The 57,671-nt window shown below is 48.1% G+C and carries 54 protein-coding genes and 1 riboswitch (2 of these 55 cut by a window edge); of the genes, 39 read left to right on the forward strand and 15 right to left on the reverse strand.

Features of this window, described 5'->3' with window-relative positions; all coding sequences use genetic code 11:
• The 3 genes from J2X75_RS27375 to J2X75_RS27385 all read left to right on the forward strand — a co-directional run.
• Positions 1–383, forward strand: partial view of a pilus assembly protein gene (locus tag J2X75_RS27375; protein WP_397384401.1) — the end only. It extends 649 nt beyond the left edge of the window; the window shows 383 of its 1,032 coding nt (coding positions 650–1,032); its start codon lies off the left edge, out of view; the stop codon is at positions 381–383.
• Positions 384–394: 11 nt separating this feature from the next.
• Entirely contained in the window at positions 395–910 is a 516-nt protein-coding gene (locus J2X75_RS27380; protein WP_310342441.1) for an A24 family peptidase, read from the forward strand.
• A 338-nt stretch (positions 911–1,248) separates the two neighbouring features.
• The gene (locus J2X75_RS27385) at positions 1,249–3,021 is read left to right on the forward strand and encodes a DUF6382 domain-containing protein (RefSeq protein WP_310342260.1); all 1,773 of its coding nucleotides are present in this window, start codon (positions 1,249–1,251) and stop codon (positions 3,019–3,021) included.
• A 12-nt stretch (positions 3,022–3,033) separates the two neighbouring features.
• Here the strand turns inward: J2X75_RS27385 and J2X75_RS27390 are convergent, their stop codons facing one another.
• Entirely contained in the window at positions 3,034–3,945 is a 912-nt protein-coding gene (locus tag J2X75_RS27390) for a TIGR01777 family oxidoreductase (protein WP_310342263.1), read from the reverse strand.
• A 157-nt stretch (positions 3,946–4,102) separates the two neighbouring features.
• Positions 4,103–4,570: a DUF2621 domain-containing protein gene (locus J2X75_RS27395; protein ID WP_310342266.1), complete on the reverse strand. Its 468-nt coding sequence runs from the start codon at positions 4,568–4,570 to the stop codon at positions 4,103–4,105.
• A gap of 170 nt (positions 4,571–4,740) precedes the next feature.
• Here J2X75_RS27395 and J2X75_RS27400 point away from each other — a divergent pair, with 170 nt between their 5' ends.
• Complete coding sequence (locus tag J2X75_RS27400; protein ID WP_221819193.1) at positions 4,741–5,847, forward strand: deoxyribonuclease IV; 1,107 nt, start codon at positions 4,741–4,743, stop codon at positions 5,845–5,847.
• 42 nt (positions 5,848–5,889) lie between these two features.
• A complete protein-coding gene (purU, locus tag J2X75_RS27405; protein WP_310342270.1) occupies positions 5,890–6,783 on the forward strand; it encodes a formyltetrahydrofolate deformylase in 894 nt (297 codons plus the stop codon).
• Between the two features lie 74 nt (positions 6,784–6,857).
• On the opposite strand, the gene J2X75_RS27410 is transcribed toward purU, so the two are convergent.
• A complete protein-coding gene (locus J2X75_RS27410; RefSeq protein ID WP_310342274.1) occupies positions 6,858–7,337 on the reverse strand; it encodes a hypothetical protein in 480 nt (159 codons plus the stop codon).
• A 434-nt stretch (positions 7,338–7,771) separates the two neighbouring features.
• On the opposite strand from J2X75_RS27410, the gene tkt reads away from it, so the two are divergent.
• The 5 genes from tkt (at position 7,772) to J2X75_RS27435 (ending at position 13,426) form a co-directional block, all read left to right on the forward strand.
• Positions 7,772–9,814 (forward strand): transketolase, encoded by a 2,043-nt coding sequence (gene tkt / locus J2X75_RS27415; RefSeq protein ID WP_310342276.1) that lies wholly within the window; start codon positions 7,772–7,774, stop codon positions 9,812–9,814.
• A 332-nt stretch (positions 9,815–10,146) separates the two neighbouring features.
• Positions 10,147–10,464 (forward strand): pyrimidine/purine nucleoside phosphorylase, encoded by a 318-nt coding sequence (gene ppnP, locus J2X75_RS27420; protein ID WP_017689983.1) that lies wholly within the window; start codon positions 10,147–10,149, stop codon positions 10,462–10,464.
• A gap of 189 nt (positions 10,465–10,653) precedes the next feature.
• Complete coding sequence (locus tag J2X75_RS27425) at positions 10,654–12,009, forward strand: glucose-6-phosphate isomerase (protein ID WP_017689982.1); 1,356 nt, start codon at positions 10,654–10,656, stop codon at positions 12,007–12,009.
• Positions 12,010–12,185: 176 nt separating this feature from the next.
• A complete protein-coding gene (locus tag J2X75_RS27430) occupies positions 12,186–12,818 on the forward strand; it encodes a YigZ family protein (protein WP_036610785.1) in 633 nt (210 codons plus the stop codon).
• 5 nt (positions 12,819–12,823) lie between these two features.
• Entirely contained in the window at positions 12,824–13,426 is a 603-nt protein-coding gene (locus J2X75_RS27435) for a TetR/AcrR family transcriptional regulator (protein WP_307538881.1), read from the forward strand.
• A gap of 189 nt (positions 13,427–13,615) precedes the next feature.
• Here the strand turns inward: J2X75_RS27435 and J2X75_RS27440 are convergent, their stop codons facing one another.
• Positions 13,616–14,017, reverse strand: coding sequence for a secondary thiamine-phosphate synthase enzyme YjbQ (locus tag J2X75_RS27440; RefSeq protein WP_310342292.1), 402 nt, complete (start codon positions 14,015–14,017; stop codon positions 13,616–13,618).
• Positions 14,018–14,361: 344 nt separating this feature from the next.
• Here J2X75_RS27440 and cysT point away from each other — a divergent pair, with 344 nt between their 5' ends.
• From cysT to J2X75_RS27495, 11 genes are all read left to right on the forward strand, one after another.
• The gene (cysT, locus tag J2X75_RS27445) at positions 14,362–15,177 is read left to right on the forward strand and encodes a sulfate ABC transporter permease subunit CysT (RefSeq protein WP_307538877.1); all 816 of its coding nucleotides are present in this window, start codon (positions 14,362–14,364) and stop codon (positions 15,175–15,177) included.
• Positions 15,174–15,971, forward strand: coding sequence for a sulfate ABC transporter permease subunit (locus tag J2X75_RS27450; protein ID WP_310342297.1), 798 nt, complete (start codon positions 15,174–15,176; stop codon positions 15,969–15,971). Before cysT ends, J2X75_RS27450 begins: the two co-directional genes overlap by 4 nt.
• 1 nt (position 15,972) lies before the next feature.
• The gene (locus J2X75_RS27455) at positions 15,973–17,043 is read left to right on the forward strand and encodes a sulfate/molybdate ABC transporter ATP-binding protein (RefSeq protein WP_310342300.1); all 1,071 of its coding nucleotides are present in this window, start codon (positions 15,973–15,975) and stop codon (positions 17,041–17,043) included.
• Between the two features lie 25 nt (positions 17,044–17,068).
• Complete coding sequence (locus J2X75_RS27460; protein WP_310342303.1) at positions 17,069–18,133, forward strand: sulfate ABC transporter substrate-binding protein; 1,065 nt, start codon at positions 17,069–17,071, stop codon at positions 18,131–18,133.
• A 161-nt stretch (positions 18,134–18,294) separates the two neighbouring features.
• Positions 18,295–18,741, forward strand: a complete 447-nt coding sequence (locus tag J2X75_RS27465; protein ID WP_310342305.1) for a hypothetical protein — start codon at positions 18,295–18,297, stop codon at positions 18,739–18,741.
• Between the two features lie 281 nt (positions 18,742–19,022).
• Positions 19,023–19,829: an MBL fold metallo-hydrolase gene (locus J2X75_RS27470; RefSeq protein WP_310342307.1), complete on the forward strand. Its 807-nt coding sequence runs from the start codon at positions 19,023–19,025 to the stop codon at positions 19,827–19,829.
• Between the two features lie 118 nt (positions 19,830–19,947).
• Positions 19,948–20,820, forward strand: a complete 873-nt coding sequence (locus J2X75_RS27475; protein WP_310342309.1) for an RNA polymerase sigma factor — start codon at positions 19,948–19,950, stop codon at positions 20,818–20,820.
• 18 nt (positions 20,821–20,838) lie between these two features.
• Complete coding sequence (gene clpP, locus J2X75_RS27480; RefSeq protein ID WP_310342314.1) at positions 20,839–21,420, forward strand: ATP-dependent Clp endopeptidase proteolytic subunit ClpP; 582 nt, start codon at positions 20,839–20,841, stop codon at positions 21,418–21,420.
• Positions 21,421–21,662: 242 nt separating this feature from the next.
• Positions 21,663–22,037 (forward strand): GntR family transcriptional regulator, encoded by a 375-nt coding sequence (locus tag J2X75_RS27485; RefSeq protein WP_036610760.1) that lies wholly within the window; start codon positions 21,663–21,665, stop codon positions 22,035–22,037.
• A 5-nt stretch (positions 22,038–22,042) separates the two neighbouring features.
• Complete coding sequence (locus tag J2X75_RS27490; protein ID WP_150366464.1) at positions 22,043–22,909, forward strand: ABC transporter ATP-binding protein; 867 nt, start codon at positions 22,043–22,045, stop codon at positions 22,907–22,909.
• A complete protein-coding gene (locus J2X75_RS27495) occupies positions 22,902–23,528 on the forward strand; it encodes an ABC-2 transporter permease (protein WP_310342317.1) in 627 nt (208 codons plus the stop codon). Before J2X75_RS27490 ends, J2X75_RS27495 begins: the two co-directional genes overlap by 8 nt.
• A gap of 140 nt (positions 23,529–23,668) precedes the next feature.
• Here J2X75_RS27495 and J2X75_RS27500 read toward each other — a convergent pair whose 3' ends face one another.
• The gene (locus J2X75_RS27500) at positions 23,669–25,090 is read right to left on the reverse strand and encodes an aminotransferase-like domain-containing protein (RefSeq protein WP_310342320.1); all 1,422 of its coding nucleotides are present in this window, start codon (positions 25,088–25,090) and stop codon (positions 23,669–23,671) included.
• Between the two features lie 120 nt (positions 25,091–25,210).
• Here J2X75_RS27500 and J2X75_RS27505 point away from each other — a divergent pair, with 120 nt between their 5' ends.
• Positions 25,211–26,149, forward strand: a complete 939-nt coding sequence (locus J2X75_RS27505) for a DMT family transporter (protein WP_310342322.1) — start codon at positions 25,211–25,213, stop codon at positions 26,147–26,149.
• Between the two features lie 64 nt (positions 26,150–26,213).
• Here the strand turns inward: J2X75_RS27505 and J2X75_RS27510 are convergent, their stop codons facing one another.
• Positions 26,214–26,783 (reverse strand): TetR/AcrR family transcriptional regulator, encoded by a 570-nt coding sequence (locus tag J2X75_RS27510; RefSeq protein WP_310342327.1) that lies wholly within the window; start codon positions 26,781–26,783, stop codon positions 26,214–26,216.
• 156 nt (positions 26,784–26,939) lie between these two features.
• Here J2X75_RS27510 and J2X75_RS27515 point away from each other — a divergent pair, with 156 nt between their 5' ends.
• Positions 26,940–28,466, forward strand: a complete 1,527-nt coding sequence (locus J2X75_RS27515) for an NAD(P)/FAD-dependent oxidoreductase (protein WP_310342330.1) — start codon at positions 26,940–26,942, stop codon at positions 28,464–28,466.
• Between the two features lie 167 nt (positions 28,467–28,633).
• Here the strand turns inward: J2X75_RS27515 and J2X75_RS27520 are convergent, their stop codons facing one another.
• Together J2X75_RS27520 and lplA are read right to left on the reverse strand one after the other, a co-directional pair.
• Positions 28,634–29,437, reverse strand: coding sequence for a Cof-type HAD-IIB family hydrolase (locus J2X75_RS27520; RefSeq protein WP_062833159.1), 804 nt, complete (start codon positions 29,435–29,437; stop codon positions 28,634–28,636).
• 242 nt (positions 29,438–29,679) lie between these two features.
• A complete protein-coding gene (gene lplA, locus J2X75_RS27525) occupies positions 29,680–30,684 on the reverse strand; it encodes a lipoate--protein ligase (protein ID WP_310342334.1) in 1,005 nt (334 codons plus the stop codon).
• A gap of 189 nt (positions 30,685–30,873) precedes the next feature.
• Here lplA and cobD point away from each other — a divergent pair, with 189 nt between their 5' ends.
• The 11 genes from cobD (at position 30,874) to J2X75_RS27580 (ending at position 42,434) form a co-directional block, all read left to right on the forward strand.
• Positions 30,874–32,064: a threonine-phosphate decarboxylase CobD gene (gene cobD / locus J2X75_RS27530; RefSeq protein ID WP_310342336.1), complete on the forward strand. Its 1,191-nt coding sequence runs from the start codon at positions 30,874–30,876 to the stop codon at positions 32,062–32,064.
• Positions 32,061–32,897, forward strand: coding sequence for an adenosylcobinamide amidohydrolase (locus J2X75_RS27535; protein WP_310342338.1), 837 nt, complete (start codon positions 32,061–32,063; stop codon positions 32,895–32,897). Before cobD ends, J2X75_RS27535 begins: the two co-directional genes overlap by 4 nt.
• 37 nt (positions 32,898–32,934) lie before the next feature.
• Positions 32,935–33,915, forward strand: coding sequence for an adenosylcobinamide-phosphate synthase CbiB (gene cbiB / locus J2X75_RS27540; protein ID WP_310342446.1), 981 nt, complete (start codon positions 32,935–32,937; stop codon positions 33,913–33,915).
• Complete coding sequence (locus tag J2X75_RS27545) at positions 33,906–34,592, forward strand: histidine phosphatase family protein (protein ID WP_310342340.1); 687 nt, start codon at positions 33,906–33,908, stop codon at positions 34,590–34,592. The genes cbiB and J2X75_RS27545 overlap by 10 nt, the downstream gene beginning before the upstream one ends.
• Before the next feature lie 147 nt (positions 34,593–34,739).
• A riboswitch (cobalamin riboswitch) is annotated at positions 34,740–34,889 on the forward strand.
• A 409-nt stretch (positions 34,890–35,298) separates the two neighbouring features.
• Positions 35,299–36,297, forward strand: coding sequence for an ABC transporter substrate-binding protein (locus J2X75_RS27550; RefSeq protein ID WP_310342343.1), 999 nt, complete (start codon positions 35,299–35,301; stop codon positions 36,295–36,297).
• Complete coding sequence (locus tag J2X75_RS27555; protein WP_091015237.1) at positions 36,294–37,340, forward strand: FecCD family ABC transporter permease; 1,047 nt, start codon at positions 36,294–36,296, stop codon at positions 37,338–37,340. Before J2X75_RS27550 ends, J2X75_RS27555 begins: the two co-directional genes overlap by 4 nt.
• Positions 37,337–38,149 carry an ABC transporter ATP-binding protein gene (locus tag J2X75_RS27560; protein ID WP_310342349.1) on the forward strand — a complete coding sequence of 271 codons (813 nt, stop codon included), beginning with the start codon at positions 37,337–37,339 and terminating at the stop codon, positions 38,147–38,149. The genes J2X75_RS27555 and J2X75_RS27560 overlap by 4 nt, the downstream gene beginning before the upstream one ends.
• Before the next feature lie 45 nt (positions 38,150–38,194).
• Positions 38,195–39,316 carry a nicotinate-nucleotide--dimethylbenzimidazole phosphoribosyltransferase gene (gene cobT, locus J2X75_RS27565; RefSeq protein WP_310342353.1) on the forward strand — a complete coding sequence of 374 codons (1,122 nt, stop codon included), beginning with the start codon at positions 38,195–38,197 and terminating at the stop codon, positions 39,314–39,316.
• Positions 39,313–39,873, forward strand: a complete 561-nt coding sequence (gene cobU / locus J2X75_RS27570) for a bifunctional adenosylcobinamide kinase/adenosylcobinamide-phosphate guanylyltransferase (RefSeq protein WP_192134337.1) — start codon at positions 39,313–39,315, stop codon at positions 39,871–39,873. The genes cobT and cobU overlap by 4 nt, the downstream gene beginning before the upstream one ends.
• Entirely contained in the window at positions 39,870–40,760 is an 891-nt protein-coding gene (gene cobS / locus J2X75_RS27575) for an adenosylcobinamide-GDP ribazoletransferase (RefSeq protein ID WP_310342355.1), read from the forward strand. Before cobU ends, cobS begins: the two co-directional genes overlap by 4 nt.
• A 129-nt stretch (positions 40,761–40,889) precedes the next feature.
• Positions 40,890–42,434 (forward strand): cobyric acid synthase, encoded by a 1,545-nt coding sequence (locus J2X75_RS27580; protein ID WP_310342449.1) that lies wholly within the window; start codon positions 40,890–40,892, stop codon positions 42,432–42,434.
• A gap of 126 nt (positions 42,435–42,560) precedes the next feature.
• Here J2X75_RS27580 and J2X75_RS27585 read toward each other — a convergent pair whose 3' ends face one another.
• Complete coding sequence (locus J2X75_RS27585; RefSeq protein ID WP_310342358.1) at positions 42,561–44,261, reverse strand: methyl-accepting chemotaxis protein; 1,701 nt, start codon at positions 44,259–44,261, stop codon at positions 42,561–42,563.
• 353 nt (positions 44,262–44,614) lie between these two features.
• On the opposite strand from J2X75_RS27585, the gene J2X75_RS27590 reads away from it, so the two are divergent.
• The 3 genes from J2X75_RS27590 to J2X75_RS27600 all read left to right on the forward strand — a co-directional run bounded on the left by J2X75_RS27590 (position 44,615) and on the right by J2X75_RS27600 (position 47,514).
• Positions 44,615–46,012 carry an L-cystine transporter gene (locus J2X75_RS27590; RefSeq protein WP_310342359.1) on the forward strand — a complete coding sequence of 466 codons (1,398 nt, stop codon included), beginning with the start codon at positions 44,615–44,617 and terminating at the stop codon, positions 46,010–46,012.
• A 264-nt stretch (positions 46,013–46,276) separates the two neighbouring features.
• Complete coding sequence (locus J2X75_RS27595; RefSeq protein WP_076209430.1) at positions 46,277–46,960, forward strand: queuosine precursor transporter; 684 nt, start codon at positions 46,277–46,279, stop codon at positions 46,958–46,960.
• Between the two features lie 203 nt (positions 46,961–47,163).
• The gene (locus J2X75_RS27600) at positions 47,164–47,514 is read left to right on the forward strand and encodes a hypothetical protein (RefSeq protein ID WP_310342364.1); all 351 of its coding nucleotides are present in this window, start codon (positions 47,164–47,166) and stop codon (positions 47,512–47,514) included.
• A gap of 296 nt (positions 47,515–47,810) precedes the next feature.
• Here the strand turns inward: J2X75_RS27600 and J2X75_RS27605 are convergent, their stop codons facing one another.
• Positions 47,811–48,899 carry a M24 family metallopeptidase gene (locus J2X75_RS27605; RefSeq protein WP_310342368.1) on the reverse strand — a complete coding sequence of 363 codons (1,089 nt, stop codon included), beginning with the start codon at positions 48,897–48,899 and terminating at the stop codon, positions 47,811–47,813.
• Positions 48,900–49,161: 262 nt separating this feature from the next.
• On the opposite strand from J2X75_RS27605, the gene J2X75_RS27610 reads away from it, so the two are divergent.
• A complete protein-coding gene (locus J2X75_RS27610; RefSeq protein WP_310342370.1) occupies positions 49,162–50,373 on the forward strand; it encodes a PQQ-dependent sugar dehydrogenase in 1,212 nt (403 codons plus the stop codon).
• A gap of 413 nt (positions 50,374–50,786) precedes the next feature.
• Here J2X75_RS27610 and J2X75_RS27615 read toward each other — a convergent pair whose 3' ends face one another.
• Positions 50,787–51,545: an MBL fold metallo-hydrolase gene (locus tag J2X75_RS27615; protein ID WP_310342373.1), complete on the reverse strand. Its 759-nt coding sequence runs from the start codon at positions 51,543–51,545 to the stop codon at positions 50,787–50,789.
• A 29-nt stretch (positions 51,546–51,574) separates the two neighbouring features.
• The gene (locus tag J2X75_RS27620; RefSeq protein WP_310342375.1) at positions 51,575–52,117 is read right to left on the reverse strand and encodes a hypothetical protein; all 543 of its coding nucleotides are present in this window, start codon (positions 52,115–52,117) and stop codon (positions 51,575–51,577) included.
• Positions 52,118–52,221: 104 nt separating this feature from the next.
• On the opposite strand from J2X75_RS27620, the gene J2X75_RS27625 reads away from it, so the two are divergent.
• Positions 52,222–53,085 carry an SDR family oxidoreductase gene (locus tag J2X75_RS27625; protein ID WP_149846416.1) on the forward strand — a complete coding sequence of 288 codons (864 nt, stop codon included), beginning with the start codon at positions 52,222–52,224 and terminating at the stop codon, positions 53,083–53,085.
• Positions 53,086–53,097: 12 nt separating this feature from the next.
• Here the strand turns inward: J2X75_RS27625 and thrS are convergent, their stop codons facing one another.
• The 3 genes from thrS to J2X75_RS27640 all read right to left on the reverse strand — a co-directional run.
• Complete coding sequence (gene thrS / locus J2X75_RS27630; protein ID WP_310342380.1) at positions 53,098–55,098, reverse strand: threonine--tRNA ligase; 2,001 nt, start codon at positions 55,096–55,098, stop codon at positions 53,098–53,100.
• Between the two features lie 472 nt (positions 55,099–55,570).
• The gene (locus tag J2X75_RS27635) at positions 55,571–57,331 is read right to left on the reverse strand and encodes a sensor histidine kinase (protein ID WP_310342382.1); all 1,761 of its coding nucleotides are present in this window, start codon (positions 57,329–57,331) and stop codon (positions 55,571–55,573) included.
• Positions 57,328–57,671, reverse strand: partial view of a response regulator transcription factor gene (locus J2X75_RS27640; protein WP_307538811.1) — the end only. Its footprint extends 418 nt past the window's final position; only the last 344 of its 762 coding nucleotides appear in the window; its start codon lies off the right edge, out of view; the stop codon is at positions 57,328–57,330. The genes J2X75_RS27635 and J2X75_RS27640 overlap by 4 nt, the downstream gene beginning before the upstream one ends.

Here is a 57,671-nt window from a genome sequence, read left to right on the forward strand (position 1 = left end):
GTAAACCGCTTCGGATTCAGGCTGCTGCGGCAGAACGGGTATGGATTGGAGATACCGGAGAAGGGGCAGATGGCAGCGCAGGAGATGGGGATACTGCGGGTTCAGCAACGGTACTGTCGAAGCCTGACCCGGCATACATAGGCAACAATGCAACGATCAAGGTGAAGGTAGAACCAGGAGCGACAGCCAACTTAACGATATTTTACAAGTCAGGTGAAAGTTCTGCGAAGCACATCGGCTGGGCTACCGCAGATGAGAATGGAATTATTGAATGGAACTGGTTTGTTGGTACTCGGACAACAGAAGGAACATGGAGTTTTGTTGTCGAGACAGGGGACGGTGCCAAGACGGAGACTACGTTTACCGTGGCCTCCAGAAAATAAGGAAGGGGATGATGGAGGTGGAGTGGTTTTACATTGCCTGTGGCATATACGTCAGTGCAGCTTTTATTACAGATATTCGTTCCATGAAAATTCCAAATCGATTGACTTTACCCGTGACTGTTGCAGGCGTATTGGCCCATATCATATGGGGAGGTTGGGATGGTTTCTTGTTCTCAGCCGCTGGATTTGCAGCAGGTTTTGGCATTTTGTTTCTGATGTATGCGATTGGAGCCGTAGGGGCAGGAGATGTGAAATTATTTGGTGGGATTGGCGCATGGACGGGACTTGCTTTTGGCATTCATGTCATTATTTACTCCGTTTTGTACGCGGGCGCAATTGGTTTAGTGATACTTCTATTCCGTAAAGATTCAGCGAAACGAATTCGAGGCATGGCAGGTAGTCTTGCAGGTTTTTTCATGCTCGGTTCGCTCAAGCTGGTAAATAAAGAGAAAACAATGAAGTTTCCATTTATGCTTGCCGTATTGCCCGGGTTTATCACGGTACTTATCTCAGGACTTTTCCCTTGATATCAGGAGTCTGGAAAACGTTAAGATAACAGTGATCGAAGATAGCACTGTGATTGGAGTGGAAGAGTGTTGTGTATTGTAAATCAACTTATATCAACTAAACTTTTTACACATGAACGGAGAGGACGGAAAAAACCTGAAGAAGCGGAGCTAAAAGCTTTCTGAAAGAAAGCTGCATCGGAAGCATATACTTCGCCTTTATCCCCGGATTTCTCCCTTTATAGAAGGGAATCAAGAAATCTGGGGATAACAGCGATCGGAAGGTTGTTCCGTCATCGTAGTGCCCAGTGTAACTTTCTTTAGTTGATCCTATATAACAATGGAAAGAGAGGATTGGCATGTATGGATTAACGAGAGATTTTATTCGTAACGGCGGAGCGTTCATGGTTTTGGAGAAAGAGGACGGGTTACGAATGGAGGAATTGAGCCGGGTACAGATGGGCATGTTGTCCTCCAATCAGATTCCCCGACTTCTTCCTCTTCATATTCGGGAAGTGGACCGTAATGTAACTTTGCAGTACGACATATCCGGCTACAAAATGTTATCCCAGATGTTAAAGTCAAGCAAAATCAAGTTGCGTGTTCTGTATGGTCTGTTGTTCCAATTAGCCGATGCCTTCACGGAATGCCGGCAATATATGCTGGAGCCTCGTAAATTATTGATCCAGGAAGAGTACTTGTTCATCAACGGTTCATTCGAACAGGGTGAACTTGGGATGGTATATGTACCAATCATGGATACAGTTGAAGTTGATCCAACGCCTCAGCAATTCCGTGAGCTGGTGATCAGGCTGATGGCACATGTACAGGAACTGCAGGGAGAAGGCATTCAGCGTGTTCTGCAGTTATGCGAACATGAACGCTGGGATATTAGACAATTGCGAGAGCTTCTACTGGAGTTATATGCAGACGAGCAAGAGAGCGGAGGAAGAGCGACATTTCTCTCGTCCAGAACGTCGGAAACCATCGATGGTCCAGGAGGTAATCTTCATTCGTCAATTACTGGGCGGGATAGCAGGCAATCCACTGGTTATTCTCGTCCAGATCAACTCGGTGCTCCCGTTCAAAATGCTGGTGTGGGGCCGCAACTAAATTTCCGTCAGCCGCAGAAAACGAGTGAATCCGAGGTTGAAGACATTCCGGTGAGATCACGAACCTTTTTGGGCAGGCGCTCACCTGAGCAATCTTCATTAGAGAGCTCAAACAACATGGATCAGGGACGAAGTAACCCGTATGATTCGCTAGAGCGTGTTGATATGGAGGTGGAGGAAAAGCCTGGTTCTTCAAAAGTAACCTATATCATATTGGGCTGCATGGTTGCCATGGCATTGGTATGGAGATTTATTTACATGGAGCAACCGGGACAGACGCAGATGATCCTGTGCATGGTACTCAGCCTTGGCTTGTTTGGTGTAGCAGGATGGACGTGGAAGCGTAAGAGAAGCACTCATAATGACTCAGAGAATAAGCGGTCTTTTTCATTCAGTTTAGTTAAGAACAAAGGCAAGCAAACGGAAGAGGACGAGGAACAATTTCAGGAAAGTTGGCGCTGGAATACAGCTGATAGGAAAGAGGAACGCATAAACCAAATGGTTGCATCCGCCTCAGAAGGTGGTAGCGAGCATTCCCGTTTTCAAAATTTGCATATGACACCTGAACACTCCGAACCACCGTTCGTTCAGCGCCATGTGGAAACGGTAGCTTCAACTTCAGAGCTAATTCGACAGGATGCAATTGCGGAGGCAACCGTGAATTTGCAGAATCTGAGTGGAGGTAATGTTACAGGGGCAGGCCCGGTGATGGCGTCTTATTATCTTGAACGAAGATCGGGAAGCAGTGACCAACATGAACGGATGGATGTGCAAGGAGCATCTTTTGTCATCGGAAGATCAGTGGATATGGTTCAGTGGGTGGACACAGCGACCGGCGTGTCCCGTGCTCATGTGGAATTGAGCCGGAACAAATCGGGCTATGTGATTAAGGATCTGGGTTCCGTCAATGGAACCATTCTTCAGGGCAATATTCTTGCTCCGTATAAGGAGTATCCCTTGGCGGATGGAGACACATTTACACTTGCGGAATCTGTTTACACTTATCGGTCGGTTGAATAAGGCATAGTTCAATCAGTCAGATAAGCCGCGGTGCTTCAGATCTTCCAGTGCCTGGGTTAAGGTTGGGAAGGTGAACTGGAATCCGTGGTCGAGAGCTTTTTGCGGAATGACTCTCTGCCCCTGAAGCAGAACAACGGATAGTTCACCAACTAAGGTTTTAATTAAGAAGCTGGGTACGGGGAACCAGTGAGGGCGATGATACACTTTACCGACCGTACGACCGAATTCATCATTGGTAACAGGGTTCGGGGAGGAAGCATTGACAGGACCTGATACTTGTTTATTTTGAATGCTAAAATCAATGAGTCTTACGATATCCATAATGTGAATCCAGCTAGTCCATTGCTTGCCACTGCCGATCTTGCCACCAACACCCAGCATATAAGGCAGTTTCATCAATGGAAAAGCACCTCTTTTATGTCCAAGAACCAGACTTACCCGGATTTTAACGAGTCTGACATTTTTGATTGCATCTGCAGCAACTTCCCATTGTTCCGAGACCCGGGACGGGAAATTCATGGATTTTTGCGGACTGCTCTCGTCAAAGGTTTCGGTAGGGGAGGTTCCATAGATGGCCATGGCAGAAGCCTGAACGACCACTTCCGGCTTTTGTTCCAGGGATTCTACCAATCGCGCTACCCGCGCTACGGTCGTGACTCTGGATTCAACAATTTCCAGCTTCGCCTTGGTTGTCCAACGTTGATTCAGCGTTTCTCCGGCAAGGTTAACAAGAGCGTCCATACCTTCCAGCAAGTGAGGTTGTTCTTCGACTTGTTCCCACGATATATATGTAAGATTTTTACTTGGATTATGCAAGTCAGGCAGTTTTCGTGTAATAACTTTCACATGGTGCCCGGCTTGCAGCCAATAATCTACAAGTGCTCCTCCCACAAATCCGGTACCTCCACAAATGGCAATTTTCATATCAAACATCCTCTCTGTATTTTCACTGCGCTGATATACCGTTGGATCGACAAACAGCCCCGTACGGTAAGCAATGCCTGTTGGGAAAAACTTACCTGACGGAGCATATCTGTATCTAATTAACCAAATCTATATGCCACTTAACTCATGTTTTATTTTATTTAATCAAATGTTGATAAGGGGAATAATCGATTTTGTTTTTCTCCAAAAATTTGACCAAAAACTTATTATCCCGCTTCGGTGTGGCAATAATGTATCCTTTGATGCAATGATCTCTTGATACTTCCGTGGCGTTGTCTTCGACTGCAATTTTACCGATCTCTGCAGCAATGGAATGTTTGGCAATGTCACGAAATGGCCCTGGCACAGGCTCCACAAGTTGATCCAAAAAAGCTTTAGCTTCATCTGTCCATAAGTGACGGCTGGCTTCAACCCAATGATTCTGCCAATCCAGTTTGGACTTTCCGTCCGCTTTTGGTAGCACTTTCAAAAACTTGCGCATCATGAAAAATCCACCGATACACATGCTGCCAAGCAATAAAAAAGTCCAGAATGCGATCGTATTCATAAACCAATTGCTGGGGGAACTGCTGGTCAGTATCATCGCGTAGGAGTCGAAAATCATTGCGGAGTCACCTCGGTTCATTGATTTTCACGGAAAGACGGATTTCGCCTACCCATGTTCCACATATTAGCTGTAAAAAATAGCCTCTATCCCGAATTATAGCGCATTTCTAGATTTATTTCGATAATCGCGTTAGAATAAGGGATAATTCAGATTAAGGGGGATCAATAATGCTGAAAATCGGCTCCCACGTGTCCTTTTCGGACAAGGGATTATTGAGTGCAACGAAGGAAGCGTCTTCGTACGGTTCCAGTTCGTTTATGATATATACGGGTGCACCACAGAATACACGTCGCAAGCCAATTGAATCCATGTATATTGAAGAAGGCAAACTTGCCATGCAAGAGGGTGGAATGGAAGATATCGTTGTCCATGCACCGTACATTATTAATCTTGGCTCATACAAAGACAACACGTATAGACTCGCTGTAGATTTCCTTCAGGAAGAGATCCGTCGTACACATGCCATTGGTGTCAAAAACATCGTATTACATCCCGGCGCATTTACAGACAAAGATGCCCACTATGGGATCGGACGGATCGCAGAAGGGTTGAATGAAGTACTGGAAGGTGTGAAAGAGACAGATGTGAACATCGCTCTGGAAACCATGGCTGGCAAAGGTACGGAGATGGGGCGCAGTTTCGAAGAGATCGCCCAGATCATTGAGAAAGTAACGTATAACGAGCGCCTGACTGTGTGTATGGATACATGCCACATTCATGATGCCGGATATGATATCGTTAATGATTTTGACGGTGTACTGGAACAATTCGATCGTACGGTAGGACTTGACCGCATTGCCGTAATGCATATTAATGATAGTAAGAATGCTGTGGGTGCGCACAAGGACCGTCATACACCAATTGGTTCTGGCTGGATCGGGTTTGAGGCGATTAACCGCATCGTCAACCATGAGAAGCTTCAAGGACGTCCATTTATTCTGGAGACACCTTGGATTGGTAAAGAGGCCAAGACACAGCGTCCAATGTATGAGGTGGAGATTGCCCTGCTTCGTGGGGATGTTGCCGGTCGATTCGGCCAGGAATTCCTGACAGAAGTAGAACAGTTGCAACACTTTTTCAAAGGTAAAGAGATTGAGTCTCGTTCGTATATTCTGGATGTGTGGACATTGCTCAAAAATGATGCCAAAGCCAAAAAGGCAGATCCGCGCGAACCACTGGAACGCCTCTATGACATGGTGGCTGAAGCTGCACTATTCCCGCATTTGAATGAAGAACAACTGAATCATCGCTTGATTGCATGGCTTGCGGGTTAATCCCGCAGGTCATGGCTTAATTGAAGGAGGAAGAATAACCCGATGGAGATCCACGCTAAACAAGTACGCCCTGATTCTAAAAACCGCGCCGATCGTGCGCGCATGCTTATTTCCTGTCCTGATGGTCCAGGAATTGTAGCTGCCGTCTCTCACTTCCTGCACCAGCATAGTGCGAACATTGTTCAGTCGGACCAGTACACAATGGACCCTGCTGGCGGCATGTTCTTTATGCGAATTGAGTTTGATCTTCCGCAATTGTTGGTCAATTTGCCGAAACTGGAAGCAGATTTTGCAGAAGTGGCAAGCCGTTTCCAAATGGAATGGACGTTATCTGCGGTTAGCCGCAAGAAGAAACTGGCTATCTTTGTATCCAAAGAAGATCATTGTCTGGTTGAATTGTTGTGGCAATGGCAGGCAGGCGACCTGGATGCTGATATTGCTCTTGTGGTCAGCAACCATCTGGACATGAAGGACTATGTAGAATCATTTGGCATTCCATATCATCATATTCCGGTAACAGCAGATACGAAGAAAGAAGCGGAACAGCGCCAGCTGGACGTCATTGGCAATGATGTGGATGTGATCATTTTGGCTCGTTACATGCAGATTATCTCTCCGATGTTCATTGAGCATTACCGCAATCGAATCATTAATATTCACCATTCGTTCCTGCCAGCCTTTGTGGGTGGTAAACCGTATGCGCAGGCGTACAACCGCGGTGTCAAAATTATCGGTGCGACAGCGCACTATGTTACGGAAGAACTGGATGGCGGACCAATTATCGAACAGGACGTGCAGCGTGTAAGCCACGGGGACGATGTAACCGAGCTGAAGCGTATTGGACGTACCATTGAGCGTGTTGTGCTTGCACGTGCCGTGAAATGGCATGTCGAAGACCGTGTTCTTGTTCACGAAAATAAAACCGTTGTATTTTAAGCTCACGCTTTAATACTGTGCAAGGTTGATTCGGAACCACGTAATAGACTAACAATAAAGCGACCCCAATTCGTTTACGAAACGGGAGTCGCTTTTTTTGTTGTGTTGATATACTTTCCGCACAAGCCAAGCATAATACCGAATAGCAGATGTCCTACAATCCAGTAGAGGATGGCGGACACATCGTACAGGTCTGGCACACGTGATGACAATTGAGAGAGTGGAATGTAGAGCAGGGATGAGGCGGCACCAAGCAAAATTCCTTTGAACATGGGACGCCCTGTGCGCCGTACCCACCACACATAGAGGATGCCGATCACAACGGACACAACTAGATGCAGAGAAAATTCAATGATTTCGGGTAAGGTTGGTGGAAAACCAGACACAAAATCAATATTCAACAGCAGAGTATATACTTGTTCACCTGTGTTGGCCTGAATCATTTTGAGGAAAAATCCCAGGACAAATCCCGAGAGAATCCCCGTTAAAATACCGGATAACCAGGGTAATGAGTGTTTTACCGATGTTGATGGGTGAGCAGCAGGATCTGGCATGATTGCGACCTCCTATGATTGACGAGTGTACATCTGAAAAGTAAACCACAGCCCGATTTTCGAATCCATATTAAGGAACATTTTATGTGAATTGAGGATGAATATCTAAAAAATGCATGGTTTTCAGGTTAAAGGTTATACTTCATGCGATGGATTTGCGAGGCTCCTTAAGTCTGCTTTTGGAATTTAGTACCTTGTACAGTACGATTTTTGCTTGATAGGCCAAGGAATATTCATCACAAACAACCGATTTTTCACGAACTTCTGAAAGAAGGTTATGGAAAAGCTTCACGTCAAGTGATACAATACAAAAGTGAATAAGTCAAAATGAAACACTCAAGCGGATTCACTTATTGTGAAATTCGGTTTGCTTGTATGATGAGAGGGATTCGCTTGCGCACCCGACTTATCTAAAGACATGAGGAGGACAAACCATGACTGACAAGAACGAAGCGATTCAAAAGGACGAGAACAGCACGATCGACAACCTGTCGATTACGACCGTACGTACTTTGGCGATTGATGCAATTGAGAAGGCAAATTCCGGACATCCGGGCATGCCTATGGGCTCCGCTCCAATGGGGTACCAACTTTTTGCAAAAACGATGACTCATAACCCGGACCACCCAACTTGGGTTAACCGGGACCGTTTTGTCCTGTCTGCAGGACATGGCTCCATGCTGCTGTACAGCTTGCTGCACCTGAGCGGATATGATCTTCCAATGGAAGAACTGAAACAGTTCCGTCAATGGGGAAGCAAAACTCCGGGTCACCCGGAATTCGGACATACTGCAGGTGTTGATGCAACTACAGGCCCACTGGGTCAAGGTATTGCAATGGCTGTTGGTATGGCGATGGCTGAAGCTCAACTGGGCGCAACATACAATAAAGACAAATTCAACGTAGTTGACCACTACACTTACGCAATCTGTGGTGATGGCGACTTGATGGAAGGCGTATCTCATGAATCAGCTTCCCTGGCTGGACGTTTGCACCTGGGCAAACTGATCATGTTGTTCGACTCCAATGATATCACGTTGGATGGTAAATTGGATCTGTCTTCTTCCGAAAGCATCGCGAAGCGTTTTGAAGCTTATGGCTGGCAAGTGCTGCGCGTTGAAGATGGTAATGATCTGCCTGCAATCGAAAAAGCAATTCAGGAAGGTCAAGCAGATACACTGCGTCCTACACTGATCGAAGTTAAAACGGTTATCGGTTATGGTAGCCCGAACAAACAAGGTAAAGGCGGCCACGGCGGTACTCACGGATCTCCACTGGGTGCAGACGAAGCCAAATTGACTAAAGAGTATTACAAATGGGTTTACGAAGAAAACTTCCACGTACCAGCTGAAGTTCGCGATCACTTTGCACAAGTGAAAGATCGTGGTATCTCTGCTAACAAAGCTTGGGACGAGAAATTTGCCGAGTACAAAAAAGCTTTCCCTGAGCTGGCAGCTCAATTTGAAACAGCGATTAACGGCGACCTCCCAGAAGGTTGGGACCGTGATCTTCCTAAATATGTAGCAACAGACAAAGCTCTTTCCACTCGTGTAGCATCCGGTAACGCTCTGAACGGTCTGGCGCACAACGTGCCACAACTGACAGGTGGATCTGCTGACTTGGAAAGCTCCACAATGACTCACCTGAACAACCTGGAGAACTTCACACCTGAAGATTACTCTGGCCGTAACATCTACTTCGGTATCCGTGAATTCGGTATGGCTGGAGCAATGAACGGTATGGCACTGCACAGCGGTGTGAAAGTATTCGGAGGTACGTTCTTCGTATTTACCGATTACCTGCGTCCGGCTGTTCGTCTGGCTGCCCTGATGGGATTGCCTGTAACGTATGTTCTGACTCACGACAGTATCGCTGTTGGTGAAGACGGTCCTACGCACGAACCGATCGAGCAATTGGCATCCCTGCGTATCATTCCTAACCTGACGGTTATTCGTCCGGCTGACGGTAATGAAACTTCGGCTGCTTGGGCTTACGCGCTTGAGAACAAGAGCAATCCGGTTGCACTCGTACTCACTCGTCAAAACCTGCCGATCCTGGAAGGTACGGTTGAAGGTTCACGTGAGAACGTGAAACGTGGTGCTTATGTTGTCTCTGATGCAAAAGATGGCAAAGCGGTAGCACAAATCATCGCTACAGGTTCTGAAGTTCAATTGGCTGTTAAAGCTCAAGCAGCACTTGCAGAACAAGGCATCCAAGTTCGCGTAATCAGCATGCCAAGCTGGGATCTGTTCGAGAAACAAGACAAAGCTTACAAAGAATCCGTTCTTCTTCCGGATGTTAAAGCTCGTCTTGCTATTGAAATGGCATATCCAATGGGCTGGGAGAAATATGTTGGCGATCAAGGTGACATTCTCGGAATCAGCACATTTGGTGCATCCGCGCCTGGCGACCGTGTTATCCAAGAGTATGGCTTTACAGTGGATAACGTGGTTAGCCGCGTAAAAGCATTGCTGTAATAGAGGTTGTCAAAAAGTCTGCTTTTGATTACGAAGGATGCCTCACGGCATCATCAGCGTCGAATATGGGATTCAGCCGAAATGTCCGTTGCTCACGTAGTTCTGCCTACGCTCCGCTACTCCATTTCTAGCTTCATCCCATCTTCTCAGTACTGAAAACCTGACTTTTTGTACACTCACTTATAGCTTCATAAGCGCTGCTATGGTTGGGAGAGCGTCATACTGTCCTGATCCATGGCAGCAAGTTATTTCCGCAGAGATGGGCGGTGACTCGTTATTGCCCTGATCTGTTTTGCCTTTTGTTTTCATTAACTTCAGGGGAGCGGGTACGCATGTCACAATTCGATCAAGTCAGTGTAGTGAAAGAGGCCAACATTTATTATGATGGTCAGGTAACCAGCAGAACGGTTATTTTGGGGGATGGCAGCAAAGTGACTCTGGGTATCATGCTTCCAGGCAGTTATGAGTTCGGTACAGATTCCCGTGAAATTATGGAGATTTTGTCCGGAGATCTGAAAGTATTGCTTCCCGGAGAAGAAGAGTGGCAAGAGATTCAAGGTCAAGCTACGTTCCACGTGCCTGCCGAATCCAAATTTAAACTGGAGATACGCAGCGTTACTGACTACGTCTGCTCGTACCCGGCGGAATAACATAAGAAGGGTAAGCAGAACCGCAACCCGCGGATTCGGTTTACCCTTTTTGCTTCTTGAATTCTAACGACAAAGTTCGAGCTGCAAGCTTGTCAGCCCCGTGGATTTGAAGTATCCTTAAGGCAAGTTGTTTAGAATGGAACACGGATACGGAAATAATATAACCGAAATCAGGAGGTTTTTGAGATCATGGCAAAAAAAGTGACATTTGACTATAGCACGGCATTGCAATTTGTAAATCAGCACGAAGTAGATTATTTCGCAGAACCGATTCGTCTGGCTCACGAGCAGCTTCACAACGGAACAGGAACAGGCTCCGATTATCTGGGCTGGATTGACCTGCCAACGGCTTATGACAAAGAAGAGTTCGCTCGCATTCAAAAAGCGGCTGCCAAAATCCAAAGCGACTCCGAAGTACTGATTGTTATCGGTATCGGTGGATCATACCTGGGTGCACGTGCAGCGATTGAAATGCTGACTCACTCGTTCTATAACAATCTGCCAAAAGACAAACGCAAAACGCCTGAAATCTATTTTGCAGGAAACAATATCAGTTCCACATATGTAACTCATTTGCTGGATCTGGTTGAAGGCAAAGATTTCTCCGTCAACGTTATCTCCAAATCCGGTACAACAACAGAGCCGGCAATTGCTTTCCGTATCTTCCGTGCAGCACTGGAAGAGAAATATGGTAAAGAAGAAGCACGCAAACGCATCTATGCTACAACAGACAAAGCGCGCGGTGCACTGAAAGAACTGGCAAATGCAGAAGGATACGAATCTTTCATTATCCCTGATGATGTAGGTGGACGTTACTCCGTTCTGACAGCTGTAGGTTTGCTGCCAATCGCAGCAGCTGGTATCAGCATCGAAGAAATGATGCAAGGTGCGGCTGACGCATCCAAAGAATACAGCAACCCGAACGTAGCTGAGAATGAAGCATATCAATATGCTGCAGTTCGTAACGCATTGTATCGTAAAGGCAAAGGAACTGAGATTCTTGTAAACTATGAGCCATCCCTGCACTTCGTATCCGAGTGGTGGAAACAACTATTTGGAGAGAGTGAAGGTAAAGACTACAAAGGGATCTATCCTGCATCCGTTGATTTCTCTACAGACCTGCACTCCATGGGTCAATTCATTCAGGAAGGTAGCCGGAATATTTTCGAAACTGTTATCCAGGTTACTGAAGTTGCTGAGCATATCTCAATCAAATCCGATCCGGACGATCTGGATGGTTTGAACTTCCTTGAAGGCAAAACCATGGACTTTGTTAACAAAAAAGCGTTCCAAGGAACACTGCTTGCACATACGGATGGTCAAGTACCAAACCTGATTGTGAACATTCCAGATATGACTCCATATTCTTTCGGATATCTGGTATACTTCTTTGAAAAAGCATGCGGTATCAGTGGCTACCTGCTGGGCGTCAATCCATTTGACCAACCGGGCGTGGAAGCTTACAAGAAAAATATGTTCGCATTGCTGGGCAAACCAGGCTTTGAAGAAGAGAAAGCAGCGCTCGAAGCGAGACTTTCCGAATAATTCATCGGTCTGCTCATATAGTTAAATAAGGTAAAGTAAATCTAACCGGGGATCACTGTTCGTGTAAGAGGCAGGGTTCCCGGATGTAGATTACCAGGGCAGTTCGTCCGCGTTCGCGCGGTGAACTGCTTTCTTGTAAAATGGACTCAGGAAAAGATCAGAAAGTTGGATTTAGGATGATTGAACGTTATCGCACGGTTCGAGGACCGGGCAATCTGGAAATTGTAATCAAGAAGTCGCGATTTATCGGTCATATTATGCCGGTCACGACAGAGGAAGAGGCTGTTGCCTTTATCGATGAGATCAAGAAAAAACATTGGAATGCAACTCATAACTGCTCTGCATACATGATTGGGGAGCGGGACGAGATCCAGAAGCAATCCGATGACGGGGAACCCAGCGGAACAGCAGGAAAACCCATTCTTGAAGTGATCAAAAATCAGAAATTAAAAAATGTGGCAATTGTGGTTACGCGATACTTCGGGGGAATTATGCTTGGAGCTGGCGGGTTAATTCGTGCTTATACGGATGGAGCTGTAGCAGCCATTGAAGCCGGAGAAGCCATTACCAACGTGCTGCATCGTGAAGTGTTTGTTGAACTGGATTATACGTGGCTGGGTAAAGTGGAAAATGAGTTAAGAAGCCGGGAAGTCCGTACAGGTGAAACTGGATTCACCGATAAGGTTACGTTGACTTGTCTTCCGCCGGATAGTGAAACCGAGGCTTTTGTAGCCTGGATCACGGATTTGACGCAAGGGCAATCCCGGATCACGGAGGGACAGCGGCTTTATTTTATTGAAGGGGAATAAAATATATGGCTAGAAGAGCAGTCGAACAGGAGTTGTCGAGGGAGCGGATACTGGAGGCGGCGAGGCACCTTTTTATTACCAAAGGATACCGCGCCATTTCGATGCGAAGCATCGGCCAGCATCTAGGCTATAGTCATGGGTCGCTGTATTATCACTTTAAGGAAAAAGCAGAGTTGTTCTATGCTATCGTGGTTGAAGATTTTAATCATTTGGGGCATTTGCTGCTGCAAGCCATGGTCAGGCCGGTTCGTGATGGTGTGAGCAAGGTAGAGCATATCATGATGGAGTTTATTCGCTTTGGTCTGGAGAATCCATATCAATATGAAATTATGTTTATGATTCGGGACGAGGAACTATTGTCTTATTGTCGGACCGAACAGGGACGTTGCTTCGAGTTGTTTGCTTCAATTATTAGGCAGTACATGAACGAAGAAGGTTGTACGGAAGAGGATACTCAAAATGTACCGCGTACGCTATTTTTGGCTATGCACGGATTCATTTCTTATTACATTCAGGACCGTTTAACGTTTGTGGAGATTGAATCGTCTGCGCTGTCTCATGTCAAAGTGCTGTGCCGCAATCTGGGTCAGCAGCCTGGCGTCCAATAATGGCGCTATTGTTGCACCCCTACACTTCAGGGCGGTGATTTGTCATAACTTTAATTCTTTATAACGTTGTCTCGCGAAAGTTAGTATGCGCAGCAGACGAAGTCAGGCGGCTCCGACCCGGAATGAGGGTGGACCGCCTGTTTGTGTTTGCAAAAATGAACGAGTAGGTGGCAGACCTATTGGGCCTAACTAACCTTCCATGATTTTGAGAAAATACTCCCGCTCACGTGGTCCATCGAATTCACAAAAGTAAATGCCTTGCCAGCGGCCAAGCAGCAGCCTGCCTTCGTGAATAATCACCGTCTGTGATGGCCCTGTTGTGATCGATTTGAGGTGAGAGGCTGTATTACCTTCGGCATGTCGATACTCGGGATGCTCCCAAGGGTACACTTCGTCAAGACGTAACAATACATCATGTTTCACATCCGGGTCTGCATTTTCGTTGATGGCAATACCTGCCGTCGTATGTGGACAGTAGATGAGCACCGTCCCATTCTGTACCCCGCTACTCTGGACAACCTGCTTCACGTCCCGTGTGATATCCTTGATTTCATCTCGTGTGGAAGTGGATATATTCTTCGTATATAACATGTTAGATCACTCCTTATATTTCTTTACTTACCCTCGATTGTACCTTAACCACTACATACCAAACAAACCACATATGAAGACAGATATTTGAATCGCACAATAACGTAGAGGTCAGAAATAACCTGAAGTGATTTTATTAATTAATCTCAGATGTGGCCCAATTATATTCAATAAAAGCATTGACGATTAGCACTGCAAACTGGTAAAGTATCAGAAAAGCAAAACCAAGTAGACTAATGGGAATAATATTAAAGTAATATCATCCAACTTAGGAAAAATGTCGTATTGAAGCCAGGAAGACTGCCGACCGGAGCTAAAGCCGGAGGCTGGGAGGGAACGCAGCAATGAATACCGTTCTTCGTCATAAGGGATGGACTTGGGGATTCCGCAGTACCGTATTGTTATATTTTATCGTACTTATTGTACTTCCAATCATCGGTGTGTACGTCAATTCCTTCTCTGAAGGATGGAGCAACTTTGTTCAGAGCATTATGGACCCCATCGCGTGGAAAGCCGTACTGCTGACCATTCGGCTGGCCGTGATTGCTACGCTAATTAATGTGGTTCTGGGCACGATGATCGCCTGGGTGTTGACAAGGTATCGCTTTGTCGGCCGATCGTTTCTTAACAGTCTGGTTGATCTCCCGTTTGCACTGCCAACAGCGGTTGGCGGTTTGATGATTATGCTGCTTTTGGGTCCGGTCAGTGCCATCGGGAAACTGGCAGAATCCATGGGATTTGAGATTGTATTTCACCAGCCCGCCATTGTTATCGCGATGACTTTTGTCACATTTCCGTTTGTTATTCGTGCAGTGCAGCCTTTGCTGGAAGAAATCGATTCTTCCGAGGAAGAAGCCTCGTACACGATGGGAGCATCGAAGGCTCGCACGTTCATGCAGGTTATTCTGCCGTCCATGGCACCTGGCATGATCAGTGGGGGGATGTTGGCTTTCTCCAGAGGACTGGCTGAATTCGGAGCTGTCGTGCTGGTGGCTGGTAACATTCCGGGCAGAACACTGACCGCTTCCGTATTTATCTACGGGGAGATTGAAAGTGATAATCCAACGGGAGCCGCTGCGGTATCGGTGTTGCTCCTGACGCTCTCCTTCCTGATCCTCTGGCTGATCAATCTGGTGCAGATGCGGGGGAGAAGACGATGAGACGACTCTTAATTGGACTGACGTTTGCGGTATTTATTGTACTGCTGATCATCCCGCTTGGACGCATTTTTATTGGCGCATTTGAAGACGGGGCAGGTGGATTCCTGAAAGGACTGATGCGCCCTGAGGCGTTACACGCCTTGATGATGACCGGACTGGTGGTTCTGGTGGTCACCCTGTTAAATACATTGTTTGGCATCATGATGGCTCTGTATCTGGTTCGTGCCGGATGGCTGAGTGAACGGATAAAAGGGCTGCTAAACAGCATTGTAGACCTGCCTTATGCCGTATCTCCTGTTATTGGCGGCTTGATGATTGTGTTGATGTTGGGACCTAACAGCATTATGGGCGCTTTTTTTGAAGGGATTGGATTCAATGTGGTCTATGCCTTCCCAGGTATGGTGATCGCAACGTTATTTGTTACCTTTCCACTGATGGTCAGAGAGGTTATGCCTGTCCTCCAGGAACTCGGTTCTCAGCAAGAGGAGGCTGCATCTACACTTGGCGCCTACAGCTGGAGGACGTTCTGGAGTGTGACCTGGCCTTCCATCCGCTGGGCGGTAGTGTATGGTCTGGTCTTGACGGTTGCGCGCTCGCTTGGGGAGTTCGGTGCAGTGCTGGTTGTATCGGGGAATATTATGAACAAAACGCAGACCGCAACAACCTTGGTGTATCAGGATGTTGAGAATTTTAATGTGGCTGCCGCAAATGGTGTGGCATTGGTGCTGGTTACCTTCTCCGTCGGGCTGCTGCTCATGATGGAATGGGCCAAGAAGCGAAAGGAAGTGCATTGATATGCATGTAGAAGTCCGTGATTTGAACAAACATTTCGGTGATTTTCATGCGGTAAAAGATGTCTCATTCGATATTGCCAAAGGCCATCTGATCGGTCTGCTTGGACCCAGCGGAGGCGGGAAGACGTCCATTCTGCGGATGCTAGCGGGTCTGGAGAATCCGGGTTCCGGAGAGATTCGCTTTCATGGGAAAGTCGTGAACCATCTGCCTCCACAGGAGCGCGGCATCGGATTTGTATTCCAGAACTATGCCTTGTTCAAACATATGACGGTATTTGAGAATATTGCTTTTGGACTCAAGGTCAAGAAGACACCAAAAGCCCAGATCCGTGATCGGGTGATGGAACTTGTTGAACTGACCGGGTTAAAAGGTTTTGAACAGCGCTATCCACATCAGTTGTCTGGTGGGCAGCGTCAGCGTGTTGCTTTTGCCAGAGCACTCGCCCCGGAGCCACAGCTATTATTGCTGGACGAACCGTTCGCGGCCATTGATGCCAAGATCCGTCAGGAACTGCGTTCATGGTTACGGGAGCTAATCGAGCGGGTAGGAATCACTTCGATTTTTGTAACGCATGACCAGGATGAAGCGATTGAAGTGGCGGACGAGATTATGATTATCAGCCAAGGTCGTCTGGAACAGAAGGGTACACCTTGGGATATCTACAAAAACCCGCAGACACCGTTTGTCGCTACATTTATCGGGGAGTCTACGGTTGTGGAGGATGCCTCCCAGTTGAAAGGATTCGAACATGCCGTCGAGGGTGAACATGAACATACCAAAGCGCTGATTCGACCGGAGTATATTGAGATCGGCTTGAAAAACGAGTTCACCATGTTGTCTGCAACGGAAAAAGGTACAGTCAAACATCTTCATTTCCGCGGCAGTCAATGGATGGTAGAGGTGGACGTACAGGGTCATAAGTTAATCACATATCGTTCCCTGGAGAAAACGACATTGGAGATCGGTCAACAAATTCGAGTCCTTGTACACCGTGCCTACCTGTTCAATGACTCCAACAGTTGGGTGGTTGAAAACCGACTGAAGGAAGATCCGATGCCGGTGATGATTTAGATCAAGTGGAAGAAAGGGGCTGCCCATGCAGACGAGGAAGAAGAAAGCCATACTCTTAAATGTTGCCCTCATGTTTCTGCTCGTCTGCATGACCGCTGGGTGCAGCAAGCAGGAGGGGGCAAGCGAACAGAACGAGCCCTCTGGTAACGATTCATCCAATACGCTGGTGATTGGTGCTTATAGTGTAGCGAAAGACGCTGTAGGCGAGTTGCTACCCAAGTTCCAAGAGGAGTGGAAGGTAAAAACCGGAAAGACAATTAACTTCCAGGAGTCTTACGAAGCTTCGGGTACACAGGCAAGAGCCATCGTTGGTGGATTCGAGGCTGATGTGGCCTTGCTCGCGATGGAGAGTGATATCGAGAAGCTGGTCAAAGCCGATCTGGTTAGCTCCGATTGGAAACAGACCCCTAATGAAGGCATGATTACTCGTTCGATTGTTGTTCTGGGAACAAGAGCAGGCAACCCGCTGGGGATTCGTGATTTTCAGGATTTAACGAAGCCTGGTGTGAAGGTATTGTACCCCAATCCAAAGACATCCGGGGGTGCACAATGGGATATTAATGCCATCTACGGAGCCGGATTGAAACTGTCGGAGGAGCAAGAGGGGAAGAAAGATCCTGCCGCAGCCAAGGCTTTTCTCGAACAGGTACATCGTAACGTTGAGTCATTGGACAAGAGTGGGCGTTCTTCGATGGCGGCATTTGAATATGGTGTGGGTGATGTAATCGTCACGTATGAAAATGAACTGCTAGCCCGGATCGCCAAAGGTGTGGATTATGACATCGTTATTCCGAAAAATACGATCCTGATTGAGAATCCGGCAGTTGTGGTGAATAAATATGCCGATAAACATGGGAATCGTGAACTGGCTGAAGCTTTTGTCGCATATTTGCGTACACCAGAAGCCCAGCAGATTTTCGCGAAGCATGGCTTTCGTTCAGTAGATCCGGATGTATTTGCACAGACGGAGTCCACATTCCCAACGCCAGAAGGGCTATTTGATATTAACTATCTGGGTGGATGGGACGAGGTACGCAGTACGTTGTACTCCAAACGCGGCGTGTGGTATCAGGTGCTCGCGGGAATATGATATGAGTATTGCTGATGTAATCGAATAGGTAACCGAGCATGTGGAACTAAACCTTCATTTCAATGGAAGTAGAGATGGAGGTTTTTTACTGCCAAAAGGCTATAATAGAGGTATACTGAATCATGATTGTTACATAGTACTAGCAGGAAGGTGTGAGTTGGATGAGTGCAGAGATCAAATTATCCCAAAGTACAGCAATTCGACTGGAGCAGGCCCGCGGTAAGGGGATGCCTGAGGAAGAAATATTAAAAGCCATTCAAGCCAAAGACGTTTCCGCTTTTGACGCCGTGTCTGAAGAGGAATACCGATATAACGAATTTTTCTCGTATGCGGATGAGCATGGTGAAAATCTGGAGGCAGCAGTGAAAGACGGCTACCGGATTACCTTTAACACACGTGGTGGACTCGGAATCTGGTTGGAAAAGGCCTTTAAGGTACAGCCAGAGAGAGACTTCACAGTGGGTGAAGGAATCGTCACCGGATTACAGTTGAAACCGGAGCAGGCAGAGGTACTGGCGAAACGGCTTGCGTCGAACTGGGTGATTACGGATTCGAAGGATGTACCTGTGGGTCAGGAACTGACGTTGAAGCTGCGGGCACTGGTGTAGTTCCAGCGCAAGTGGATGTGACTCGAATTAATCGGTCGTGGCCTGTTTAAAAGGTAAGGCCTGATCTTCATGCGGATGACCCGCTTATAAGGTTGCACCACATGCTGACGAAGCGTACGCTCCCGAGTGGAGCGAAGCATGGAATTAAAGTCTGACGGTGAACGGTCAGACCACAGACTGTCCCGAATTGCAGTGGAGAACTGCAGCGGGATGGTCTTTTTTTGCAAAAACAGGGGTGGACGATTACAATCTACATATCATTAATTCAGGGGGAATGCGGATTGAATCAGCTAACATTTCTGGGCACTGGCGATGCGATGGGCGTTCCACGTGTGTATTGTGATTGCGAAATATGTACAGAGGCAAGGCTTACGGGAGAGAATAAACGGAAACGTTCTTCTGTTCTGATTGACGGTGGTGGGGATGGTGCGAATGAACAGTTCATGATTGACTGCGGACCAGACTGGAGATCACAGATGGAGGATCAGGGATTACGTATGGTGCATACGCTGCTCATCACTCATGCCCATTTTGACCATATTGGAGGATTGCCGGAATGGGCGGATGCGTGCCGCTGGCTGGGTGTAAAGGGACGTTTGTATGCACCACGTGAAGTGATTGCGACCATTCAGGGACAGTTTCCCTGGTTGGGGCGTCATATGGACTTTCGGGAAACGGATGATGATATTGAACTCGGGGGATGGAAGGTACATTCCTGGAAAGTGTGCCATGGGCATAACGGATATTCGTACGCATATCGGCTAGATCGAGACGGGTATAGCTGGGCGTACTGTTCAGATGCTATTGACCTGAAGCCATCCGAAAAAGAGCCGTTGCACGGACTGGATCTGCTGGTGCTTGGAACGAGCTTTGTGCATGAACTTGCTGAATTCTCAACACGTTCCGTGTACGATATGCGTGAGGCGCAGGAGCTGCTGTGGGAACTGAAACCGGGTCATACTTATTTTACACATATGTCTCATGACGTCGATGTACGGCAGAATTATAATCTGGATCAAGGTATTACGATTGCCCTTACCGGGATGAAGGTGCAGCTTGGAACATTAAAGCTGGAAACGAATGCGTAACCCAATTTAACTAGCGTAATAAAAATAAATTCAGAAGAGCGTATCCTTTACAAGGGGTTCTTCGTTTACATAGTGTAAGTCAAAATCAATCAGGAACCAGCAAAGGGGGGCCCCCAAGATGGCCTTTGTGAAGTCCGTGGATTGCAGAATCAACAGACCACATGATGATGGTAAACCAGATAAATCCGATATTGAATCCAGTGGTAACGCTGGAACAAACCAATTGAACCAAAGCATTCATGCGCGATTACCCGATCTGATGGGTTCGTTGTATGCGTATTGTTTATCGCTGACGAAATCAGTTCCAGAGACGGAGGATCTGGTACAGGAGACCTGTCTCAAAGTATTGTCGTCGAGAGTGGTTGGAACTTCCGGGATGAATAAAGATATAAACTGGGAAGCTTATCTGATTCGTATTGCACGCAACAGCTGGATTGATATCTTACGTCAGCGGGAGAGATTGGCATATAAACTGGATAGCTTGAAGCCGCTCTTGCACGAGATGGAGGAGGAAAGGCGATTCGAGGAGATGGAGTCTGCCGTACAACTTCTTGTAAATACGCTACCACCGTGGCAGCGAGTGATATATGTATTACGTGAATTAATGGGTTATAAGGCGGCAGAGACTGCGGAAATGCTGGATACGACAGAAGGTGCTGTGAAAGCAGCCTTAAGTCGAGCCCGCTCTGCTATAGCAGAAGTGAGGCACAGGTTGGAACAATCGGACACAGAATTGCAGTATGAGGAGGGCGCAGTGGAGGACAATCGGGAGGAACTGCGCAGCTATCTGCTGGCATTTCGTAATGGGGATACAGCCCGAATCATTGATCTGTGCCTGAATCGGACCGATGATCCGATGGCTGTGGCGGGGACGATTTTGCAGCAGACTTTGCCGTCTCCATCCATGCAGCCAATGATGTACGGGTACTCTACTTCTGGCATGGACTCGATGTCATATGGAGGCGGGTACACGATCAACATGGTTGCCTAAATCGAGGAGGCGACACATATGAATGTAGTGCCCTATGTAGTGGAACAAACTGCTCGCGGAGAGCGGAGTTATGATATTTATTCCCGTTTGCTCAAAGACAGGATCATTATGGTGTCCGGAGAGATTGAGGATCAGTTGGCAAATGCCATCGTGGCTCAGTTGTTGTTTTTGACTGCAGAGGACCCGGAAAAGGACATCCAGATGTACATCAACAGCCCTGGTGGGTCGGTGACCGCAGGATTTTCGATCTATGACACGATGCAATTCGTGAAGCCGGATATCTCCACGATCTGTACAGGGATGGCGGCAAGTTTTGGCACAATATTGCTGGTAGGTGGAACAAAAGGCAAACGTATGGCATTGCCAAACAGTGAGATCATGATCCATCAGCCACATGGCGGTACGCGAGGGCAGGCGTCGGATATGCTGATTCATGCTAACCGCATCATTCAGCATCGTCAGCGCCTTAACAAGCTGTTAGCCGATCATACAGGACAGTCGATTGAGCGGATTGAGAAGGACTCAGATCGAGATTATTTCCTGACCGCTGCTGAAGCAGTCGAATATGGATTGGTGGATAAGGTCATATCCAGTTCATAACAGTAGCCCGGAAGGTCATGTGACCTTTCGGGCTTGATTAATCAAGAGGACGAACAGGAAACTGACGTCCTCTTTTTGTCGTCCAGATTAGCCAGTCCGTGTCTATGGATTGGATCAGAATAAGAACAATGAGAATGAGAACAATCTGAAATAAAGATTGACCATCGGTAGGCATAGTGTATATATTATGTATATACACTATGCCTACCGAAAACTATTTAACATCAATGAGGTGAGGAAAGATTAACATTTTAATATCGAACGCATCGAGTGATCCGATCTATATGCAGATTTTAACTCAGATCAGACAGAGCATCTTGAGCGGAGAATTGGTTGCTGGAGATAGTCTCCCCTCCATTCGGCAGCTTGCCAAGGATCTGCAAGTCAGTGTTATTACAACTAAACGTGTCTATGAAGAGCTGGAGAAGGAGAAACTGATCGATTCAGTTGTAGGCAAAGGGAGCTTTGTATCTGGAGCCAATCAGGACTTTATTCGAGAGCGGCGGATGAAACAATTGGAAGAGAAGATGCTCGAAGTGATTCGTGAGAGCAGAGAACTGGGCATGAGTTCACAGGATGTAATCCATCATCTTACATTGTTGGTTGAGGAGGAATAAGCATAATGAACGCTATCGAATTACGTAATGTAACCAAAACGTATCCCTTATTTAAAGTAGATAATGTATCTCTTGATGTGAAAAAAGGATATATCACGGGACTTATTGGTCCGAATGGGGCGGGAAAGAGTACTTTGATCAAAATGATCACGGGTCTGATTCATCCCGATAAGGGGAGCCTCAAGACATTGGGCAGTGAAATGCCCAATCAGGAAGTTGACATCAAGCAGCGCCTTGGCATTGTGTCCGATGAATGTTTTTACTATGAGCATCTAACGATCCGGGAAATGACACAAATGATCGCTCCTTTTTACACCAAATGGGATAATAAAGCGTTCAATGACTACTTGGATCAGTTCGAACTGTCTCCCAAAAAGAAAATTCAGGATCTGTCCAAAGGCATGAAGATCAAGTATTCTCTCGCCGTAGCTTTGTCGCATGAAGCAGATTTGCTGATTATGGATGAACCAACATCCGGGCTTGATCCTGTATTTAGGCGGGAACTGCTCGATCTGCTTGCAGATATGATACAGGACGAAACAAGGTCCATTATTTTCTCGACGCATATTACGACCGATCTGGAACGTATTGCAGACTACATTACGTTTATTCATCAAGGAAAACTGGTGTTCAATGAAGCCAAAGATGATGTGCTGGAAAGGTATACGATTGTAAAAGGGGATATGGATCTGCTTGATTCCGACATTCGGAAACATTTCATCGGAATACGCGAGACAGCCGTTGGTTTTGAAGCATTGTCGGATCATAAGGCAGAGGCCGAACAGTTATTTGGCAGGCTTGCTCTTTTACAAAGACCTACGTTGGAAGACCTCATTTATTTTACGGCGAAGGGAGGACGCAAATATGCTTAACTTGCTTCGTAAAGATTTCATTGTACTGAAAAGTTCACTGTGGACGATTGGGTTATACCTGGTGGTTTTTAGTCTCGCCTTTATACCCCAGAGTGAAATGTCAATGTATTTTGTAGGCATCTACACAGCCTTTGGTTCGGTCATGCTGGCAACCATGATTGATATCAAGAACCATAATCATAATTTTCTGGTCACGCTCCCCGTTAGCCGCAAACAGATTGTAAAAGCCAAGTACCTTTCTGCCATAATCTATACGTTATTCGGGGTACTCGCGTCGTTTGGAATTCACCAGCTTGTGAACCTGAATTATCCTGAACTGAACAAGCCGAATTATTCACTTAGGGATATTGTCATTGCCGTAGGCATGGTGCTTGTATTAGTTTCCATATACATGCCTCTTTTCTACGGACTTAGCAAAAAAGGTGCTGGCATCATCAATGCGATATTCATGGTCTGCATGATTATACTGGCGCAACCCGTTGCGTACCTCATGAGTATGGCCAACGAGAACGGTATGATTACCACAACGACAATGGCATTGGTTTCTGTAGGCATTATAGGTTTGTTTGTAGTATCTTATCTTATTACGATCCGCCTGTTTGCAAGAAAAGACCTTTAAGCACAAAGCGGGTGCAGGTAGAGAATATAGAACACCAAAAGTAAAGTCGCCACAAGGCGACTTTTTTTGATGTAGCAGAGTGAGAGGGCAATAGCATTTGAAAATTATCGGAGTGGCTTTTTTCGATTTATAACCAAACCTTACATTTCTTTTGCAAGCGTAATAAGCCTGCTCAAGCCTACCCGAATCTGCTGCTCATGTGCATAAGAGAAGGACAGGCGCAGCTTGCGACTGGCTGAACGATCCGAAGAATCAAATACGGTTCCGGGTACAAAGGCAACGGATTGTTCCATGCATCGGTGAAGCAGTCTCCCTGTATCCACACCCTCAGGAAGCTCTACCCAAAAGTTGAGTCCGCCCTCCGGCCGGGTCCACGTCCAGTCCGTTTCCAGCAGAGATTGTTCCATCACTTCCATCCGTAGCTGGATGGCGGTCCGCAGCTTGGACAGATGCTGATGCATACGTTCTGACTGAAAATAACGGAGAAAAAGCTTCTGGTTCAGAAGGGGAGTTCCGTTATCTGTCAGTGATTTTACAGCCTGTAGTCCTGGCATGAAACGCTGACGGCATATGATGGCTGCAATCCGTAGCCCGGGTGCAACATACTTGCTGTAACTGCGAATGTACAGCGTGTGTCCGGTGGTGTCATAGGTGAAAATCGGTGCAGGAGGTTTATCCTTAAAATAGATATCATAGGTGCTGTCGTCTTCGAGCAGAAAACAACCATACTGTTCTGCAAGTTCGGGTAACTGCTTGCGCTGTTCTACTGGAACATTCATGCCGGTTGGATTCTGAAAGGTCGGTGTCATATAAAAGAGGCGCGGCTTCTCACTCTTCATCAGATGTTCGATCTGCTCCAGATCATACCCGTCCGAGTGAATATCCGTAAAGATCAGACGAGCACCTTGTTTACGGAAAATCTCCATTGCTGGTCCATACGTAGGCCGTTCCATCAACACCCGATCCCCGGGTTTGACCAGCGTCCGCGAGATGACGTCAATCGCTTGCTGGGCCCCCGAAGTAATGAGCACTTCGTCTGCAGAGAGATAGAAACGTTCTTTTTTCGTCAGATGGCTTGCCAGCGCACTTCGCAATTCCAGATCACCCTGAATTGTGGAATACGTTCCGAGCAAACGGGGATATTGATCTAGCAGATCACGCATTAGTTCACCCCAATACCGGTTGGGCAGCAAAGAGGGATCGATTAACGATTTGGAAAATTGGTATTCTGCTTCAAGAGACTGTACCCGTGCAAGTGAATCCCAATGCAGCCAGGCAGACACGGCGGGATCATCCGCCTGATCCGTTACTGAGAATGGAGTCGCTGGGCTGACATAATAGCCAGACTTATCCTTCACATAAACATTCCCACGTTCTTTTAACTCCTGATAGGCTTTGAAAACGGTCAGACGATGGACGCCGAGTAGCTCGGACAGGCTTCGTACAGATGGCAGTTTTTCATGTTCGGCCCACTCTCCCGCTTCTATACGCACAACGAGATAATGGATGACTTGCTCATATAATTTCAGGCTGTTATCTGTCATCATCAAGGTTTTGCCCACCCGGCTCACACTCCTTTTGAACTCTATTGTAACAGCTAATGGGAGAAAACTGTTCTGTTTTGTTCATTCTGTTCTGTAGACCATGAGATATGATGGAGAACAGACAAAGGAGTGGTTATCATGGTGGGGATTGCATTTACGGTTATGTGTCTTATTTTCGGTACAACATTTCTGGCTATTAAAATTGGAGTAGAGGCAGGCATGCCGCCTTTTCTGTCAGCCGGACTGCGTTTTGTAATCGCGGGAGCGCTGATGTTTGCATGGATGTGGATGAAGGGCAAAGTGAGCTGGTCCCTGCTGTTCCGCAAGGAGATGCTGCTGACGGGAGCGGGTCTGACCTTCGGCACCTTTGCCACATTATATTGGGCTGAACAGCATGTGAGCTCGGGTGTGGGTGCCATTTTGTCAGCGACAGGGCCGCTGATGATTATGTTGATGCAGACGGCACTGTTACGGCAAAAAACATCTGCCCGTATGATGGTAGGCTGCCTAATCGGGTTCACCGGTGTGGTTCTGGTTGTACTGCCAGGTGTATCGCTTGGTGCAGGTTCCCTGTTCATATGGGGCTGTATTGCGGTATTGGTGGGGGAAGTCTGTTATTCGGCAGGTGCATTGTACTCCAAAAAGGTCATTCATCAGTTCAAGGAGGCTAGTCCTGTAGCAATCAATGCGGTGCAGATGATGTATGGGGGACTGCTGTTATCCCTGCTCTCGGCCGGAACGGAATCGTGGAATATGTCTGCTCTGGACTGGGTGCCTGCCGTCTCGTCGGTGATCTATTTGACTGTCATTGGCTCCATGGTGGGGCATAGTCTGTTCTATTGGATTATGTCGCGCACTAATCCGTTATTCCCGGCAACCTGGTTATACATTTCACCACCCATTGCCGTGGGGCTTGGCGCTGTTGTCTATGGTGAGCATTTCAGCTGGGTTACGTGGATCGGTGTGGTGCTGGTCGTTTCAGGTCTGCTGGCGATGAATGAGAAGGTGAGCGGCTGGTTGAAGAAAAGAAGTCGTGCGAGGATGACAGTGCAGGCTTCCGAATCTGTTTTAAAATAGGTGAAGTTTGAAAGTATGCAGCTCAATCTCAAAATCAGCCATTGATTCTAGGTTGAGCTGTTTGTTATTCCAACATGATGTTCTCGTTAACCAGTAGGTAGTAATATTCATCCATCTGTTCTGCCGTAACTTTTTCTTCGAAATGTTGTATCCACCACATCACAAGTAAACGAATCACCCCCGAGTGAAAATCCGCTACAAGTTCTATGGGAAGTGAAAATTGTTTACCTCTTCTCTTCAATTCCAGAAAATCTCGTCTGAATATCTCTCCGATATAATGTATGAAAAAGTTGTTAAACCCCTCATCCTTCTGTTGGTTCTGCACGATGGTCTCCAGTACATTTCCAAACAAAATTTTAGATACGCTTTGCAAAGGCTGCTGTAATCGATCTTCTACATTCATGTGTAAATAATCCCGAAGGACCCATGTTAGGGTGGAGGACAGTAAAGCAAATTTATCTTTGAAATGTTTGTAAAACGTTGTTCGGTGAACCATAGCTTTGTCACATATCTCATTAATTGTGATGTTGCTGAATAGCTGGCCTTTCTCACATAACAGATCGAGTAGCGCCATCTTTAACAATTTATGAGTTCGGGTAACTCTCAAATCCACCTTTTTATCAATCATTTTCATCTACATCATTTCCTTATTGTAGTTTAGCTATATATTATCAACACAATGATTCTTACATGATACGAGATTCCGAGTGTATATTGGTATTATAAGTAATTTTTTGATAGGGCTACAAGTGTAGATAAAATATGATGGATTAGAGAGGATGATGTGGCGATGTCCGACATGAAAAAAGCTGTGGTGATCGGGGCAGGTATTGCAGGGTTAATCACTGCAAGGATGTTATCTGATTATTATGATGAGGTATGTATCATTGAGCGAGATGAATTGCCTTCTGAGCCGGCGAATCGGCAGGGTGTGCCTCAATCCTTTCATCCACATCGTGTATTACCGCGCGGCGGACTCATTCTGGAACATTACTTTCCCGGATACAATGATGAATTGGTTGCGCTTGGTGCCATTCCTTCACATGAAGAGAAAATTGTGATTGCCAATCGCTACGGTACTTTAGTCAATAAAGCGAATGCTGCTTCCTCATTCAAAATTGCATCGAGCAGCAGAGCCCTGCTGGAATGGGTATTGCGTCAGCGAGTCCAGAGCATAGATCATATAAGCTTCTTAACGAGTACGGAAGTTACCGGGTTAATGGCATCAGAAGATCAGCGTTTGATTACAGGCGTGTATACCAAAGAAAGAGGCCGGGATAATCGGGAAGAAATGCTTGCAGCAGATATGGTTATTGATGCCGCGGGGCGTTCTTCCAAATTGATAAGATGGCTTGAACAGATAGGGTTGTCCGTGCCTGAGCCGGAAGTGCTGAAGGTGTCTCTTGGTTACAGCACCCGCTATTATAAGATACCATCCTCTATTCAAAATGACTGGGGAACGGTGATAACAGAGTCCGATCCTGTGCAAGGAACTCGTGCAGGCATGTTGTGGCGCATTGAGAATGATATCGCTGGACTGTTACTGTTCAACGCAGGAGGAGATGAATATCCTCCAACCCATCCGGATCAGTTTCAAGAGCAAATCAAACTTCTGTTTGCTTCGGATGAAATCGTAGCGTTGGCAGAACAGCTGGAGCCTTTTCAAGGGCCGCGTGGATACCGTATTTCCGAGTCTGTCCGTCAACATTTTGAACTGATGGAGAATTGGCCCTCCGGATTACTCGTCCTTGGCGATGCATTTTGCAGCTTCGATCCGATCCATGGCCAAGGCATGACGGTTGCTGCAATTGAAGTCGAGACCATAGGGAAATGTTTGGATGAGCAGCGAATGCATCCTGAGCCGCAGTTTGAGCGCGAAGTGTTGCTTCGTATGCAGCAGGCTATTGAACCGGCCTGGTGGCTTAGTTCGGTGGCTGATCTGCGTTGGAAAGGGGTCGAACATGTTGGGCCTTCCCGAATGAAAGGGGTTGCTTTTGCTCAGAAGTATATAAACTTGTTTACTAAGCAGGCGATGAAAAAGGCGAGTCAGGAAAATAATAAACAACTCTTTTTTACCCAGTTCCTGATGAATGCTCTAATCCTTCCTCCAAGTGAATACTTTAAAGGTGAAATCCTGAACATGATCCTGAACGACAATGGTTCCGAAGAAGAAATGGAGTTAAGAGCGGAGCTTGGTGTCCAAGATCCGGAGCTATTCCAGCAAAGAATAGATGAGATCATTCCGTCATTTCAACTGGAATTTGATGGGCAAATCAAGAAACTGCTGGAGTCTTTCCAGCATGCCATGAGCAAGTAAGAGACAATGAATCGTGGTGCGTGAAAGTCAGCGCATTGTTGCTCTCAAAACATAAAAAATAACAGAGAAATATAATCGTTTTAATAGGATAATGAACATATTTTTAAAATCAAAAAAACAGCCCTGCACGGCGAAATTCGCCGGACTGGGCTGTTCGTTGATCTTATTTACTCTGCGTTCAGCACAAACTTCTCAATAACCTCTTTTACACCGTCTTCGTTATTACTTGCCGTAATGTAGTCCGCCAGTTCTTTCAGCGCAGGGATGGCATTTCCCATCGCTACACCAAGACCAGCAACTTCGAGCATCTCATGGTCGTTCCATGAGTCGCCGATGGCAATACACTCGCTGAGCTGGTGACCAAAATGGTCGGCCAGGAAGGTCAGGGCGTGGCCTTTCGTTCCTTCATTGTGCATGATCTCCAGGAAGTAAGGTTTGGACTTTGTGATATGCACTTGAGGTCCGAGCAATTCACGCAGGTCAACGGCAACCTTATCCAAGTAGTCTGGCTCATCAATAATAAGCAGCTTTGGTGTTTTTTGTTCGATGACTTTGATGAAATCAGATTCGATGTAATATTGGGTGCCGTTTAATTTGGCATAATCACGTAGCTTGTCGTTTTCCTCACGGGCATACAGCTTGTCGTCAATGTATGTTTGAAGGTGGAGATTGTTCTCCAGGCAGTAATCATACAATTTGCGGGAAGCTTCCTGTGGAACGTAACGCTCATAGAGGACTTTTTCGTCCAGCAGGTTTTTCACCAATGCGCCTTGATACGTAATGATCGGCACGTTAAGTCCGGTTTGACGAGCAAGCGCTTGTGCGGAAGCATAAGCACGTCCAGTCGCGAGTGTCACAGTTACACCATGGGCAACCGCTTGTTCCAGTGCTGTCTGTGTAGCAGGGGTAACTTCCTTGTTGTCGTTGATCAGGGTGTCATCAATGTCGATTGCAATCAATTTGTAGGTCATCTGTGTTTCTCTCCTTTTTTATCTGTATCTATACCCGACTTTATTTATATCAGTTCAATATGAACGTTTTACACGAGAACGGAGAGGACAGAAAAAACCTGAAGAAGCAGAGCGTTCGCCTTTATCACCGGATTTTCCCTTTCGAATAAGGGAATCAAAAAAATCTGGGGATAACAGCGATCGGAAGGTTATTCTGTCATCGGAGTGGCAGGTGTAAACATCCTTGGGTTGAACTTATATACCTACTCTTCCAGGAAAACAAGGCCAATAAAGTCTTCCAGCTCAAGGTTGCCGAAGTAATGTTTTACATCCAGGCCCTCAAGTGCAGTACGCACATCGGATTCCTCATAACGCTTGCCGCGCAGCATATTTTCGATATCCGCCACATCGCCTACACCGAAGAAGTCACCAAAGATTTTGATATCTTCGATGCGTCCATCCTTAATGTTCATGCGCAGATCGATGATACCGACAGGGAATTTGCGAGTGTGCTTCACATTGCTTTCCGGAGACAAGCCATAGTTCCAGTCCCAGTTGTTATAACGCTCAGCAGAGATTTCCTTGATTTTGTCCCAGTCCTTGTCAGTGAGCGTGTACTGTGGAACGTCCTTCGGCTCCATCCGGAAAATGTGACGTAACAGCTCGTCGCGGAACTGCTCAATCGTCAGGTTGGTGTCAATCAGATCCCGTATGTTGGCGACCCGGCTGCGCACGGACTTGGTGCTCTTGGATTTGAACTTCTCGGGATTGACGTTCAGGGAAGCCTGAACATGCTCCAGATTCAGATCAAACATCAATGTGCCATGACTGAACATGCGCCCACGTGTGGAAAACTGGGCGTTGCCCGAAATTTTCTTTTCGCCGACTTGCAGATCATTACGCCCGGTCAACTCGGCATTTACACCAAGCTCGTGCAAAGCTTCAACCACAGGCTGGGTGAACTTGCGGAAATTGTGGAAGGATTGACCGTCATCCGCTGTAATAAAACTGAAATTCAGGTTGCCCAGATCGTGATATACCGCTCCGCCTCCCGAAAGACGACGAACCACCTGCACACCGTTATCCTGAACGTACTCGATATTAATTTCTTCAATCGTATTTTGATGTTTTCCGATGATGATCGACGGACGGTTGATGTAGAACAGCAGATAGCTGTCATCCTCCATCGGCAGATGCTTCAGAATGTACTCCTCAATGGCAAGGTTTACAGAAGGATCTGTAATGCCCTGGTTGTCTACAAACAGCATGGTCATTCCTCCATTAATGTATGTGAGGGATTGCTAGTCCCTTATGTAGTGAACCTTGTATATCAAAAGGAACCGAAATTCCTCTTCTATTGTAAACGAATTATGGTTAGGACACAAAGAAAACAGGATTGACCCACACCTCCCGTGCCATCCATAATAAAAAGGACATACAGAAAGGGTGACGGAAGAATGACCGGTTATATCGAAGTGTTCGGACATGGCGGGGACGTGGAGACAGCTGCGTCACGATACGGGAGGGACGCTACTGATTTTCTGGATTTCAGTGCCAACATTAATCCGCTCGGTCCGCCCAGAGAGGTGCTGGAGGCTATACAGCAAGGATTGCAGTCGGTAATTCGGTATCCCGATCCGGGGCACCGGGGATTCAAAGCACTGCTGAGCGAGCGTCTTGGTGTGATGCAGGAGCAGATTTCCGTGGGCAACGGTGCAGCCGAAAGTATGGCGCTTATTCTACTGGGGCTTGCCCCGCGCAAGGTGGGTACGGTGGAACCGGGATTCTCGGAGTACCGCGCATTGGCCCGACAATTCGGTGCCGAGGTTGTGCATACAGAGGGCAAAGAAGAGCTGGCGTGGCGAGCAGAACCCAAGGACATCGAGCAACTCATGGAAAAGGTAGACTTGCTCTTCCTCGGCCAGCCGAACAATCCAAACGGTGTACAATATCCGCTTGAGGTATTACAAAGGCTTGCCCGCAAAGCGGAAAAAACGGGAACCGTACTTGTCATTGACGAGGCCTTTATGGATTTTATTCCGGTAAACCGGCGTCAGTCCCTGGCAGCACATCTGAGCGACTATCCCAATGTAATCATCATTCGTTCGATGACGAAGTTTTATGCCATTCCGGGCTTGCGTCTCGGCTATGCTTTGGGTCGTGCGGAATACATCCAGGCGATGACGAAGAAACAGGTGACGTGGAGTGTTAACGGTCTGGCGCTCATGGCAGGTGAAGCCTGTCTGCGCAGTGGAGAACGGTACGAACAGGAGACCCTATCACAGATCACGCGGGAACGGGAACATCTCATCGCTGGACTGCAGGCGTATGGATGTGCGGTGTTACCGGGAGAAGCGAACTTTATTTTGGCACGTGTTCCAGCGCCTTGGACAGCAGCATCCATGCAGGAGGCGCTGGGCCAAAGGGGTATCCTGATTCGCAGCTGTGCCATGTATCCGGGGCTTGACGAAGGGCATGTACGTTTCGCGGTCAAGGATGCAGACGCCAATTCCACATTACTCGAAGTGCTGGGCAGCGTGCTGGAAAGCAAGGGATATTCGAATGCCGATCAGACCTCCATTCATGGATCAAGTCAGCAGGAGCAGACAAAAGTTTCGGAACAGGAACAGGGAGGGAAGCGGCAATGACACTCCCGTTTTATAACTACTTTGCGAATGGAGAAACAGACGAGAATGAATATGCTTCCTCTTCCTGGCCGGGACTGAACATATCTGCACATGAACGACATATCAAAGCACAGAGTCCAAGGGCAGCCCAAGCGCTGTCGAGTGCAGTATATGGCGGCGGGATGCTTGAACTGGATCGCATATTTAACATCTATGTGGACAGGCATTACCGCTGTGATGATCCGCCTCGTGATATCGAACAAGGACTGAACGAATGGCATGAGCCGCGGGATCAATGTGCCGGATTACTGACAGCCGTAAGGCTGGAGCATACCTCCATTCAGGAATATACAAGTGATGAATTTGGTCTTCTGTGCTGTACCACTGCGGGTGTATCGAATGCCGCACGCGCGGGGTCGGAGAGAACGGTATTTGATGCGGCGGGAAATAAGACGATGTCTTCCGGCAGGGAGCGCTCTGCTCCTTCAGCACGGAATCTAACGATGGCCCCCTATGTCCCGGGTACAATTAACATCATGCTCTGGTTGAATGGACGCATGACCACCGGGGCGATGGTGAATGCAGTACAGACGGCAGTGGAAGCCAAAGCGGCCGCGTTGGCGGACGCGGGTGTTCTGGATTCGGAGAACGGTTTGCCCGCCACCGGCACCACAACCGATGCCATTGTGTTTGCGGTACGTCAGGCAGTGGAGGAACCTCATCCGATGATCACATATGCCGGGACAGCCACTACGGCAGGGGCGGCGATTGGCAGATTGGTGTACGACACGGTGACAGAGAGCCTTCGGGCCGGATTGTATGGAAAGAGAGGGTCGGGCACAAATGACTTTTGAGCTGGAGCATCTATGGACCTGGCCGTTCTGGACAGGCATGGCGGGAGCCTGGATTATTATACTGTCTTACCTGTTGGACCGATGTATCGGAGATCCGCGCTGGATTCCCCACCCTGTAATTGGCATGGGAAAAGGCATCTCGGCGTTGGAGCGTGTCACTCGCTCGCGCGTGAACACAGATTCGGGGCTGAAGAGAGCAGGGGTGTTGTTCCCAATTGTGATTGCGGGGGGTTCTTTTGCCATTACGTGGGCATTCGTATTTGTGCTTGGGCTGATTCATCCTGTCATTGCAGCGGTAGCTGAAGTGGTGCTCATTGCAACGACCATTGCTTCAAAAGGGCTGAAGGATGCAGGTATGGAAGTGTATCGTCATTTGAAGCAGCAGGATTGGTCGGCGGCCAGACGTTCACTGGGCATGATTGTAGGACGTGATACGGCGCATCTGGATGAACCGGAGGTTGTGCGGGGAACGGTAGAGACGGTTGCTGAAAATATCGTGGATGCCATTGTATCCCCGTTATTCTATGCACTCATTGGAGGCGCTCCGTTAGCCATGGCTTATCGTGCCGTCAACACACTGGATTCCATGGTCGGATATAAAAATGACAAGTATCTGCATCTTGGTTGGGCCTCGGCCCGTCTGGATGATGTGGCGAACTGGATACCCGCCCGGCTGACCGCAATTCTGTTAATCGTGGGTGCCTGGGTCATGAAGCTGGACGCCAAAGGAGCAGCACACATGGTTGCACGGGATGCAAGACTGCATCCAAGTCCAAATAGCGGTTTTCCCGAATCAGCGGTGGCTGGAGCACTGGGCATCCGGCTTGGCGGACATAACGTGTATCATGGAGTTGCTTCATTTCGTGCCTATATGGGCGAGGCCACACGTCCGATGGAAGCCGAGGATATTGTGCGAACATCACGCCTGATGTTCTGGTCGGCAGGGGCTTTTGTTGTACTTTGCGTGTTTATATCGCTGGGTGTGTGGCTGGCAGGAGGGACGCTGTTATGGCCGTAAATGAAAGGGATGCAGGCAATGAAGTACATACGGACCAACCCGGGCCGCTGAAACGAAACATTCTGTGGGTCCGTCATGGGACAACGCTGTGGAATGTGGAAAAAAGATACCTGGGGCATACCGACATCGGTCTGCTGCCAAATGCCAAAGAAGAACTGGCTCCGCTTCATGAACAATTGAGCGGTGTTTCGTGGCACGAGGTATATTGCAGTGATCTGCTTCGCTGTCGGCAGACGCTGGAACAGATTCTTCCTGATGCCATCGGACAGGTGAAGTTCGACTCGCGTCTGCGCGAGAATGATTTTGGAGAGTGGGAAGGGCTGACGTATGATCAGCTCAAGGATAACCCTGTGTACCGAAGCTGGATTGATGCGCCACAGGAGGTCACTCCGCCCGGAGGGGAATCGTGGCAGGAGTTTACCGGACGGTTGGATTCCTTTCTCCAAGAGATGTTGTTGGAGGGTCGTCCTTCGATGCACGTTGATGAGGGGCGCGAGTCAACCATAGTTGTGGTTACGCATGGTGGTGTCATCCGCTATGCCTTGTCCCGTCTGATTGCAGGGCTTGGATTCTGGGATACACATGTTGTCCCGGGACAGGCGATTCAGGTTCAGCTTGATCAACAGGGGAATCAGTGGTTTGGCAGCAGAGTTACTTTTCCGCCGATCGGGTTGTAAGGATGTACAATATACCCTATAATCACAACAGAAGTGTGACTTCAGCATGGATACAGATACGCTGCAGGGTGTGAAGCCTGAACGAGTATGCAGCATGCAGAAATTACACGGCAATGGTTTACCATATCAGCGACCAAGGGTCCCGCGTGTGAAGGCTGTTTTCATGGCAAATTAGTACGAATCATGAAACACACAAGGGTGAAATGGGGAAGCCGGTGCAAATCCGGCACGGTCCCGCCACTGTAAAACAGGATGATTCCTGTAAGTCAGGTTACCTGCCCTGGACGTACAAACCGGTGTTCCTTCGAGGAAAGGACAGCGTTTCGGGCAATTCTATGCGCATGGACAACCTTTGGTTGAACATGTACAGATCGCCATATGCGAGACGTCATCCCTGATCCTAGACGTAAGGATTAGGGATTTTTTATTGTTCATGTAACATGAACGAGACCAATTTTACACGAGGTCACTACGATTGCAGTACCATCTTCCGATCGCTGTTATCCCCAGATTTTTTTGATTCCCTTTTCGAAAGGGAAAATCCGGTGATAAAGGCGAACACTTCGTTTCTTCAGATCGGTTCTGCACTCTCCGTTAACGTGTAAATGTTGAGTTCAAATCTTGTACAGGAACACCAAGGCATGGGAGTAGGAGTTTGAGCACGATGCAAGAAAATAGTACAAATAGAGAAGGGGAGAATGACAGAATGAATTTCAAGAATTGGAAAAACGTAGCGTCCCTGCTAAGTGCAGCGGCACTTGCACTGGCATTGGCCGGATGTGGCAATGCAACAACAAACGAGGGCACAGGTACTTCACAGCAACCGGCACAGGAGCAGTCCCAAGGCCAGGCGCAGACGGACCTCAAAACACAATATCCACTGACCGTTACGGATGCAACGGGTGAATCGTTTACTTTTGAAAAGGCGCCAGCCAAAATTGTATCCGTGTCTCCTGCCGAGACAGAGTCACTGTTTGCCCTTGGATTGGATGAACAGATCGTTGGTGTATCCGACTATGATGATTATCCTGAAGCAGCAACAACCAAAGCGAAAATGGGCGGTATCACCAAGCCCAATGAAGAGTCCATCATTGCAGCTGAAGCCGACATCGTCTTCACAGGTATCTCGATGAGCGAGGATGCGGTGAAAAAGCTGCGCGAACTGGGCATTACCATTTTCAAAACGGATCCTAAATCCATTGACGATGTGATGAACAATATCGAAACCTTCGGTAAAATCACCGATCATCAGGAAAAAGCACAAGAAATCATCACCCAGATGAAACAGGACGTTACGGATGTAACGGAAGCAGTGAAGGCAGTTAAACCGGAAGAGAAGAAAAAAGTATACGTTGAATTCTCCCCAGGCTGGACTGTGGGTAAAGGCGAATTTATGGATGAACTCATCACTGTAGCCGGTGGTAGCAATATTGCTTCGGACAAAGAGGGTTGGTATGAAATTAATGAAGAGAACGTGATTGCCTCCAACCCGGATGTGATCCTGTATGCCAACGATGTAATTGACGAAAACTCCAAAACACTGGATCAGATCATCAAGGCGCGCAGCGGCTGGGATCAAATTACGGCTGTGAAAAATGACGCGGTTGTTGGCCTGGATGCCAACCTGCTGAGCCGTCCGGGTCCACGTGTAACTCAAGGGTTGAAAGAAGTAGCCAAAGCGATCTACCCTGACTTGTTCCAATGAGTAAAAAGCTGATCCTGTTCGGAACGACGGGCATGGTGCTGCTGGTGCTCACTGTGCTCATCTGCACGGGCATTGGTTCAGTAGCGTTGCCGATCCGGGATATTGCAGGCATCCTGATTCACAAAATTCCTTGGGTGGGCGATTGGATTACACCGGATTGGAATAGGGCAGCCGAACAGATTATCTGGAAAGTCAGATTCCCACGTGTACTGCTTGCCGTGCTCGTGGGCGCATCGTTGGCGATTGCCGGTACGGGATTCCAGGGGGTTCTTCGGAACCCATTGGCAGACCCGTTCACCCTGGGCGTGTCATCCGGTGCTTCGGTGGGTGCAGCCTTTCTGATTTTCTTCGGATTGCAGTATGCACTGATCGGAATCTGGACGTTGCCACTGGTGGCGTTTTTGACGGGTGTAATCACGTTATGGTTTGTTATGGCACTGGCTCGTGAAGGGCGTAAAATACCTACACATAGCCTCATTCTGGCTGGTGTGGTCATGCAAAGTTTCCTGGGCGCAGTTGTTTCCTTCCTGTCGACCATGTCGAAACAAACCATTAATGAAATTATATACTGGACGATGGGAAGTCTGGCTCTGCGTGGGTGGTCGTATACGGCCATCCTTTTCCCGTATTTTCTGTTAGGACTGGTCTTTCTCTGGAGCCGCGCACGCTCGTTGAATGTGCTTGCACTGGGAGAACGTCAAGCGGCACATATCGGGATCGGGGTGGACAGACTCAAGCTGTCGGTACTGGCAGTTGGCACACTGCTGACCGCAGGTGCTGTCTCCGTATCGGGTGTCATTGGATTTGTTGGATTGGTGATCCCCCATATGTTGCGGCTGCTGGTTGGACCGGATTACCGACTGCTGGTACCTTTGTCTGCCATTGGTGGAGCGATCTTCATGGTGTGGGCCGATACCATCGCAAGGTCGTTGCTTGCGCCAACTGAAATTCCGCTCGGTGTTGTCACCGCCTTTGTTGGTGCGCCGTTCTTTGCTTACTTGCTGCACCGGAACAAAAAGTTGCAGAAGGGGATGATGCCATGAATTCCAGTACCAGTTCCAACTCGACTTCACTTATTTCCATTAAGGGAGCAGGGAAGTCATATGGCAATCATCAGGCATTGCGTAGTGTAGACTGGCATGTTGGTGAAGGTGACTGGTGGGGAGTTGTCGGTCCAAACGGCAGCGGCAAGTCCACCCTGATCCAGCTTATTGCCGGAACGGAACAGTTAAGCGAAGGTCAGATCCGTATCGATGGTCGAGATATCGGCTCTTACAGCCGTAAGGACCTGTCGCGCATGATCGCTGTATTGCAGCAGGACGGCTTGCCACCCATCTCTTATCCCGTACGGGACGTGGTGGAGATGGGGCGATATCCATACCAGAACTGGCTGGGGCGGGAAGTGGGCGATGGGGCACTTGTGGTGGACAGAGTGCTTGAAGACCTGGGATTGACTGAGCTGGCGGACAGACCGCTGGATGCACTCAGCGGCGGGCAACGTCAGCGGGTCGCATTAGCCAAAGTTATGGCTCAGGAGCCGAGGTTACTACTGCTGGACGAGCCGACCACGTTTCTGGATATTAAATATCAATTGCAATTCATGGAATTGTTATCGGCATGGCGACAGAGAAATAACATTACGATTGTGGCTGTGCTGCATGATCTGAATCTGGCCGCGTTATTTTGCGATCACATTCTGGCGCTGCGTGAGGGCATTGCGGTTGGAAAGGGCACGCCTCATACGTTAATCAACGATGAGAATATCCAGGATATATTTCGCGTCAAACCCGCGATTGTCTCTCACCCCGACCATGCCATACCTCAACTGCTGCTGCGGCGGGACATCGATTAAATGAAGCAGGGCAACCCATATTTTGATGAAGGAAGTGCTGGTTTTATGAATAATGAACAGGTGTTGGAGCATTTAATGCAAAGGATTACTGCTCCTGATCAGGAAGTCGCGGCAGAAACCTCTGCACATGTGGATTCGTTGACGAAGCCGCCGGGAAGTCTGGGCAAATTGGAAGAGCTGGTGATCCGCCTGGCAGGTATGACGGGCAATGCACGTCCGCGTTTTGATCACAGGGCGGTCATTGTCATGGCGGCAGATCACGGCGTAGTGGAAGAAGGCATCAGTGCTTTTCCTGCTGAAGTGACCCCGCAGATGGTCCTGAATTTCCTGGCTGGAGGCGCTGCGGTGAACGTGCTTGCCCGTCACGCTCGAGCTAATGTGATCTGTGTGGATATCGGTGTGAATGCCGATCTTGAACATCCGGACCTGCTTTCCCGTAAAATTCGTAAAGGCACGGCTAACATGGCCCGAGGTGCAGCGATGACCCGGGATGAGGCAGTTCGGGCTATCCTTGCTGGAGCCGAAGTTGTATCGGCAGAGGTGGCGAAGGGAACACAGCTGTTTGTCACCGGGGAGATGGGAATTGGCAACACCACTGCAAGTGCTGCGGTAATGAGCGCACTAACCGGAGTTGCCCCGGCTGCTGCCGTGGGGAGAGGTACTGGCATTGATGATGCTGGCTTGCAGCGCAAGGCTGCAGTAGTCAGCCGGGCGCTTAGCGTAAACGCTCCGAACCCGGAAGATGCACTGGATGTTCTGTGCAAAGTGGGTGGACTGGAGATTGCCGGACTCACGGGGGTTATCCTCGCAGCAGCTGCTCATCGTTGCCCGGTTGTTGTAGACGGGTTCATCTCTACCGCGGCAGCGCTGGTGGCGAGACAACTTGCACCTCTGAGCACAGCTTATATGATCGCTTCTCATACTTCACATGAAAATGGACATGGAGCGCTGCTGCGTGAACTGGACCTGAAAGCGATGCTGGATCTGGACATGCGTCTGGGTGAAGGCACAGGCGGTGTGCTCAGTCTTCATCTGATTGACGCAGCATGTCTCATTCTGAACGAGATGGCGACTTTTGCAAGCGCGGGTGTCTCGGATGGCACAAGCTCTGCTCCAGATTCCGCTGCGTCGGTTGATTCATCCCTGCAAGGAGAGAGTTCCCGATGAGCGTACTGGTGACAGGCGGGGCACGCAGTGGCAAAAGCTCCTTTGCCGAACGTCTCTGCATGCAGCGTTCCTCGGAGGCGTGGTATGTGGCGACAGCTCAGGCGTACGATGATGAAATGCGTGAGCGTATCGCCATGCATCAGCATCAGCGCGAGGCATCAGGGTATCTGTGGCACACGATGGAAGAGCCGATACATTTGCCTGCTTTGATAAGCCGCATGGGTGAAGGGCATACAGGGACTTCTGCACCCACCATTCTGGTGGATTGCCTGACGCTTTGGCTGACGAATGTTTTGTTAGCACATGAGCATGACGAGAAGCATGTGTTACAGGGACATTTGGACGCGCTGGTTGAAGCGATTCGAACCTATCCCGGTTTGCTTGTTCTGGTTACGAATGAAGTTGGGGACGGAATCGTACCGGAATATGCCCTTGGCAGGAAATATCGGGATCTGGCCGGTGTACTGAATCAGCGCATTGCGGCGATATGTGGTGAAGTGTTTCTGGTAACCGTAGGCATTGCGATTGAACTAAAAAGCAAGGAATACCGCTTATGAAGGAAGGCACGACTGCTCCTCAGCGCAAACATGCGGCGGCAGCCGCTTTTCAATTTTTGTCCCGTTTCCCTGTCAAAATGCAAATCGATTTTATCCCGCCGCTGCTGCGGGAAAGTGTTGTCTTTTATCCGCTGGTCGGTGCTGCAATCGGTCTGTGTGTCTGGCTCTTGGGAGCCTTAAGTGGTGCGGTGCTTCCCGCCTTTCCGGCTGCCGTCCTGACCCTAACGTTATGGGTATGGCTCACCGGAGGACTCCATCTTGACGGATGGATGGATACGGCGGATGGCTTGCTCAGTTATCGTAGCCGTGAGCGGATGCTGGAGATTATGAAGGACAGCCGTGTAGGGGCCATGGGGGTAATTGCCTGTGTGCTGCTGCTTATGATGAAAGCTGCGCTGATCGCCGACTTTATTGCCCGGGGCCACTGGGTGTACGGTGCGTTGCTGATTCTGCCCATGATCTGGAGCCGCTGGTTCATGGTGTATGCGATGTCGGCCTGGCCGAATGCCCGCGGAGATGATGGACTTGCCGTATTGTTCAAAGGTCTGGGTGATCGGAAGGAGGTCCAGCGTGCACGCAGCTCAGCCGTTGGCCTGACCTTGATCGCAGGTGCAGTTACATTTGCCGCGGTGTGGCTTTTCAAGCCGGATATGGGGATTGCGGATGCGATGGTGAGTGGTCTGGGAACACTGCCATGGTGGATATATCCGGTGACGGCAGTTATTATACTGCCTGTGGCGTGTTATTATATCGGTCGATTCGTGGCTGCCCGGATCAGTGGACGGCTCGGCGGTTTAACCGGGGATACGTATGGTGCCATGAATGAGCTGCTGGAGGCGGTTTTGTTGACCGTGCTGAGCGTGCTTCAGGGACTGTTCTGGCTTTAACTTTTGAAGTGTGAAGCAGTTTGGATAGCGTTACGCATGAAGTTGGGAGCAAGGTGATCTGGAGATAACACGGAGACAGGGGGAGAGATTGTGGAGGGTAAGCCTGTACAGCAAACAGCGGCAGTACTCATGCTGCAAGGAACGGCTTCTGATGTGGGCAAAAGTGTCATCACAACGGCATTATGCCGCATATTCAAACAGGATGGCTTCAAGCCAGCCCCGTTCAAGTCACAGAATATGGCGCTGAATTCCTATGTGACGGAAGATGGCAAGGAGATTGGTCGGGCTCAGGGAGCACAGGCCGAAGCCTGCGGTATTGAGGCGACAACCGACATGAACCCAATCCTGATCAAGCCGGTGCGGGACATGCATTCGCAGATCGTGGTACACGGTGTACCTTTTGCTCAGATGAGTGCATCAGACTACCGTCAGCATTTCCTGCCTGAAGCAAAGCAGACGGTTATGGATGCGTTGAACCGGCTACGGGATGCCTATGATATTGTGCTGATGGAAGGAGCGGGCAGTCCGGCCGAGATCAATCTGAAGGATCGGGATATCGTCAACATGAATCTGGCAGGTTGGGCAGATGCGCCGGTGATTCTGATCTCCGATATTGATCGGGGCGGGGTGTTTGCTTCCATTGTAGGTACGCTGGAGCTGCTGGAACCCCATGAGGTGGCGCGTGTCAAAGGGTTCATTATCAACAAGTTTCGCGGTGATCTATCCCTGTTGCAGCCAGGACTCGACTGGCTCGAAGAACGGACAGGCATTCCAGTATTAGGTGTATTGCCTTACATAAGAGATATTCAGATTGAAGCAGAGGATTCAGTGGTGCTGGACTCCATGCGTCATGGGAAATCCGGCAAAACCGAGCTGGATCTGGTGGTGATCCGATATCCGCGAATTTCCAACTTTACAGACTTTGATGCACTTTCCCGTGAACCGGATGTGAATGTGCGTTACGTGACCTCGCCAGAGGAATTGGGCAGTCCGGATGCCATTCTTCTGCCGGGTACGAAGGATACGATAGGGGATCTGGCGTTTCTGCGAGAGTCTGGGCTGGAGCAGGCGATTGCGAGCCAGACCGAGCGTGATCATGTTCAGCTCGTAGGAATATGTGGCGGGTACCAGATGCTGGGACGACATCTGAAGGACCCGTTTGCTGTGGAGGCGAATCAGATCCAGGAAGCAAAAGGACTTGGCTGGCTCCCGCTATCGACAACGTTTCTTCAGAACAAGCAGACCGTCAGAGCTTCTGGACGGGTGCAGCCTGATCACCCGATTCGTCTGTATGGTGAGCAAGATGAAGCAGGTGCTTCATTACCCATTAACGGATATGAGATTCATATGGGCGTTACGGAGTGTCACGAGCCTGAACGTGTAACCGCGTTGTTTGAAATCTCACATCCAGGTGGTCAACCTTTCCAAGAAGGCTGGGGCTCAGTAGATGGCAGTGTGTGGGGAACCTACCTGCATGGTTTGTTTGAAAGTGATCAATTCCGACGTTCTTGGCTGAATGCCTTGCGTGCAGGAAAGGGACTGGCTCCACTTCAGGAGACGTATAGTGCGCATGAGCGTAAGGAGATGGAGTTTGATCGGGTAGCCGAATCGTTACGTTCGGCATTGGATATGAAGCGCGTGTACGAGATTATGGGTGTTCAGGCACCCGAGTGAAACAACAATACCCCCATGACCGACAACCCGTTCTCTAGAAACGGAATGTTAGCGGCATGGGGGTATTGTATATCCTATGAACAAATGAGGTTTAAATCAGGTGATGATGGGTTAATGGTTTACCTGTTAGTTTATTTTGAATTTCTTCATAGCGGATTGCAGTTCTACAGCTTGTTCATGCAGATGGCGAACCGTATTCGAATGTGAATCCATCTCGCTGAGCTGAAGATCTGCTGTTGAAGCAATCTGTAGCATACTTTCACGGGATTTGGTCGTAATCTGTGCCGTTTCTTCAACGGACGCACTCACTTCTTCAGCACCAGCAGATACTTGTTGTGTCGAAGCAGAGACGGTCTGAATGGTCAGATTCACGTTCTGAATCAATTCATTCAGTTGCTGGAAGGCTGAGCCTGCTTGTTGAACGACAGTTGTGCCTGAACCAATCTCCTGGGTTACACGGTTCATGGCATCAACCGAGCGTTCAGCATCTTCACGAATGGTACCCAGATAATCCGAAATTTCTTCGGTGGCTGTCTTGGATTGCTCGGCAAGTTTGCGAACTTCTCCGGCAACAACAGCGAATCCGCGGCCATGCTCTCCGGCACGTGCTGCTTCAATGGAGGCGTTGAGTGACAGCATGTTAATCTGTTTGGTGATTTCAAAAATGGAAGCAACAATGGTGCCGATGGCAACCGAACGTTCATTCATAGTTTCAACATAACGCAACGATTCGCTTGCTGTCTGGCCTACACGCTCCATCTGCTCAATGGCATTCTGAGCCAGTCGGTTACCGTTAACTGCCTCGTTGGCTGCTTCACCAATCTGGTCAGACACTTCAGCGGAAGAAGAAGTAATATGCATGATACCCTGCGTAATTTCTTCCATAGCTCTGGCGTTCTCGGATGCGCTTGACGCAATGCTGATACTTCCTTTTTCTGCATCTTCTGCGGAGCGGCTGGAGTTTCGTACCATACCGGACATCGATTCAACCCGCTGAAGCAGGTCATTGGAGCCTGACACAACTTCATTGGACGTGGACAAGGCACGGCTGATCATTTCTTTCAGGTTATGCGTCATCGTCTGGAAGCTTGCGGCAAGCTGGGCAATTTCATCTTTGCCTTTGATCTGGAGTTCAGCGGTCAGATCACCTTGGGATATTTGTTTGCTATGTTGGACGAGCTTGATGATTGGTTTGGTAACTCTTTTGATCATACTAGTGGAGATAAGCCAGCCGAGCACAAACACTAATGCTGTAATCCCAAGACACAACCAGAAAATCTGAGTAATCTTGTCTTGAATGAACTGGGCATCCATGCTCACAGCCATAATCATGTTACTTCCTGCAATGGGGATAAAGGCTGCTTTATGTACACCAAAGGAATCGGAGTAGACCTCACTGATTACCATTTCTTTGTTCTCAATAGCTGCATTCATTGCGGGTTCTACACTAATCTCATCCTGGGCTTTCATGTTTGAGGAAGAGTTGGCCACAACGACTTTGGCTGAGCCGTCCTGTATAGCAACAACGTATGCGGCGTCGAGGTTGTGTTCTTTTGCTTTATCTGCCAGGTACGATTCCACGGTCATGGCAGCACCTTCAGAACCGGCTCCGCCACTCTGTACCTGTAGGATTTTGGATGCTGAAGTATTCTTGTATATATCCTGAATGGACGTGTTTAGGACTTTGTCAAACTGCGGTAGCACGTAGCTTTGAATAATATTCATCGACACGGCATAGAAACTAATACTGAACAACAGAGAAGCAACCAGCAGAACGAGGAACAATGTGCCTCTGATTTTACCGGCAACGGTGCGATTACGAAACATATGATCATCCTTTCACGTCAAGTTCATTAACATTATCGCTTTTCCGTACTCATAAGACCTATCTACCAATGAAGAAAGACCTAAATTATATGTTGAGAAAACTTGGGAATAAGCGGATATACCTATATTACAAAATTAACCGGAGGTTGAATAGAACAATTTTCACGAATTGGTGTATTTTTTTCAGAAACACATGAATCTATTACATGCATATTACATAATATCAATTAATACCTACCAGAATAGTTTGTTATATGTTATATTGTAAAATGTCTTTGTCGGAAGTACAAAAAGATAAAAGAGAAAACCGGATATTTTTCGGTTACACACATGCCTGAGGAGGATTTAAAGAAATGGATACTTTTCTAGTCATATTGAATGTAGTGGTTATGCTTGCCTTACTTGGCATCCTCTACTGGATGCAGAAAAAGCATATCTCCTTTACGAAACGCGTATTTGCGGGTCTGGGACTGGGGGTTGTTTACGGGGTTATTCTCCAATTGGTGTACACATCAGGTTCTGATGTAGTTACGAAATCAGTCGATTGGTTCAATCTGGTCGGTTCAGGATATGTTCGTTTGTTGCAAATGGTCGTGATTCCATTGATCATGGTATCGATCATCTCAGCCATTATGAATCTGAAGGGCAAGCAAAATCTCGGCAAGATGAGTGTTTCCATTATTGCCATTCTGTTGATCACCACAGCGATTGCCGCAGGGGTCAGCATTGTAACGAGCCTTGGCTTTAACCTGACTTCCATTGAGATTCAAGGAGGAGACCGGGAGAATGCGCAGGTTCAGAAGGTGGAGGAACGGCTTGTTGATGTGAAGGATCAGACCATCCCGCAGCAAGTGCTGGAATTCATTCCTTCGAATCCATTTGCAGATATGACAGGAGAACGTCGTACATCCACACTGGCGGTGGTTATTTTCTCCGCGTTCATCGGTGTAGCCGTACTTGGACTGGATCGCAAAAAACCTCAGCAGGCGGAGACGTTCCGCGGTATGGTTAATGCGGTATATGCGGTGGTTATGCGAATTGTTACGCTGGTGCTGAGGCTTACGCCTTACGGGATTCTCGCCCTTATCACCAAAGTAACGGCGACAACGAATCCGGATGAAATTCTCAAGTTGATCAAATTCGTCATTGCGTCCTACGTGGCCCTCATCGTGATGTTTATCATTCACTTGATCATTATCTCACTGTCCGGGTTCAACCCGATTACGTATGTGAAGAAGGTTCTGCCAACACTGGTATTTGCCTTTACATCCCGTTCAAGTGCAGCGTCGATCCCGCTGAATGTGGAGACACAGACGAAGAAACTGGGTGTATCCGACGGTATTGCCAACTTGTCTGCAAGCTTTGGTGCTACTATTGGGCAAAACGGCTGCGCCGGGGTCTATCCGGCCATGCTGGCGGTGATGATTGCTCCGACGGTCGGCATCGACCCGCTGAGCTGGGACTTCATTGTGACTTTGATCCTTGTAGTCATGATCAGTTCGTTTGGTGTGGCTGGCGTTGGCGGCGGGGCAACCTTCGCTTCCCTGATCGTATTGTCCACCATGAATCTGCCTGTGGCTCTAGTTGGACTACTCATTTCCGTGGAGCCGCTGATCGACATGGGTCGTACAGCGCTTAACGTGAACGGGTCCATGACTTCAGGACTCGTAACCAGCAAAATTTTGAAAGAAAATGATCATGACACATTCAATGATCAGAGCCGTGAGCTGGATTCAGCTGTACAGGCGTAATTCAAAATGGATTAGATAGAGGCTCATATTAAGATAGCTAGAGCCGTTTATAAGCCAATTGGGAAAAACCGTCCTTCGGAGGAATCTGGAGGGCGGTTTTTTTTGTGGCAATCCAATTATACTGTCACTTAGGCAGACCTGGAGTTATTTAGTTCTGTTCATGGGACGAGAAATGTGATAGAGTATTCATGTTTTGGCCCTGAGCCAAACCGCGGTTCGTAACCATCCCGCGTAATCAAAACTAGGAAGGCAGTGTATGTATTTATGTTTAACTTAGGGTGGGGAGCAGTTTTTGTTCTCGTAACTTATGGATTTTTCCTGTTGTGTTACCGCTTGTTCGGTAAAAAAGGTCTCTATGCCTGGATTGGTGTGGCTACGGTTATAGCCAACATTCAGGTGACCAAAACGATAGATATTATGGGGATTGTACTGACGCTTGGCAACACGATGTATGTCAGCATGTACCTGACCAGTGATCTGCTCAATGAGAAATATGGACCAGGTGAGGCACGCAAAGCCGTATGGTTCGGATTCTTCACGCTCATCATGACGACGGTTCTGATGCAGATGGTGTTGTTCTTTGACCCGGCGCCAACGGACTTTGCACAGGATTCGATGAAAACATTGTTCGGTCTGCTGCCACGTCTGGCCCTCGGTAGTCTGACGGCGTACTTCATCAGTCAGTTCCTGGATGTACGATTATACTCATGGCTGCGCAAGGTGGCCCCAGGGCGCAATCAGTTGTGGATTCGTACCAATGGCAGTTCGATCATCAGTTCATTTGTAGATACACTGGTGTTCTGCACAATCGCGTTTGCGTTCATCTATCCTTGGGATGTATGGCTGGAAATCTTCCTGACCACGTATATTATCAAATTTGTATTAACTGCGGTTGGAACACCGTTTCTGTATGCTGCACGCAGCTTTAAGTTTAAGGATGAAGCTTAGACAACAATCAAAGAGTATCACTCAAAATCACCCTCTGCGCAGTCCATTGTAATTCGGACTCTGCAAGGGTTTTTTTCATAGAAAAGACCCGAAACAAGAAAAATCCTTTTTACATTTTTATGAAAAAGTTATAATATAAACGACCTGTCGTTATAAGCGTGTATCATTAGCAACGATGATTTTCATACAAAGGGGAATCGCACATGTACTCTACACTGCGTTATACACTGGAAAGTAATGGCACAACCTACGAGAATGATAGTATTAATGCCTCATTATTAGTGGAGTTGATCACCAATCTGGAATTGCAGGAATACGTAGTACTTGCACCTTCGGAGCTGGTGGAGGGAAGTATGTATATGCAGGCTGCTGCGCTTGAGGAACCAGGGCAAATGGTGGCGGAGATTCGTTTGCAGGAAGGCGAGGACGGTTTCCGACATTACAGCTGCAGAACAACAGATACGACTGGGATTATTCAATGGTTTCTGGATTACTGGGGGAAGCAACAGCTGCCACATCTGGAGTCTTGGCAGGATATCACGCATGAGTTTTGACTAATGGTTAATGAGTGAGCAGGAATAAGATTACGTAGAATGCAGACGGAGTAATTTAGGATATGCTTTGTATTAATTACAATCCCGCAATCCATGATATTCATGGATTTGCGGGATTTTTGCGTTCGCGTGTGTACTTGCTACTTTTTCTGTATACAGGCCTAAGGCGTACGCGAAAAGAGTATATTATTTTGAAGTTACAGTTCAGCGCAGTTTCGTGCAGTTTAGTTCATGATGCATAATATCGGCTGAGCATTGATGTATATGGGCTGTTTTTGACATAGATCCAATTGGATTTAGTCACTAAGGATTTGCAGTTCTTTTGGATATGTCGTCAGAACTTCCACACCCGTCTCGGTCACAATTACATCATCTTCGATACGGACGCCTCCTGCTGCGGTATATATGCCCGGCTCAATCGTGAATACGGTACCTTCATTCAGGATGTCCATATTCTCTCCATGGAGAGAAGGATACTCATGTACGTCAATACCCAGTCCATGGCCTACTCTATGCATAAAACGCTCACCGTATCCCGCTTTTTCCGTGACCTGGCGTGCCGCACGATCCACTTCGGCGCAGGTGATGCCTGGTTTCACGATTTGAATAGCAGCTTCGTTCGCTGCGAGCACCGTGTTATAGATGGTTTTGAGTTCAGGTGAGATGTCACCAAAGGCGAATGTACGTGTGATATCCGAGGCATATCCTCCAGCATACACACCCATGTCAAACATCAACAGGTCACCTTGTTGCAGTTTCCGTTCACCGGGTGTACCGTGTGGCAGACCTGTTTTGGGTCCCGTGAGCACCATGGTATCAAAGGAAGGGCCGTCGGCACCCAGCTTTTTCATCTGATACTCCATCTCGGCGACAAGTTCAATCTCGGTTACGCCTGTGCGAACATGAGAGAGGCCTTGACGAAGAGTTTCTTCAATCAGATGAATGGCGTGGCGAATGCGGGCTACCTCATCAGGTGTTTTTTTCACACGTAATGTGCGAAGCAGGGGGCCGACATCCTCAAAGCTGGCAGCACCCAGCGCGGCGGTCAGTTGCTCATAACGTGCGACTGTCACGTATTCTTTTTCGAGACCTACTCGGCCCAAGCGCCCCTGATAACGATCAAACAAAGCGTATGGATTATCCGTATCCGTGTGAGTAGCAATGTTTGATACCGAGGAAGCGGCTGCGGCAGCTTCAGCGTCCAGGGCGGGTACAATCAATAATGGTTCCTCGCCACGTGCGAGAACCAGACCGAGGAAACGTTCATGCGGATTGCTTGCGAATCCAGTTAAATAGTAGATATGTTTCGGATCTGTGATCAGCATGGCGTCCAATCCTTGCCCGGACAGATCGGCTTCAAGACGAGATAAAGGGTTTTGATTCATAAGTGTAGTTGTCCACCTTTCCATTCATACTATCCTTCTATTATAAAAGATTATGATGGAATTCCAAACTGCGATGATTTCATGTCCTCGGAATCCCTTGATTTCTCGGTTTAAGCGGCTGGTATGAAGGGTAATACAGGGCGAAACCGCTTTACACATGAATAATAGCGTCACAACTATAGAGAACAATATGTTAACAATACATTGAAGCTGGGCTTATTTAATGGATACAAAAGAACGATATGCGAAGGGAGATGTAATCATGAATAATCGAGGAATCGTTCCACTGTATGCTTCATTATTAAGTGTGGCACTGTTGACCGCGTCATGCTCTTCAGGCGAACCCTCAACGGGAGGACTAGAGCAGACGTCTCAGGGACAGGGAACAGGTCAGGGACAGACAGCGAATGGAAGCAATACCGGTGCAAGTGGAAATGAGAGCGGAGCGCAGGGAGAGACGGTTATTCCGTATCAGGCTTCCGTTCTGGTTGAAGGATTGAATGCACCATGGGAGATTGTGAGTGTGCCTGATGGTCGGATGTTCGTAACGGAACGCCCTGGTGCGATTCGGGTCATTGAGGATGGAAAACTAGCCCCTGAACCACTGATTGAATTCTCAGCCCCATTTAATGAAGAAGGTGAAGGAGGTTTGTTGGGTCTTGCAGCAGATCCGGACTTTGAGAAGAACGGTTACTTGTATGCATACCACTCTTATCTGGAAGGCGATGACATTGCCAATCGAGTGTTACGTCTCAAGGTGAATGATGAGAAAGCGGTCATAGATCAAGAGTTGCTTGGTAACATTCCAGGCGGAACAAATCATAATGGTGGGCGGATCAAAATTGGCCCGGACGAGTTGCTCTATATCACGACAGGTGAACGTTATGAGCCGGAATTGTCACAGAACAAAGATAGCCTTGGAGGTAAAATATTGCGGATAGGTCTCGACGGGTCGATCCCGGCAGACAACCCATGGCCGAATTCACCTGTATACAGTATGGGACACCGTAACGCACAGGGACTGGCCTGGAACCCGGACAACGGTTACCTCTATTCTACTGAGCATGGTCAGCGGAATCATGATGAGATTAACCGGATTGTGGCTGGTGAGAATTATGGCTGGCCCGAGGTGGAGGGAGACGACGATGACAATGGCGCATATCAGGCTCCGCTTGCACATAGTGGGAATGATACATGGGCACCGTCTGGTGTAGCTTTTGTTGAAGAAGGGCCTTGGGCTGGATCACTGATTGCTGCAAATCTGCGTGGAGAGCAGTTGCTGAAGGTCACTCTTTCGGAAGATGGCACACAGGTGGAGAAGGTGGAACCCATCTTCGAAGATGAGTGGGGCCGGATTCGTAATGTGAGTGCTGGTGAGGACGGAAAGTTGTATGTGCTTACGAACAATCGGGATGGACGAGGATCGCCACGGGATGGGGATGACAAGCTGATTGTACTTACCCCGGAGAGTTGAGTCGGGATTCAGGGGAGATAAACTCAGTGTTTGCAGGACAGGTGGAACCCTGTTTTAAAAAGCAGACACTTACGTTACGGATTTTTCGGTGAGTTGTTTTGCCAAACGGGCAGGGGAAAGATACTGTGCACATGTCGTGGTGCAATATAAGATACTGCGTGCATACTGTATGCATGGCGTGCGCAATAGGAGCTATCATATGGTCAACACCAGTGCAGTGGTAAATACACATGGTTAATTAATCAAAGGAGCTGTCCCCGTCAAATTCATGACTTATGGGACAGCTCCTTGATTGTAATGTATGTGTCATCCTAATCTTGAATGGGCTACAACGCACAATGCCGCAGGAAGAGAAACAGCGTTAATAGGATGCTTGTGTCGTTCCAAAACACTCACAAGTCCGCTTTCTATTCTTACTCTGCGCTCTCCGCAAGTGTGGCAATGCGCTGAGCCGGATCATTCGTGTACTCTCCACCGTGATAACAGAGAACCTTATTGAGCTTAAGGTCGGTCAGTTTCTTCAGGCTTCGCAGCGCTTCAGGCATGTCCGGTGTTGCGGGTGGCGCAGGACCAACCAGTTCATCATCAACCACACGAAGTTCATCGGCAGCGAGCAGGAATTGTTGCTCCCCGAAATACAGGCAGATATGGCCTGGTGTATGTCCCGGTGTATGAATGACCTGTGTACCGCCTTGAAGGGGTAATAAGTCTCCGTCTGCCAGCATTCTGCTGATGTTCACTTCAGGCAGCTGCAAGAGCAGTTGGTCTGCCAGTGCCAAAACGGGCGCGGGCAGCAGAGCACGACGTTCAGGTGTGAATTTGATCAAAGGTTTCTCACCGGTTAGATATGGAATCTCATCGGCATGTGCCCAGATTTCCAGATCAGGGATGGCATCCAAAAGAGCACCCAAGTTACCGATATGATCGATGTCCTGATGAGTAATAATCACCCGTTTAACGTCCGAGAGCTGTACGCCTTCTTGTTCCAATGCGGATTGAAGTTCGGCAAATTGTCCAATCATGCCCGTATCCACCAAGGTAACGCCATCTACATCACGAAGCATGACGGGGAATATGGGGCTGTTCCCGGAAGGTGTCGGAATCTGCAGATTTAACACAGTAATTGAAGTTGTTGGATGGCTCATGGTGATCCGGACCGTAGTCCGGTACACCTCCTTTTCTTTTTTAGCGATGATTGTTGTTATTCAGGGCGATTGTATTTTAAGTGTTTTCTATATTTTTTAACGGTATGGAGCAGTGCTTCGAACGTTTCTTCTTCATTACTACCATCCTTAACGATGGAGATAAACGAGAAATTATCATGAACAAGTTTGTTCCTCGTCTGAAATACCAGACCAAGGGCTTCAGCGAAGTGTTCTTTTTCGGATTCCAGAGCAATGAACTCTTTACTGAGTTCGGCTTGAATGATCTCCATGTTGGAGCGTGCACGGTAGGCAGGAGTTTTCATCAGCTGGGTCGAATTAAACTTTTTCTGATATACGTCTCTGTACAGTTGATGTAACATTTGTTCAATAATGGCGCATAGTTCGATGACGAGTGAAGCATATCTTCGGTTTTTGCGTTTTCGGGTGAGCTCACGTGTTTCTTCTTTGTCCAAAATACCGTATTTTTCATACAGCGTAGAATCAACGTTCTGCAAGATTTCCTGATATTCCTGTTCGAGTAGTGCGATTTCAAGTTTGGCTTGTTTTTTAACTTTTTTAAAAACTTCTTTGGTCAGCATACTTGTCCTCCCATGGAAACCGAGATGTGATCCTATCATTATCTCATATTGTCCGTCGTTGCGCCTCTAATTTCGGAACCTCAGGTTCAGAAGGGAAGTACCTCATGTCCAATCAGACAGCAATTGTAACAGGAGCTAACTCAGGTATGGGGTTGGCAACCACCATTGAACTTGCAAGACAAGGATATCGCGTAATCATGGCATGCCGCAGTGAGAAGCGCGGACAGGAGGCTCTTCAGGAAGCTGTGCGTCAGTCCGGCTCTTCTGCGATTGAATTGATGCTGTGTGACCTGGGTTCACTCGAAAGTATACGCCAGTTTGCCCGCACATTCCGCGAGCGTCATGATCGCCTTGACGTTCTGGTTAATAATGCGGGGGTGGTGATGGTCAAGCGGAAGGAAACCTCAGATGGGTTCGAACAAAGTATCGGTATTAACCATCTGGGACATTTCCTGCTGACTTTACTTTTGATCGAACCTCTGAAAGCTGCGAAGCAGGGACGGGTTGTGAACGTTTCGTCAGGTGCTTACAAGGCCGGCAAAATCCACTTCGAAGATCCACATCTGCACACAGGTTATAATCCGATCAAAAGCTATGCTCAATCCAAATTGGCGAACGTGCTGTTCACTCGTGCACTGGCTCGCAAACTGTCAGGTACGTCTGTCACAGTGAACTGTCTGCACCCTGGTGCGGTGGGAACGAGTATTGGCGTAGATCGCAATACCGGATTTGGCACACGCATTATGGCGTTTGCAGGTAAACTTCCATTCTTTCTGTCCCCTGAAGAAGGGGCACGAACGGCTGTTTATCTGGCTACAAGCCCTGAAGTCGTCGGGATCACCGGGCGTTACTTCTATCAACAGAAAGAGCAGCAGCTGAAGAAACATGCCGTTGATGATGCTTCAGCTGAGCGTTTCTGGACATGGAGCGAAGAACAGGTGGGGCTAAAGCCTGACGAGAAGTTGTGATGCGGATGTGGTTCAGACTTTTGCCTTCACAGCTTGTTGGATCATTTCAATAACAGCTTCAATAGATTGAATGCCTTGATCTCCCTGACCGTATGCACGGACAGAGGCGGATGAGGCATTTTTCTCATTCTCTCCAAGTACGAGCGAATAAGGAACTTTTTCCATCTGGGCTTCACGGATTTTGTATCCAAGTTTCTCGCTGCGCAGATCTGTTTCTACCCGAATGCCCGCCGCACGGAGCTGGCTCTGTACTTGGAGCGCATAGTCTGTGTAATGATCCGATACAGGCAGCAGCTTCACTTGCACGGGGGCAAGCCAGAGTGGGAACGCTCCTGCATAGTGCTCAGTCAGGATGCCGATGAAACGATCGATGGAACCATAGATGGCACGGTGGATTACGACCGGACGGTGTTTCAGGCTATCCTCGCCAATATAAGTGAGGTCGAACTTCTCCGGCATCTGAAAATCAAGCTGGATTGTTCCGCACTGCCAGCTGCGTTTGAGTGCATCGAGGATATGAAAGTCAATTTTCGGTCCATAAAAGGCACCGTCCCCTTCGTTAATGCGATACTCCACGCCCCGACGATCCAGCACATTTTGCAATGCGCGTTCCGCCTGATCCCACAGTTCTTCCGATCCCATGGAATCTTCCGGACGAGTGGACAACTCAATCTTGTATTCGAATCCAAAGATATCGTACATACGTCCAATCAGTGAGATCGCCTGATTGATCTCGTCCTCGATCTGCTCTGGCATGACGTAGAGATGGGCATCATCCTGGCAGAATGTCCGCACACGCATCATGCCGTTCAGGGCACCTGAGAATTCATGACGGTGAACCTGACCAAATTCCATCATGCGAATCGGTAATTCGCGATAGGAATGGAGTGTATTTTTGAAGATCAGCATATGCCCAGGACAGTTCATCGGTTTCAGTGCAAAAGTGGCATCGTCCACTTCCGAGAAATACATGTTGTCCTTGTAATGCTCCCAGTGACCGGATTGCTCCCACAGCCGGTTGTTCATCATGAGAGGAGTCCGAACTTCCTGATAACCTTCCTGTAATTGCAGCTCACGGGAGAACTGCTCGAGTTCAGTGCGAACAGTCATACCTTTGGGCAGATAAAAGGGCATGCCGGGCGCTTCTTCGGAGAACATGAACAGTTCAAGCTCTTTGCCGAGTTTACGATGATCCCGTTTTTTTGCTTCTTCGAGCATGTACAGATGTTCATCCAGCTGGGCTTTGTTCGGGAAAGCAGTGCCGTAGATGCGTTGCAGCATCTTATTATCCGAGTTACCCCGCCAGTACGCACCAGCCACATTCAGCAGCTTGAACGCTTTGATCCGGCCAGTGGATGGAAGATGGGGACCGCGACACAGATCGAAGAACTCTCCCTGATCATAGATCGAAAGTTCGGCGTCCTCTGGCAAATCCTGAATGAGTTCAAGCTTGTAGGGGTCCTGGATTTCTCCGAAGATACGGAGGGCTTCCTGCCGGTTAACGACCCGGCGACTAATCTTATGATTCTCCTGAATGATTTTGTTCATTTCCCGCTCGATGGCAGCCAGATCACTGATGGACAAGGCATGCTCCAGATCAACATCGTAATAGAACCCGTCTTCAATGACTGGGCCGATACCCAGTTTCACTTGTTCCGCACCGTAGATGCGTTTGAGTGCCTGTGCGAGCACATGTGCTGCGCTGTGACGATAACGATACAGACCTTCCGCGCTGTCCAAAGTAACGATAACAAGTTCGCAATCTTGCTTGAGCACCCAATCGAGATCAACATTCTGACCATCTACAATACCGCCAATGGCCTGTTTTCCCAGGCTTGTGCTGATAGATGAGGCAACCGCGCCTACAGTGATGCCTGCTTCGTAAGAACGTACCGCGCCACCTTGCAGACGGACCTCAATGGAATGACTGGATGGTTGAAGATCATTTGCTTGGTAGTTTATTTCGTTACCTGATTTGTTGTTTACTGAGTTACTGTTTTCTTGTTTGCTCATGTGAACCACTCTCCATTTCTTAAAATGAAAGCGCAAAAAACACCCGTCCCGGAAAAGGGACGAGTGCGCTTGGCTCGTGGTTCCACCCTAATTTGGTTATGGTGCACCCTGATCTCGACCAGCCGCCGTGAACAGGAAACATCATAACCCTCATTGGAATCCGTTATCGGGGATCAGGCGGTGAACTCTACTGGCAGCATGCCGAACATCCGAAGGAGGTCCGAAATGCTGAGGTTCGAGGTCACGGCTGCAGAGGGGTAATTCCGGTCCGTTCGCTGAAGAAGGTTTCACCAATCCCCTCTCTCTCTGGGCAGCACGCAAACGAAATCATGTCTCTGGTCATCGCCAAATATGTTAGATCAACTCATTAAAGTTATCCTGAAATGTGTTGCATTCAATATCAATATATTGGAACAGGTGTTATTGAGTGTCGATTATATAGACTGAAAATGGAAAGGTCAAGCGGAACATTTTAATTCGTTTCGGACGGCCCATCCCATATTAAGCGAATGATCGTTCCTTCACCAGGGGTGGACTGTACCTCAATACGACCATTCATGGCTTCAATCAAACCTTTGGTTACCGCCATGCCCAGCCCTGATCCAACGTCCGATGTACCTGTATCTGTACCGCGATAGTATCGTTCAAATAACTTCCATACCGTCTCGGGGTCCATGCCTCGTCCATTATCGACAAACTGAATGCTGAATTCATCTGCCTGCTTACCAGAATGCACACTGACAACCAGGATGGACTCGGGCGGATTATGAAGAAGGGCATTGGCGGTCAGATTATCCACAATTCGTTCAAACGACGGAATATGGACAAGTCCATACACAGGCACTTCGGAAGGTTGGAATATGATGCGACCTTCTCCATATGCCGGATTCCGTTCTGCGCGCTGGATCAGATCACGGAGCAACGTATTTACGTCAGTCTCTTCCACTACAGGTTGATATCCTCCACTGCGTAATCGATAGGTCATGGCAAGGTCGTTGACAAGCCTGTCCATATACATGGACTTATCGAGCATGATGCCTGCGAATTCCCTGACTTCCTCCGCGGTCCAGCTATACTTATCCGCCTCAAGCATATGAGCATATCCCTGAATGGAGGAGAGGGGTGTCTTCAGGTCATGTGTTATGCCAGCAATCCACTCCTCCCGCAGAGAATCGTTCTGTTTCCGAAGTTCTTCATCTTGCTTCAAAGTGTGAGACAGGGCCTGCATGGAGCGAAGCACTTCAGCATACACGTTGTATTTTCGCTTCCACTTTCCGTTACGACGCTGACTGCGAGGAACTCCAAAGGCTCCGGCAGGTTCCTCGTAATGTCCTCGTTCCAGACGCTGTAACCATTGGAGCATATGCAGCATGGGTGAACCGAATCGGTTGGCATACCAGAAGGCAAGCAAAATGAGCAGAATGATGATGGATACGATCAATATGACCAATGCCGGTTCCAGGATAAAATTGTAGGGGTTTTGATTTCCGGTCGCCAATGGATCACTAGGTATGCTAATCAGCCAGGTAGTTTCATTCTGTTCGTCGTACCACGTTGCAACAGACATACCTGATCGACTCGGATAGCGAACTTGCAGAACGAGTTCCTGAATGGTGTATTCGCTAGGTACGCCCATGGCCGGTTTGTTATAGGAGGAGAGTTCGCTTCCTGACGCATCCAATACTTGAAGATAAGCATTGGCGGCACGAAGGGCCTCCTGTTGGTCAGGCTGAAGATCAAGTTTTCCGTTGGTGAAAGCAAGGTCTGAACGAATGTTATTCATTAAGGACTTGGCCGGGTTAATCTCGCCATATAACAAGGTGAATTCCTTCCCATTTTTCTCCCGGATCAGCATCACAATCTGATAAGGGAACGGTTTCTGGCTTTCCCAGTATGCAATCAATTCCCCTGGTTTATAGTGAGTGGGGACATCAGCGGGTGTGTGATATTCATCAATGGCGTAACCTTGTTCATCCAGAACCTGGAGCCAGCCGTTATTTTTATCCACTTGTTTCAGCAATTCGGGGTCATATCGGATCGTATTATCTGGCAGAATCTCTGCTGTATTAATCAATTGATCCAGACCGTTAAGTGCAAAATCATCCACCAAATTCACTTCATTTACCCTTTGAACGACCCAGTAAGTGGCTACAGACCCAAGCAGGATGATAAGAACGACTGCACCGGCAAGCATCCCGATAAACCGGGTCATTAACCTGCGACGAATACTCATGGGCGTGACACATGTTCCGGCTGAATCAGTTTGTAACCCAGACCCCGGACGTTGACGAGAAACACCGGATTGGAAGGATCGGCTTCAATGCGCTCCCGAATGCGGTGAATATGAACCATCACGGTATTGTCATCACTAATGGCTTCAGAGCCCCAGACCCGTTCATATAGATCTGATTTGGTGAAGATTCGATTGGGATGTTTGCAGAAAAAGAGCAGTAGTTGAAACACAAGTGCCGGACAGGATACGGACTCTCCTTCAACCCGAAGCTCACCAGCCCATTCCAGCACCTGGAATCGTCCAAAGTCGTACACACCCTCCGATGTGCTGGGAGATGACG

This window comes from Paenibacillus sp. 2003, assembly GCF_031455635.1.
In the GTDB taxonomy this organism is placed as follows: domain Bacteria; phylum Bacillota; class Bacilli; order Paenibacillales; family Paenibacillaceae; genus Paenibacillus; species Paenibacillus amylolyticus_B.

Excerpts from the sequence above, each read along its gene's own strand:
- J2X75_RS27585 (WP_310342358.1), bottom strand. The coding sequence starts at position 44,261 with ATGTTTCGTAATCGCACCGTTGCCGGTAAAATCAGAGGCACATTGTTC.
- J2X75_RS27580 (WP_310342449.1), top strand. The coding sequence starts at position 40,890 with ATGCTGCAAGGAACGGCTTCTGATGTGGGCAAAAGTGTCATCACAACG.
- J2X75_RS27610 (WP_310342370.1), top strand. The coding sequence starts at position 49,162 with ATGAATAATCGAGGAATCGTTCCACTGTATGCTTCATTATTAAGTGTG.
- J2X75_RS27590 (WP_310342359.1), top strand. The coding sequence starts at position 44,615 with ATGGATACTTTTCTAGTCATATTGAATGTAGTGGTTATGCTTGCCTTA.
- J2X75_RS27450 (WP_310342297.1), top strand. The coding sequence starts at position 15,174 with ATGAGACGACTCTTAATTGGACTGACGTTTGCGGTATTTATTGTACTG.
- tkt (WP_310342276.1), top strand. The coding sequence starts at position 7,772 with ATGACTGACAAGAACGAAGCGATTCAAAAGGACGAGAACAGCACGATC.
- ppnP (WP_017689983.1), top strand. The coding sequence starts at position 10,147 with ATGTCACAATTCGATCAAGTCAGTGTAGTGAAAGAGGCCAACATTTAT.
- cysT (WP_307538877.1), top strand. The coding sequence starts at position 14,362 with ATGAATACCGTTCTTCGTCATAAGGGATGGACTTGGGGATTCCGCAGT.
- J2X75_RS27410 (WP_310342274.1), bottom strand. The coding sequence starts at position 7,337 with ATGCCAGATCCTGCTGCTCACCCATCAACATCGGTAAAACACTCATTA.
- J2X75_RS27535 (WP_310342338.1), top strand. The coding sequence starts at position 32,061 with ATGACACTCCCGTTTTATAACTACTTTGCGAATGGAGAAACAGACGAG.
- J2X75_RS27545 (WP_310342340.1), top strand. The coding sequence starts at position 33,906 with ATGGCCGTAAATGAAAGGGATGCAGGCAATGAAGTACATACGGACCAA.
- J2X75_RS27520 (WP_062833159.1), bottom strand. The coding sequence starts at position 29,437 with ATGACCTACAAATTGATTGCAATCGACATTGATGACACCCTGATCAAC.
- J2X75_RS27435 (WP_307538881.1), top strand. The coding sequence starts at position 12,824 with ATGGCTAGAAGAGCAGTCGAACAGGAGTTGTCGAGGGAGCGGATACTG.
- J2X75_RS27555 (WP_091015237.1), top strand. The coding sequence starts at position 36,294 with ATGAGTAAAAAGCTGATCCTGTTCGGAACGACGGGCATGGTGCTGCTG.
- J2X75_RS27595 (WP_076209430.1), top strand. The coding sequence starts at position 46,277 with ATGTTTAACTTAGGGTGGGGAGCAGTTTTTGTTCTCGTAACTTATGGA.
- cobD (WP_310342336.1), top strand. The coding sequence starts at position 30,874 with ATGACCGGTTATATCGAAGTGTTCGGACATGGCGGGGACGTGGAGACA.
- J2X75_RS27385 (WP_310342260.1), top strand. The coding sequence starts at position 1,249 with ATGTATGGATTAACGAGAGATTTTATTCGTAACGGCGGAGCGTTCATG.
- J2X75_RS27490 (WP_150366464.1), top strand. The coding sequence starts at position 22,043 with ATGAACGCTATCGAATTACGTAATGTAACCAAAACGTATCCCTTATTT.
- cobS (WP_310342355.1), top strand. The coding sequence starts at position 39,870 with ATGAAGGAAGGCACGACTGCTCCTCAGCGCAAACATGCGGCGGCAGCC.
- J2X75_RS27635 (WP_310342382.1), bottom strand. The coding sequence starts at position 57,331 with ATGAGTATTCGTCGCAGGTTAATGACCCGGTTTATCGGGATGCTTGCC.
- lplA (WP_310342334.1), bottom strand. The coding sequence starts at position 30,684 with ATGCTGTTTGTAGACAACCAGGGCATTACAGATCCTTCTGTAAACCTT.
- J2X75_RS27605 (WP_310342368.1), bottom strand. The coding sequence starts at position 48,899 with ATGAATCAAAACCCTTTATCTCGTCTTGAAGCCGATCTGTCCGGGCAA.
- cobT (WP_310342353.1), top strand. The coding sequence starts at position 38,195 with ATGAATAATGAACAGGTGTTGGAGCATTTAATGCAAAGGATTACTGCT.
- purU (WP_310342270.1), top strand. The coding sequence starts at position 5,890 with ATGGAGATCCACGCTAAACAAGTACGCCCTGATTCTAAAAACCGCGCC.
- cobU (WP_192134337.1), top strand. The coding sequence starts at position 39,313 with ATGAGCGTACTGGTGACAGGCGGGGCACGCAGTGGCAAAAGCTCCTTT.
- J2X75_RS27505 (WP_310342322.1), top strand. The coding sequence starts at position 25,211 with ATGGTGGGGATTGCATTTACGGTTATGTGTCTTATTTTCGGTACAACA.
- J2X75_RS27515 (WP_310342330.1), top strand. The coding sequence starts at position 26,940 with ATGTCCGACATGAAAAAAGCTGTGGTGATCGGGGCAGGTATTGCAGGG.
- J2X75_RS27455 (WP_310342300.1), top strand. The coding sequence starts at position 15,973 with ATGCATGTAGAAGTCCGTGATTTGAACAAACATTTCGGTGATTTTCAT.
- J2X75_RS27475 (WP_310342309.1), top strand. The coding sequence starts at position 19,948 with ATGGCCTTTGTGAAGTCCGTGGATTGCAGAATCAACAGACCACATGAT.
- thrS (WP_310342380.1), bottom strand. The coding sequence starts at position 55,098 with ATGAGCAAACAAGAAAACAGTAACTCAGTAAACAACAAATCAGGTAAC.
- J2X75_RS27510 (WP_310342327.1), bottom strand. The coding sequence starts at position 26,783 with ATGAAAATGATTGATAAAAAGGTGGATTTGAGAGTTACCCGAACTCAT.
- J2X75_RS27495 (WP_310342317.1), top strand. The coding sequence starts at position 22,902 with ATGCTTAACTTGCTTCGTAAAGATTTCATTGTACTGAAAAGTTCACTG.
- J2X75_RS27425 (WP_017689982.1), top strand. The coding sequence starts at position 10,654 with ATGGCAAAAAAAGTGACATTTGACTATAGCACGGCATTGCAATTTGTA.
- J2X75_RS27395 (WP_310342266.1), bottom strand. The coding sequence starts at position 4,570 with ATGATTTTCGACTCCTACGCGATGATACTGACCAGCAGTTCCCCCAGC.
- J2X75_RS27550 (WP_310342343.1), top strand. The coding sequence starts at position 35,299 with ATGAATTTCAAGAATTGGAAAAACGTAGCGTCCCTGCTAAGTGCAGCG.
- cbiB (WP_310342446.1), top strand. The coding sequence starts at position 32,935 with ATGGCGGGAGCCTGGATTATTATACTGTCTTACCTGTTGGACCGATGT.
- J2X75_RS27620 (WP_310342375.1), bottom strand. The coding sequence starts at position 52,117 with ATGCTGACCAAAGAAGTTTTTAAAAAAGTTAAAAAACAAGCCAAACTT.
- J2X75_RS27440 (WP_310342292.1), bottom strand. The coding sequence starts at position 14,017 with ATGTTATATACGAAGAATATATCCACTTCCACACGAGATGAAATCAAG.
- J2X75_RS27390 (WP_310342263.1), bottom strand. The coding sequence starts at position 3,945 with ATGAAAATTGCCATTTGTGGAGGTACCGGATTTGTGGGAGGAGCACTT.
- J2X75_RS27625 (WP_149846416.1), top strand. The coding sequence starts at position 52,222 with ATGTCCAATCAGACAGCAATTGTAACAGGAGCTAACTCAGGTATGGGG.
- J2X75_RS27460 (WP_310342303.1), top strand. The coding sequence starts at position 17,069 with ATGCAGACGAGGAAGAAGAAAGCCATACTCTTAAATGTTGCCCTCATG.
- clpP (WP_310342314.1), top strand. The coding sequence starts at position 20,839 with ATGAATGTAGTGCCCTATGTAGTGGAACAAACTGCTCGCGGAGAGCGG.
- J2X75_RS27380 (WP_310342441.1), top strand. The coding sequence starts at position 395 with ATGGAGGTGGAGTGGTTTTACATTGCCTGTGGCATATACGTCAGTGCA.
- J2X75_RS27430 (WP_036610785.1), top strand. The coding sequence starts at position 12,186 with ATGATTGAACGTTATCGCACGGTTCGAGGACCGGGCAATCTGGAAATT.
- J2X75_RS27600 (WP_310342364.1), top strand. The coding sequence starts at position 47,164 with ATGTACTCTACACTGCGTTATACACTGGAAAGTAATGGCACAACCTAC.
- J2X75_RS27560 (WP_310342349.1), top strand. The coding sequence starts at position 37,337 with ATGAATTCCAGTACCAGTTCCAACTCGACTTCACTTATTTCCATTAAG.
- J2X75_RS27465 (WP_310342305.1), top strand. The coding sequence starts at position 18,295 with ATGAGTGCAGAGATCAAATTATCCCAAAGTACAGCAATTCGACTGGAG.
- J2X75_RS27400 (WP_221819193.1), top strand. The coding sequence starts at position 4,741 with ATGCTGAAAATCGGCTCCCACGTGTCCTTTTCGGACAAGGGATTATTG.